Here is a 57,671-nt window from a genome sequence, read left to right on the forward strand (position 1 = left end):
GTAAGAATGCGTCCTTCCATGTACATTGGAGATACAGGAGTCAGAGGGTTACACCACTTGGTTTACGAAGTTGTCGATAATTCCATCGATGAGGCATTAGCTGGACATTGTGATACGATTAACGTAATCATTAATGAAGACAATTCTGTAACGGTAGAAGATAACGGTCGTGGTATTCCGGTTGATATTCATAAGAAAGAAGGAGTATCGGCTTTGGAAGTAGTAATGACTAAAATCGGAGCCGGAGGAAAATTTGATAAAGACTCTTATAAAGTTTCCGGAGGTTTACACGGAGTAGGTGTTTCTTGTGTGAATGCTCTTTCCGATCATTTGCGTGCTACAGTATTCCGTGACGGTAAAGTATACGAGCAGGAGTACGAAAGAGGAAAATCCATGTATCCTGTTAAACAAATTGGAGAAACCTCCAAAAGAGGTACCACAGTTACTTTTAAACCTGATGCTACCATATTCACTCAAACACTCGAATACTCTTATGATACCTTAGCAGGTCGTATGCGTGAACTTTCTTTTTTGAACAAAGGAATTACTATTACGCTTACGGACAGAAGACATACCAAAGAAAACGGTGATTTTGAAGGAGAGGTTTTCCATTCTAAAGAAGGCTTAAAAGAGTTTGTTAAATTCCTTGACGGCAACCGTATTCCTATCATCAGCCATGTGATTAGCATGGAAAATGAAAAAGGAGAAATACCGGTTGAGGTAGCTTTGATATATAACGAAAGCTATGCAGAGAATATTTTTTCTTATGTAAATAATATCAATACACACGAAGGAGGAACGCATTTACAAGGTTTTCGTATGGGATTGACCCGTACATTGAAAAAGTATGCCGATGCTTCAGGGTTGTTAGAAAAATTAAAATTTGAAATCTCAGGGGATGACTTCCGTGAAGGATTAACTGCGATTATTTCTGTAAAAGTGGCCGAACCTCAGTTTGAAGGGCAAACCAAAACAAAATTGGGTAACAGAGAGGTTGTTTCTCCGGTTTCTCAAGCGGTTGCAGAAATGTTGGAGAATTATTTGGAGGAAAATCCAAATGATGCCAAAATCATAGTTCAAAAAGTTATCCTAGCAGCACAGGCTCGTCACGCGGCTAAGAAAGCTCGTGAAATGGTGCAACGTAAAACGGTTTTAGGTGGTGGAGGTTTACCGGGTAAATTGTCTGATTGTTCAGAACAAGATCCGGCAAAATGTGAAGTATATCTTGTCGAGGGAGACTCAGCGGGTGGAACGGCCAAACAAGGTCGTGACCGTAACTTTCAAGCGATTCTTCCTTTACGTGGTAAAATCTTGAATGTCGAAAAAGCCATGCACCACAAAGTATTTGAAAACGAAGAAATTCGAAATATTTTTACAGCTCTTGGAGTTACAATTGGAACTGCAGAAGACAGTAAAGCATTAAACCTTGAAAAATTAAGATACCACAAAGTAATCATCATGTGTGATGCCGATGTGGATGGAAGTCACATTGCCACTTTGATTCTTACATTCTTCTTTAGATTCATGAGAGAATTAATTGAGCAAGGTCACATTTATATTGCTGCTCCTCCTTTATATTTAGTTAAAAAAGGAAACAAAAAAGAGTATGCTTGGAATGATGATCAACGTGACCTAGCTAACGAAAGAATGGGTGGTAATGCCGCAATACAAAGATATAAAGGTCTTGGAGAGATGAACGCTGAGCAATTATGGGAAACCACTATGGATCCTAATTTTAGAACTTTGCGTCAAGTTACAATTGAAAGTCTTGCCGAAGCCGATCAGATTTTCTCGATGTTGATGGGAGATGAGGTACCGCCTCGTAGAGAGTTTATCGAGAAAAATGCGGTTTACGCGAACATCGATGCATAATAAATTTATTAAATATTTAGTGATAGGGATTTGTTTGATTTTTTCAAGCAAATCCTTTTCTCAAACTACACAAACGTTAGATAACATTGTTTTGTTCTTAAATGATGCAGCAATGTATTCTGATAAGTATATTACTCCAGCTACAGATGCAGCGGTGTATCAATCTTCTGCAGGTTGGATGACTTCCCCAAAAAAAAGAAAATTATTTGCAGTTACTTTAGGAATTTACGGTAATGCATTTTTCGTTCCTAAAAGCGATCGAAGCTTCGAAATAAAAAATTCTGACTTTTCTTTTTTTACTATTCAAAATGCTAATGGAGAAACAGTTTCTCCCGCCACGGTTCCAACTGCACTTGGGTCTGAGACACAATATTTATTAGTTGGTCAATTAGACGCTTCCAATCAAATTAAAATGTTGGCTCCAAATGGTGTAAACCAAGAATCAATAGTTTATCCGTATTTGCAAGGTGCTATTTCACTATGGAAAGGATTTGAATTAGTGGGTAAATATTCTTCAAAAGTGCAATTAAAAAGAGGAGATTTTCAAGTGTATGGAGTGGGAGTGAAGCATAATTTTAGTCAGTATTTTTCAAGTTTAAATAAGAAAAAAATAAACTTAGCCGCGTTGGTTGCATTTTCAAAGGAAGATATAAGTTTTGACTTTTTAGATACCAATACTTCATTTGGAAATTTGGGAATTAACAGAATTACAGGTAAAGTACAAACCCTTCAATTTCAATTAAGCGCTTCCAAAGAATGGAAGAAATTTGAACTAATGTTTAGCGCTATTGCTAATAGAAGTGAGTTTAAATATTATTTAACTGGTGAAAGAGGACAGATAGAAGATGTTATTCCGGTGCAGCAAACGTTAAATAATAAACTAGTAGATATTTACAAGACCAAGTTTAATGGAATAGGAGAGATTTCCGGTAGATATCAATTTAGCAAATTTTATGTGCAATCTTCGATTGCATTTGGTAAATTTGTAAACACAAATTTATCCGTTCAATACGAGTTTTAATTTTTTATCAATATAACACAAAAATAAAATGAAAGTTACCATTGTTGGAGCAGGAAATGTTGGTGCAACTTGCGCAGACGCTATTGCTTACAGAAGAATTGCGAGTGAAATCGTATTATTAGACATTAGAGAAGGTTTTGCAGAAGGAAAAGCTTTGGATATCATGCAAACCCAAACTACTTTAGGTTTCAATACTAAAATGGTGGGGAGTACTAATGATTATTCTAAAACTGCAGGAAGTGATGTAGTAGTAATTACATCTGGAATTCCTAGAAAGCCAGGAATGACAAGAGAAGAATTAATAGGAATTAACGCTGGAATTGTAAAAACAGTTGCAGAAAATTTATTAGCACATTCTCCAAATGCAATTGTAGTTGTGGTTTCTAACCCAATGGATACAATGACTTACTTAACATTAAAAGCTACTGGTTTACCAAAAAACAGAATCATTGGAATGGGTGGAACTTTGGATAGTTCTCGTTTTAAAACGTATTTATCGTTAGCGTTAAATAAACCGGCAAATGATATTCAAGGGATGGTAATTGGTGGTCACGGAGATACAACTATGATTCCGTTAACACGTTTAGCTTCTTACAACGGAGTGCCTGTTTCTCAGTTTTTATCTGAAGACGAGTTGGCTAAAGTTTCTGCAGATACTATGGTTGGAGGAGCTACGCTAACAGCATTGTTAGGAACTTCTGCTTGGTATGCACCAGGTGCTTCTGTAGCATTTTTAGTAGATGCTATTTTGAATGACCAAAAGAAAATGATTCCATGTTCGGTATATCTTGAAGGAGAATACGGCCAAAACGATATTTGTATCGGAGTTCCATGTATTATTGGGAAAAATGGAGTAGAACAAATTGTAGACATTCAGTTAAACGATGACGAAAAAGCGAAATTTGCTAAGAGTGCAGATGCAGTTAGAGCAATGAACGCTGATTTAAAATCGGTTTTATAATAAAATAAAAACTTTTATGTGAAAAAAGACTGCTTTTTGCAGTCTTTTTTTTGATATTAATAGGTAAATAATTTGTTAATCTATCGGTAAATTATATATTTGCACGTTTATAAAAATGTGTAGTTGCTATTTTACCTCGATCACTTTTTGAAAATCAATAGTTTAATACTAATTCACTTGTTTTTATAAATACAACAAACCAAAAAATTAATTAATTTTTAGTAATAATGCAGAATAAAGGACTTATTAAATTTTTCGCAATTCTATTTGCGTTGGTAAGTATTTACCAATTAACATTCACATTTGTTTCAAATGGAATTCAAAATGATGCCAAAGCTTTCGCTAAAGGGAATCAACAAAAAGAAGTAAACTATTTAAACGATTTAAAAAACAAAAATGTTTTTAGTTTATTTGGATTAGTAGATTACACTTATGCAGAGGTAAGTGCAAAGCAAATCAACAAAGGTCTTGACCTTGAGGGAGGTATCAACGTGATCCTTCAAATTTCGGTAAAAGATGTTTTAAAAGGACTTGCTAACGACTCAAAAAATCCAATCTTTAATAAATCTTTAGAAGATGCAAAAAAGAATCAAAAAGGGAATCAATCGTATTTAGATGCCTTCTTTGAAGCTTTTGAAGCCAATTCAAAAGGGACTGTAAAGCTTGCAGATCCTAGTATTTTTGCTAATAGAAATTTAGCAGATCAGATTAATTTTAGTATGACGGATGCTCAAACTAAAAAAGTAATCAGCAAAAAAGTTGACGAATCTGTAGAAAGTGCTTTTGAAGTATTAAGAAAACGTATCGATAAATTTGGTGTTACTCAACCAAACATTGCTAAATTAGGACAAACAGGTAGAATTCTTGTAGAATTACCAGGTGCTAAAGATGTAGATAGAATTAAACTTTTATTACAAAGAACAGCTCAGTTAGAGTTTTGGGAAACTTATAAAGTGGATGAAATTGGTAGTTTCTTAATGGCTGCTAATGACGCTTTGAAAAAATCTGAAACTGCAGCTCCAAAAGAAGTTAAAACTGCAGCAAAAGATTCATTAACTGCTATGTTAACTGATAAATCTAAAGATTCAGTTGCAGATAAAAAAGGAAACAATCCATTATTAGACAAATTTGCTGCTCAAGGAGGTGGTCCTGTTTTAGGAATCGTTTCAGTAAAAGATACTGCTAAAATCAAAGAATATTTAAACAGAGCTGATATTCGTGCTTTAATTCCTGCAGATAAAAGATTTGTGAAATTTGTTTGGGGAAAACCGACTTTCAATAAAGATGAAAAAACGGGTAAAGAAACTGAAACATTTGAATTATATGCTTTAAAAGGTAATAAAGACAATGCAGCTCCATTAAGTGGAGGTGTAATTACCGATGCAAGAGATACTTTTGACCAATTAGGAAAACCTGCAGTTTCTATGCAAATGAATGGTCAAGGTGCAAAAAAATGGGAAGAACTTACTGGTAATGCCTTTACTACAAAAGGATACATTGCAATTGCATTAGACGATGTGGTTTATTCTGCTCCTGGAGTTTCTTCTGGACCAATTGCTGGTGGAAGATCTGAAATTTCTGGAAACTTTGATATTGCTGAAACAAAAGATTTAGCAAATGTATTGCGTGCGGGTAAATTACCTGCAAGAGCAGAAATTATTCAATCGGAAGTAGTAGGACCATCTTTAGGAGAAAAAGCAATCCACGCTGGATTTGTTTCTTCAATCGTTGGATTCTTATTAGTATTCTTATGGATGGTATTCTATTATGGTAGAGCGGGTTGGTATGCTAACATTGCTTTATTAGTTAACTTACTTTTCTTATTCGGAATCTTAGCAAGTTTAGGTGCAGTATTAACGTTACCTGGTATTGCAGGTATCGTGTTAACATTGGGTACCGCTGTGGATGCGAATATTATTATTTACGAAAGAGCGAAAGAAGAACTTCGAGATGGTAAAACATTAGCTGATGCTGTGAAAACTTCATACGGTTGGAAAGGAGCTATGCGTTCGATTATTGATGCAAACGTTACTCACGTTTTAACAGGAGCCATCTTATTTATATTTGGTACAGGACCAATCCAAGGTTTCGCAACTACATTATTAATTGGTATTTTCACGTCTTTATTCACATCTATTTTTATAGCAAGAATATTTATTGATAAAGATGTTGCTAACAATAAAAATTTAACATTCTCGACTTCATTAACTAAAAACTGGTTTACAGGATTCCACTTTGATTTCGTTGGAATGAAAAAATGGACGTATTTATTCTCTTCTGCTGTAGTAGTGGTGAGTTTATATTCTATTTTCTTCGGTAACGGATTAGATCAAGGTGTTGATTTTGTTGGAGGAAGAACGTTCCAAGTTAAATTTGAAAAAACAGTAGAACCAACTCAAGTTTCTGAAGAATTATCTAAAGAGTTTGGAACTGCGGTTGAAGCTAAAGTATTTGGTGATGCCGATCAGTTAAAATTGACTACCAAATATAAAATTCAAGAAGAAAGTGCTGGAGTAGATAAAGAAGTAAATGAAAAATTATTTAAAGTTTTAGGTAAATATTATACCAATATGACTTATGATAAATTCATTAATTCTTACGAAGGAAAACAAGTTGGGGTATTGCAAGCTTCTAAAGTAGGTGCTGCAATTTCTGAGGATATTAAAACAAATTCTTACTGGGCAGTACTTGGTGCAATGCTTGTTGTAGGGTTGTATTTAGTAATCTCTTTCCGTAAATGGCAATATTCATTAGGAGCGATTGCTGCGGTATTCCACGATGTTATTTTCGTATTAGGTGTTTATTCATGGTTATATAAAATCATGCCTTTCCACATGGAAATGGACCAGCATTTTATTGCTGCAATCTTAACGGTTATTGGTTACTCTATGAACGATACGGTAATTGTATTTGATAGAATTCGTGAATACCTTGGCGGAAATTACAAAGGTCACTTTAAAGATGTGGTAAATGCTTCTATTAATAGTACTTTATCAAGAACATTAAATACTTCATTAATGATGATTTTAGTGTTACTAACAATGTTCTTATTTGGTGGTGAGTCAATTCGTGGATTTATCTTCGCAATGTTAGTAGGTATCATCGTTGGAACTTATTCATCTTTATTCATTGCAACTCCTGTATTAGTAGATACAATGTCAAAAGGAGATGTTGAAGATATTGAAGAAAGACACTTTAAATCATAATTTAGAAATTTCTAAAATAGATAAAAGCAGTAAACTAGTTTTACTGCTTTTTTTTATGAATTAAAAATTCAATTAGGTTTAAATTTTAAAATAAAAAAATGCAAATTTGCATAATCAAAAAATAAACCATGCCAAAGATTTCAAATAAAGGAAAACAAATGCCAGAATCACCAATTCGTAAATTGGTGCCTTATGCAGATATAGCTAAGAAAAACGGAAATAAAGTATACCATTTAAACATTGGGCAACCAGATATAAAAACTCCCGAAGTTGCTATTAATGCCGTAAAAAATGCGGATATTAAAGTTTTAGAATACAGTCATTCTGCTGGATTTGAAAGTTACAGAGTTAAATTATCGGCTTATTATAAAACGCATGGTTTGCCAATAGATGTTTCTGATATTATTATTACAACAGGTGGATCAGAAGCGCTTTTATTTGCGATGGGTAGCACCATGGATGTGGGTGATGAAATCATTATCCCGGAGCCATTTTATGCCAATTATAATGGTTTTTCGGTTGCTTCAGGTGTAAATGTGGTTCCTGTTATTTCTACTATAGACGATGGATTTGCTTTGCCTCCAATTTCAGCTTTTGAAGATTTGATCACTCCAAGAACTAAAGCGATACTGATTTGTAATCCAGGGAATCCTACCGGATATTTATATTCTGAAGAAGAGATGAATCAATTGGCTGCCTTAGTAAAAAAACATGATTTGTTTTTAATTGCCGATGAAGTATACCGTGAATTTATTTATGATGAAAAAGAAAAACATCATTCGGTTATGAATATTCCGGGAATAGAAGAAAATGCCATCATGATTGATTCGGTTTCAAAAAGATACAGTATGTGTGGTGCACGAATTGGTTGTATTGTTTCAAAAAATAAAGAAGTAATGGCAGCCGCTATGAAATTTGCACAAGCGCGATTAAGTCCTCCAACCTATGAGCAAATTGCTAGTGAGGCCGCTTTAGAAACGCCACAAAGTTATTTTGATGAAGTTATTGAAGAATACAAAGAACGCCGCGATGTATTAATTTCGGAGTTACAAAAAATTGATGGAGTGAAAGTTGGAACTCCAAAAGGAGCTTTTTACTGTATTGCACAATTACCCGTTGCCAATGCCGATGATTTTGCACAATGGTTATTGGAATCCTATAATTTAAATAAAGAAACGGTTATGGTAGCGCCTGCTGCCGGATTTTATTCAACACCAAATGTTGGTTTGAATGAGGTTCGAATTGCTTATGTATTGAAGAAAGAAGATTTGGTGCGATCGGTTCATATTTTGAAAGAAGCGCTAACAGTTTACAATTCTAAATAATAAAAAAAAAACAGCTTGAAACCCAAGCTGTTTTTTTTATAAATTATCCCTGAAAAGAATCTTTCAGTATTTTGCCTAATCGAATTCCTGCAATTTGTATTTGAGTTTTTATCAAAACAAAATTTCGTTCTACATAGTCAGCATTGATTTGCTTTTCGGTGTCATAAATTTGATCTAAATGACTGCGTGATTCTTTTGCCCAATCCAACACAGAACCTTTGCACAGACTGTCTATTTCTTGCTGATTGTAGTTTTTATAATTCATACAGTCATTTAAAGAAATCCCTCTGTTTTCAATGATTCCATAATCCATAAGGCCGTGAAGGTTGGTGCCTTTTGAGTTGAAATTCACTTGAAATGTATTACCGCCTTTGTCACTTCCGTAGCCAACATGTAACGGTTGGTGTAGATCCCCGATTAAATGAAATAAGTAACAAATTTTTGTTTTTACTTCCTCTCTAGAAAAATCTTTGTAGTGTTTTAAATCTTTAATAGTTGCACTCAAAGCAGCTATTATATTGTCGCAGCAAATATCTTTCACTTCTTCACCCTTGTCAAAATTCACATAATGAAGTGGTTTTAATTTGTCATAAGAATGGTCTTTTTTGATGTCATCCATCCAGGTTGCAGCTTGTTCAATAGTCATTCCGTCTAGGTAGCTCAACAAGATGCCTTTGGTTTTTTTGTCCAGTTGGTTAAAAGCAATTTCTGCAACAATTTCGTGTCCTTTTTCACCCCAGGCAAAAGTCTTTAATGGAAAAACAGCAAACAGAGTTAGTAAAATAATTACCGATTTTTTCATGTTTTGTAGGTTAAATTTATAATAGATTTGGGATCTATTTTGTTATAGCAAATATATTTGTTGTTAGATTAGAATCAAAGGAGGTTGAATAAATATTTGGTTATTTAACATTTAATTACCTTTTTATTTTATTAATTTTGGATAAATCTAAATGTTTAAAAATGAAATTAATTCCTTTTATTATACTGTTTTCGTTTATTGGAATAAAATCATATGGTCAAAAAGTATATTCGGTTGACTATGAAAATCAAGCTGATGTAAAAGTATACGTGGTACAATACGAAAACCAAGCTGATTTAAAAGTTTTCAAAGAAGCTTATAGCAATCAAGCAACTAAAAATGAGGGAAGATGGTTTTTTGTAGATTATTCAAACCAATCTGATAAGAAAATATATTTTGTGAAATATGAAAATCAAGCCGATTTAAAAATATATTTTGTGAAGTATGAAAACCAAGCGGGTTGGAATAACAATTCCAAAAAGCATTTAATGTATTAATTACAGTTCGTAAATTAGTAATCCGCTTCTAAATTTCGGTTCGATGTAGGTGCTTTTTGGTGGCATTATTAGATTATCATCTGCCAATGATTTTATTTCCTTTACGTCGCTTGGAAACAGCATAAAACCAACTTCAAATTCTCCTTCATCTACCAATTCCTTCAGGGTCAGAATAGATTGCTTCCCAGGTATGTATTCAATGCGTTCATCATTTCTTAAATCTTGAATCCCAAGTAGGGGTTGAAGGACTTTATCATATAAAATTTGAGCATCAAGGTTTTCTAGAATAGAAGGGTTTTTGGTTTCTTGTTTGTAAAATAAGGCATAAAAACAGCCGTCTAAATACATCCCAAATTCAAATTTTCCTTGTGGTTTCCACAATTCTTGTTCTTTTGATTTGATTATAAAATGAGAGGATAATTTCTCCAAAAAGTCTTCTTTAGAATACCCATTTAAATCTCTAATTATTCGATTGAATTCAAATATTTTTACATTGCTTTCAGCAATTAAAAAACTCATGAAATAATTCAAATTAGCACTTCCAGAATTATGGTATTGGTCGAATAGTAATTCTGCAGAAGCCGAACGATGGTGTCCATCTGCAATATATAATTCAGGTATTTTCTCAAATTGCTTTTGAATCCAATTAATTTCACTTTCAGAATCAATTTTCCAAAGCGTGTGTTTTTCTTTATTGGTTGTAGCAAAATGATAAATAGGTTGTTCCTTTTTCTTATCGGCTATCCAATTATTGAGTTCTAAATTATCAGGATAAGTGATCAATACGGGTTCGGTATTGAATCCCGTTTGGTGTAAGTAATCTTTAAATAATTCCACACGATATTGAAGTGTGTCTTCGTGTTTTTTTATGATGTTGTTTTTATATTCTTCAATTGAAGTTCCTGCCACAATTCCGGTGAAAGTTTGAGATTTGGTTTCTATTTGATATAAATAAAAAGCAGGACTTGCATCTTTAATGAAAATGCCATCATTTTTAAAATCTTGATATTTATGTGCAACCCCTTTAAATCGTTTGTCTAAGGTTATTTTTTGGGCATGAACATACGCGGGATTGATTACATGTAAAAACGAATAAGGGTTAAAATTCAACCATGAAGCGAGCTCGGCAGGGGAGTAGTCGTCGTAATTCCGACACGTAACTAACCCCACTTTATCTGGTGTTGGACGAACTGCTTTAAATGGAAGTATTTTCGACATGTATTATTTTGAAAATTGTTTAGATACTTTTTCAGCTTTTTTACTCTCTGAATAATCATAAAACCCTTCACCCGATTTTACTCCGAGTTTACCAGCCATAACCATATTTACCAAAAGAGGGCAAGGTGCATATTTTGGATTTTTAAAACCGTCGTACATAACGTTTAAAATGGAAAGACATACGTCCAGTCCAATAAAATCAGCCAATTGAAGCGGTCCCATTGGGTGTGCCATTCCGAGTTTCATAACTGTATCAATTTCTTCTACTCCGGCAACACCATTGTATAAAGTTTCAATAGATTCATTAATCATTGGCATCAAAATTCGATTGGCAACAAATCCTGGATAATCATTCACCTCTGTAGGAGTTTTTCCTAATTTTACGGATAAATCCATGATGATTTTAGTTACTTCATCGGAAGTATTGTAACCGCGAATGATTTCAACCAATTTCATAATTGGCACCGGATTCATAAAGTGCATTCCGATTACACGTTCCGGATGCACCACTTGCGCTGCAATTTGTGTAATAGAAATAGATGAAGTATTAGTAGCTAAAATCACATTGTGATCGCATACCTCGCTCAATTGCTTGAAGATATTTAATTTTAAAGTTACATTTTCTGTAGCAGCTTCAACCACTAAATCGGTTCCAACCACACCATCTTTGATGTCGGTGTAAGTAATTATGTTTCCAATTGTTTGGTGCTTGTCTGCTTCAGTAATGGTTCCTTTCGCTACCATTCGATCTAGATTCGAAGCAATAGTTGCCATTCCTTTTTCAAGAGATTTTTCAGAAATATCAATAAGTTTAACGGTGAATCCACTTTGTGCAAAAGTATGAGCAATTCCGTTGCCCATGGTTCCTGCACCAATTACTGCAATTGTTTTCATTTTATAATTTTTATTTTGTTGAGATAGCAGTCATGCTATCGATAATTTGATAGGCTACTCGTAATGCTTCAGTTCCATCTTCTAAAGTTACGATTGGAGTAGTATTATTTTGAATTGCATCTGCAAAAGTTTCCAATTCATCTAGAATGGCGTTGTTAGGCGCAACTTCCGGATTATTGAAATAAATTTGTTTCTTTTCGCCTTCGGCATTTTGTAAAATCATATCAAAATCTCCAGGAACTTCGGGTGCATCTTTCATTTTTACAACTTCACAAATCTTATCTAAATAATCCACAGATATATAAGCATCTTTTTGGAAGAAACGCGATTTACGCATGTTTTTCATTGAAATTCTGCTGGAAGTGATGTTAGCCACACAGCCATTTTCAAATTCAATACGGGCATTTGCAATATCGGGTGATTGACTCAATACCGAAACCCCACTTGCGTGAACGGCCTTTACTTTTGACTTTACTACACTCAAAATGGCATCAATATCATGAATCATCAAGTCTAAAACCACAGGAACATCGGTACCACGTGGATTAAATTCGGCCAAACGATGCGTTTCTATAAACATTGGGTTTTCAATCATGTCTTTCACTGCAATGAACGCCGGATTGAAGCGTTCTACATGCCCAACTTGCCCTTTAACGTTATATTCTTTTGCTAAAGCAATGATTTCTTCGGCTTCTTCAACGGTAGTAGCAATTGGTTTTTCAATAAATACATGTTTGCCATTTTTTATAGCGACTTTCGCACATTTATAATGGGAAAGAGTAGGCGTTACAATATCGATAACATCTACAGCATGAATTAATCTTGCAATGGTATCAAATTGTTTGTAACCAAATTCGGCAGCAATTTTAGCGCCGTTTTCTTGGTTTTCATCATAAAAACCAACCAATTCGTATTTTTCAGATTGTTGTAATAATCGCAAATGGATTTTTCCAAGGTGACCAGCACCAAGTACGCCAACTTTAAGCATAATAATTAAATTTTATCAAAAATAGTAATTAATTGATAATTGGTAATTGATAATTGGTAATTTGTTTTCTATTTTTACGGAATAATTTAGATCCTAAAATTGAAAGACACGAATAAACATAAAGGACTTCGCAATCAGTTGGCTAAAATTCTTGAAGATAAAGGCATAACTGATAAAAATGTATTGGAAGCAATTCGTACTATACCGCGTCATTTGTTTTTGAATTCGAGTTTCGAAGATTTTGCCTACCAGGATAAAGCATTTCCAATAGGGGCAGGGCAAACCATTTCACAGCCTTACACCGTTGCTTTTCAAAGCCAACTTTTGGATGTAAAAAAAGATCAAAAAATACTAGAAATAGGAACCGGTAGTGGATATCAAACTGCTGTTTTGTGTTTGCTGGGAGCTAAAGTATATTCAGTTGAACGTCAAAATGAATTATTCAAAACGACTTCATTATTATTGCCTAAATTAGGAATTAGAGCTAAACATTTGTCTTTTGGCGATGGATATAAAGGTTTGCCAAATCATGCTCCGTTTGATAGTATCATAGTAACCGCAGGTGCACCAATTATTCCGCAACCTTTAATGGCACAGTTAAAAATAGGAGGTAGGTTGGTTATTCCGGTTGGGGAAAACGAGCAAATAATGACTTTGCTTATTCGTAAAAACGAAACCCAATTTGAAAAACACGAATTTGGCGATTTTAAATTCGTACCTCTATTAGAAAACAAATCTTAAATCGAATTCAATTTAGTTTTTAAATTTTCGATTTCAGATAGTATTTCTGCTATTTGAGTTTCTTTGGAATTCGCATTAAGTTCAATTCCTTTTTCTTTTAATATTTCTGTTATTGCTTGAATGGACTGCGGATTGAAATCTATTTGATGCTGAATTTTTTGCTTATACCATACCACTTTGAGGGAGTTTAGGTCGATTTCCAATTGATTTGCTAAAACTATAATTTGTTTTTCGGTAGGAATTCTTTGACCACTTTCAAATTTACTAATAATAGCAGGGTCGATATTTACTAGCGCAGCAAGTTGGCGCGTTCCTAGATTTTTATTTACCCGAGCGTTTTTTAATAAATCTTTCATTTGATAAAGATAAATTAAAATTCTTTTTTAATTCGATCTAAGTCGCGTTTGGTATCTTGTTCTTTTAGAGATTCGCGTTTGTCATAGGTTTTCTTACCTCTGCAAAGTGCAATTTCCAATTTAGCAAGTCCTTTTTCATTGGTAAATAAGCGAAGCGGAACTATTGTAAGTCCTTTTGATTCCACATTTCGAGCTAGGGTTTTTAATTCTCTTTTGTTCAGCAAAAGTTTGCGCTCGCTTCTGGATTTATGATTGAATTGATTTCCAAATGCATACTCCTCAATATAGGTATTAATGGCAAAAAGTTCTCCATTATTAAACTCACAAAAGCTTTCTGCAATTTGAGCTTTACCTAATCGAATCGATTTTATTTCGGTTCCGGTTAGCACAATACCCGCCGTGTAGGTTTCAATTACTTCGTAATCAAATCGGGCTCTTTTGTTAAGTATGTTTGCAGTTTTTATCATTTCGATACAAAGGTACTAACAAATTAATGAAACAAAAAGCAAAATAGTGGTGTTCGTTTTCATTAGGGTTTAATCTAGATTTTGCTAGTGTTTTTTGTTAACAAAATGGCGTTTTTATTGATAAATGTTGGTTTTTTGATATTTGAGATTGATATTTTTAAAGCTATATTTGTAAACCAATACTATTTCTATGGAACAATTTGTTGTATCTGCTCGTAAATACCGTCCTCAAACATTTAAAGATGTGGTGGGACAGCAAGCTATTACAAGTACATTGTTGAATGCCATTGAAACCAATCACCTTGCTTCTGCATTATTGTTTACAGGACCTCGTGGTGTTGGAAAAACAACTTGTGCCCGAATCTTAGCGCGAAAAATTAACCAACCGGGATACGATGATCCGAATGAAGATTTTGCATTTAATGTGTTTGAATTGGATGCGGCTTCTAATAACTCGGTAGACGATATTAGAAACTTGATTGATCAAGTGCGGATTCCTCCACAAACAGGTCAGTATAAAGTTTATATTATTGACGAGGTGCACATGTTGTCTTCTGCAGCATTTAATGCTTTTTTGAAGACTTTAGAGGAGCCTCCAAAGCATGCTATTTTTATTTTGGCGACAACCGAAAAACATAAAATCATTCCAACGATATTATCTCGTTGTCAAATATTTGATTTTAAAAGAATTACAGTAAAAGATGCTAAAGAGCATTTGGCTGAAGTTGCTGCTAGTCAAGGGGTTTTATTTGAAGATGATGCGCTTCATATTATTGCTCAAAAGGCGGATGGTGCGATGCGGGACGCATTGTCTATTTTTGATAGAGTAGTTTCTTATTGCGGGACCAACTTAACTAGACAAGCAGTTACTGAAAACCTTAATGTGTTGGATTACGAGACGTATGTCTCGATAACCGATTTGATTTTGGAAAATAACATTCCTCAAATTTTGGTTTCCTATAATGATATTCTTTCAAAAGGTTTTGACGGTCATCATTTTATCGCAGGATTGGCTTCGCATTTTAGAGATTTGTTAGTTTCCAAAAATCCATCGACCCTTTCTTTACTGGAAGCAGGGGAGCAGGCTCAAAAATTATATGGAGAACAGGCTCAAAAATGTTCTACAGATTTTTTATTAAAAAGTATCGAAATTGCTAATGATTGCGATTTAAAATTTAAAGTTTCCCAAAACCAAAGATTACTTGTAGAACTTGCCCTTATGCAACTTTGCTCTATCAATTTTGATGGAGAAAAAAAAAATGATTTTATAATTCCCCCCACTTATTATAGAAGATCCGATTACTCCATTGTTGAAGCGCCAAGCTTGAAAAAACAGGAGGAAAGTCAGAAGGTGGAAGAAACTAGCGAGAAGGTAGAAGTTGTAAATCAGGAGATTGAAGTTGATGTTGAATCGGCTCCAATTGAGAATGAACCAATTGTTACCCAAAGCCAAGAATCTGCTATACAAAATTCTACACCAGTTTCAGGTCAAGCAAATGTTTCAGCGCTTTCATTAGCAAGTATTCGTGCTAAAAAAGAAATGCAGGAAGCCCAAAAAGGAATGGTAAAAGAGGAAGTTCATTTTCCAACTGAAGCTTTTACCGAAACCGAAATGCTTGATTATTGGTTTAAATACGCACAACGACTTACAGATAAAGGGTACATGATTATGGCTTCTTTATTGCGAATTAGCGACCCTAAATTGGAAGGATCTAAAATTATTTATGAGTTGCCAAATGAAGGTTCTAAAATTGATTTTGACAAAGAAAAACCAGATCTTTTAGGATATTTACGCGGACATTTACACAATCACGAATTAGCTATTGAAGTGGTTGTAAACGAAAGTGTGAAAAGTAAAATAGCTTTTACTGCTCAAGATAAATACAACAGACTAAATGAAATCAATCCGCATCTAGAAGAACTCCGACGTGCTTTTGATTTGGATTTATAAAATAAAAAAGGGATGTAAGTACATCCCTTTTTTATTATTCATTTCCTTTTTTCAAGAAATCAATTAAGCCTTTCATATAAGTTTGTTGGTCATCATATAAACTCATATGACTTCCGTTTGCACAATACAAATAGGTTCCTTTTTGAAATTGTGTAGCCATCCATTTCATATATTCTGGATCCATGGTGTCGTATTTTGCTCCAATTACTAAGGTTGGAACGGAAATATTCTTTAATTCCTTAGAAACATCCCAGTGGGTTAATTTACCTGAAAGTCCCATTTCGCTTGGACCTTGCATCGTAATATAGAGTGATTGATTCAATCTTCCCATTGATCTTGTAACTGGCTCAGGCCATTCGTTTACAGGTAATCTTAAAATATGCTGATTGTAAAAATTTGCCATTAATAGTTCCATGTATTTTGGGTTGGAATAGTCTTTTTTTGCCTCCAAATCTTGAATTGATTTTAATACATCAGGATTCAATTGACTTTGTAAAACTTTAGAATATTCTCCATATTTTGGGCAACTCGCCATCATATTGGAAACCACAATTCCTTTAAGATTATTCTGGTATTTAAGCGCATATTGCATGGCTAAAATTCCACCCCAAGAATGTCCTAATAAATAAAAATTATCTTTATTCAGTTTTAATGCTACACGCACTTGTTCTACTTCTTCAACATATCTAGGTAGGTCCCACATTGTTGTATCGTTTGGATTATCAGAAAAACCAGTACCCAATTGGTCGTAGTAAATAAATTCAATTCCTTCTTTTGGTAAAAAGCTTTCCATGCATTCAAAGTACTCATGAGACATTCCTGGGCCACCATTTAGAAGCAGTAATTTAATTTTCGGATTGTTTCCAATGCGTTTTGTCCAAACATTAAATTTCCCTTTTGGAGTTTCAATAGCGATTTTTTGAACGCCACCGATTTGCATTCCTGAAGTTTCAGATTGAAAATAAGTGTCCGATTTTTCCTCTTGCTTACATGAAACAAGAGTTATCAATGTAATTAATAATAGAATTTTTTTCATAATTTTTGGTGTGGTTTTTAGGAGGTTAAGATTTAGATTTTTCCATAATACATGGCTTTTACAATTCCATCAGAAAGTCCGATTTTAGGAACATATATTTGTCGAGCTCCGCTCCATTTCATAGCATTTAAATAAATGCGAGTTGCAGGGATGATCACATCGGCACGGTCTGTATTCAATCCAAGTTCTGCAATTCGTTGTTCATAGGTTAATGAACTTAAATATTGGTATTGAGAATTCAAATACATGTAAGACAATGGTTTTTCTTGCTGTTTCCCAGAAAGTTTGAATATCTTATTAATATTTCCCCCTGATCCAATTAGAGTAATGTTTTCGTAGGGCTCACAATGTTGTTTTATCCATTTTTCAATTTCTTCCCAAACAACTTCATTAACCATGTTGTTTATCAATCGAACGGTACCGTTTTTAAAAGATTTAGAAACCACCATTTTTCCATCCGAAAACAAAGAAAATTCGGTGCTTCCACCACCTACATCAACATATAGGTAGGTTTTATCAGTAGCAATTAAATTATGTAAATCAGATGATGCAATTATTGCAGCCTCTTGTTTTCCGTCAATAATATCAATTTCAATTCCTGTTTTTTCTTTTATTATATGTACAACTTCCTTGTTATTGTAAGCCTCTCGCATCGCCGAAGTAGCGCACGCTTTATAGCGCTCTACTTTATACACTTTTATAATTAATTTAAAGGCATCCATAGCATCAATCATTCGGTCTATATTTTCTGGAGTAATTTCACCTACCGTAAAAGCATCTTGACCCAAACGAATGGGAACTCTCACAAGTTCTGATTTGTTAAATTGGGTGTCTTTTCCTTTTTGTTCTACGATATTTGTAATTAACAATCGCATGGCGTTAGAGCCTATGTCAATTGCGGCATATTTTTTAATTGAAATCATTTACTATTGGCGGTTATTGTGCAATTAAAACAAGTTGTCGTTACTTGGTTCTTGAAGGTTTTTATAATAATTGTATGTTTCTAATTGTGCTCTAAATACAGGTTCATTTTCTTTTCGAATTCGGTATTTGTTGTCTAATTTTTCAGAATGAAAACGCGCTTTTACATTTCCTTTCCAACCCACTTCAAATGTCTCGATCAATTGTTTTTTTATGTCTTCTTGATAAATAGGGCAGGTAACTTCTACACGACCATCTAAATTACGAGTCATAAAATCGGCTGAAGAAATAAATACTTCTGGATTGTTATCATTACAAAAAATAAATACTCTAGAATGTTCTAAAAAATTATCTACAATACTTATGGCTTCTATATTTTCACTCATTCCTTTCACACCCGGAATTAAAGAACATATTCCACGAATTTGCAATTTCATTTTAACCCCTGCATTACTTGCTTCATATAGTTTGTCTATCATTGAAAAATCAGATAAACTATTCATTTTTAAATTAATATAGGCAGGTCTTCCTGCCATTGCATTGTGAATTTCTCGGTCTATAAGTTTATAAAATCTTCCTCGTGAATAATGTGGAGAAACAATTAAATGCTTGTATCTATGAAGACGGTAATTTATTTCAAAAAACTCAAAAATTTTGGTAACGTCTTTTAATATTTGTTGGTGGCTGGTTAACAATGTGACATCGGTATATACTTTTGCAGTCGACTCATTGAAATTCCCTGTAGAAATAAATCCGTAGCGTTTTGTTTTTCCTTCTTCAAATCGATCAATTACACATATTTTACTGTGAACCTTCAAACCTTTTATACCAAAAATTAATTCGATACCTTCCTGTTGCATTTGTTCTGCATAAGAAATATTATTGGCCTCATCAAAACGAGCTTGCAATTCAATTTGAACTACAACGCGTTTACCATTTTTGGCTGCATTGATTAAGGAGCTGATGATTTGAGAGTTTTTTGCTAATCGATACAAAGTAATTTTTATTGAAGTTACTTTTGGATCAAGTGCTGCTTCTCTTAAAAATTTTATCAAATAAGAATACGATTGATAGGGTGCAAAAATTAAAAAATCCTTTTTAGCAATTTTATTTAAGATACTACCTTCAAGGCTCAACCCCGGAACATCCAAAGGTTTCTTTTGTTGGTACAATAAGTCAAACCTACCCAAATTTGGAAAGTCAATATAATCTCTTCTATTATGGTATCTTCCTCCAGGGATGATACTATCCGTAGCTTCAATTTTCATTCTGTTTAAAAAGAACGCCAAGGTGTCTTTGTCAATAGTTTTATCATAAACAAATCGAACGGGTTCTCCAATTCTTCTGTCTTTTACCGAAGTGGCTATCTTTTGCAACATACTTTTACTCATGTCGCTGTCAATATCTAATTGTGCGTCGCGAGTAATTTTGATCATGTGTGCCGAAATACTCTGGTAATCAAAAATGTTGAAAATGCTACTCAAGTTATAACGAATTACATCATCCAAGAGCATGATATATTGTTTGTCTCCAATAGATGGAAGCACCACAATTCGGTTGATGTTTTTTGGTATTTCAATTATGGCATAACGAATTTCGTTTTTTGGTTTAACCAAACCTAGAACTTTAGATTTCTCCTCAGTTTTCATTACCAATTTAATGGCTAGATAACCCGAAGTGTCTTTTAGTAAAGGGAATTCAGCCAAGTCATTTAAGATGATGGTAACCAGCTCCGGACTTACCTTTTGAATGAATAGATCATGAACAAAATCTTGATGTTCCTGACACAGTTCATTTTCATTTACTATGATAATGTTTTCTTTTTCTAATTGTTTTTCGATATCACTTAGAATTTTCAAACTATCGGCTTGTTGCTTAATTACAATTTCTGTAATGTCTTTAAGTAATTGTTGTGCAGTAATTCCACCAAGTATTTTTTCTCCCGATTCGCCTGATAAGCTAAGTCTTCTTATTGCAGCAAATCGAACACGGAAAAACTCATCTAAATTATTAGAAAAAATACCTAAAAATCTAAGTCTGTCTAATAAGGGTACTGCTTCGTCCGCCGCTTCTTGAAGTACTCTTGCGTTGAAATTTAACCAACTTTTTTCTCGATCTATATATTTATAATTGGTTTCTGTATTCATATATTGATTTCTTTAAAACAACTTATTATTTACACAAATGTATAACGATAATAAAAGTAATAAAGTTTTAAATGTTATTTAATGATTAATTTTTATCCTAATTAAGGAGCCAATCGGTCCATTTTCCAATTAAAATCGGACTGTAATTGGTATCTAATTCTGTCGTGTAATCTGTTGGCGCGACCTTGCCAAAATTCGACCTCTACTGGTCTTACCAAAAAACCTCCCCAATGTTTTGGTCTTTCAATTTCAATATTTTGATAGTCTTGTTCAAGTTTTTTCAAATTGGATTCAAGAAATTCTCGATTAGGGATCACTTCACTCTGTGGAGATACTATAGCGCCAAGCTTACTTCCGTCTGGTCTCGAGGCAAAATAATTATCAGAAACTGCTTCAATAGTTTTTTCGGCAATACCTTTAATAATTACTTGTCTTTCTAAATTTGTCCAAAAAAAGGAAAGGCAAATATTAGGGTTTTGTTGAATTGCTTTTCCCTTTTCTGAATTGTAATTGGTGTAGAATATAAATCCTTCTTCGTTGAATTTTTTTAATAAAACCACCCTCGATTTTGGAAAACCATCCAAACCTACAGTAGCAACAGTCATGGCATTTACTTCTTCAACCCCTCCAAAATCTTCAGTTTCATGAAACCAACGATTAAATAAATTAATTGGATCTTCAGGAAGATTTTGCTCTAGTAGCTCACTTTTTTCATAGGATTTTCTATAATTGCTCAGGTCTTTCATAGGGCTCTAATTTCATGCAAATTTAAGTAATAATCTAAACCGAAATTAATCGTGATTTTCAATGCTTTTATAAGCATCAATAACTTTTTTCACCAATCGATGGCGAACAATATCTTTATCATCAAGGTAAATGATGCCAATTCCTTCTATGTCTTTCAAAACCAATAAAGCTTCTTTTAATCCCGAAATAGTCCTTCTCGGTAAATCAACTTGTCCCGGATCTCCGGTAATGATGAATTTGGCGTTTTTTCCCATACGCGTTAAAAACATTTTCATTTGGGAGTGGGTTGTATTTTGCGCTTCATCCAAAATCACAAAAGCATTGTCTAAAGTTCGACCTCTCATAAATGCTAAAGGGGCTATTTGTATAATCCCTTTTAGGATATAATCGTCCAATGTTTGTGGTGGAAGCATATCGCGTAAAGCATCATAAAGTGGCTGCATATAGGGATCCAACTTTTCTTTCATATCTCCAGGCAAAAAACCTAAGTTTTCACCTGCTTCAACTGCAGGTCGAGTTAAGATGATTCTCTTTACTTGTTTTTCTTTCAGTGCCTTAACAGCAAGCGCAACACCGGTATAGGTTTTACCTGTTCCTGCTGGGCCAACTGCAAAAACCATGTCGTTTTTAAAAACAGTTTCTACAAGTAAATGCTGGTTTGGTGTCATGGCTTTTATGAGCTTTCCGCCAATTCCATGTACCAATATTTTTTCATGATCGGGCATGCGCTGTTCTTCAGCTGAATTACTTTGAATAACTCGATCAATTACATTCGAATCAATGTTGTTATACCTTGTAAAGTGTAGCATCAATCTGTTGAATCGGGTTTCAAATTCATCTAATTCTGCTTTTTCACCAAATACCTTAAGAGTAGTTCCTCTTGCAACAATTTTTAATCTTGGGTAGTACTTTTTAATAGTTTCAAGATGGGAGTCTTGTGTTCCCCAAAATTCTTTTGGAGCGATGTCGTGTAATTCAATGATGCGTTCGTTCAAATGGTAGTAGTTTTTTAATTATTTTTTACTATTTATTAGTAGATTTGCAATCATTTCAAATTTAAGAAATACACCGGTACAATTCCGAATTATTTATAAACAATTTTATGTCAATAATTACCCTTACTACCGATTACGGAACCAAAGACCATTATGTGGGTGCTTTGAAGGGGAAGATTTTGTCACAAAATAAAGATTTGATTCTGGTTGATATATCACATCAAGTAGATCCATTTAACGTGAGTGAAGCAAGTTATTTACTTCAAGGTGCGTATGCTAGTTTTCCTAAAGGTACGGTACATTTAATTGGTGTGGATATCGAATTAAAAGAAGACAATCAGCATATTGTTGTTCAGTGGAATGATCATTTTTTTGTTACTGCCGATAATGGAATTTTAAGCCTTTTGACCACCCAATTGAAACCACAAAAAATGGTTTCGATTACTATTCATGATCGGTTATTGCCTGATGCAACCGATATGGATGTTTTGGTTACTTCTGCGGTACACATTGCAAAAGGTGGCGCGCTTACGGTGATAGGAAAAGAAATTCAATCGCTTAAAGAAGTTACCGAATTGCAGGCAGTAGTGTCTTCCGATAAAAATTCAATTAAAGGGTATGTAGTGTATATTGATAATTTTGGAAACGCAATTACCAATATTACTAAGAAATTGTTTTTAGAAACGGCCAAGGGGAGACCTTATGAAGTGCAATTTAAAAGTAAAAAAGTCAAAAGTATTTTTGCAAAATATTCCGATATTGAAACAATAGAAAAGCAATCTTTGTATAATATCATGGGAAAATCGTTGGCTATTTTTAATGAAGCAGGATTTTTAGAAATTGGTTTGTATAAAAGTAATCCCAAAATTGGTTCGGCATCCAGCTTACTTGGTTTGGAATACCGCGATTTTGTATTGATAAATTTCAGTTAAAAATAGTTTAATGAAGAAATTTACAATCCTGTTTTTATTACTTAATTATGTTGGACTTAACGCTCAAAATTTAGATAGTACTTTTGTAAAATTCTATACTTATTCTGACAATTTAAAAACAAATAATAAAAATGGGGAAGTAGGCAGTACTATTTTTGAAATTGCTTCTAAATTAAATACACAATCTCCTTTGAAATATTTTCATGAAGCAACTATACTTCTCAATAAAGACCAGTATAATGAAGCTAGTTTTATTTTTATTTTAGGCGCTATGCGTTGGAAATATTATGGAAATTTTTTCAAGTACAGTGAAGTTGATTACAATCAAAAAAACGAATTAGAGGAAGTGATTAATGCGTTTTTAAGAAGTAATGTTCGTAATTTTGCTTCAATATTAAAAAAGGCTAGTTCGTATCATTTATCAAACGACTACATTTTTTGCTCAAGAAAAAAGAAGCCATTTTATTATGACGAAGCAGCTGGGTTTTATCAAAGATTGGCGAATCAAATACTAATTAATGAGGCTTATTTTTCAAATATGTGGAAAAAGGAGCGGGTTGATTTTGAAAACGAATTAAAAAAATAATATATGTTTGTACGAATTGTGAAAATGTCTTTTCACCTAGAAAACATCCCGGCATTCCTAGAAAATTTCGAATTAGTGAAAACTCACATACGAAATGCGCCCGGAAATCGTTTTCTAGAATTGTATCAAGATAAAAACAACCCCCAAATTCTATTTACCTATAGTTATTGGGATACAGAAGAAGATTTAGAAAATTATAGAAAATCGGCTTTATTTGATGAAGTTTGGACTTTTACCAAAAAGTTATTCAACGATAAACCCGAAGCGTGGAGTGTAGACAAATTAGTTACTTTAGAATAAATTATGAAATCAATATTATTAAGAGAAATAAAATCCTTTTTTGGATCGCCAATAGGTTATTTGGTGATTGCTATTTTTCTGTTACTGAACGGATTGTTTCTATGGGTTTTTGAAGGAGAATACAATATTTTAAATAGTGGCTTTGCCGATTTATCTCCTTTCTTTACAATATCTCCTTGGATATTGATTTTTCTTATTCCAGCAGTTACTATGCGCAGTTTTTCAGATGAAATGAAACAAGGTACTTTGGAATTATTAGTAACCAAACCAATATCAATTTGGGAAATTGTAATTGGTAAATATCTAGGTGCTTTTGCTCTTATTATCATAGCAATTATTCCAACTTTAATCTATGTTTATGTGCTGTATGGGCTAGGAATGCCCGAAGGTAATATAGACATGGGAAGTACTTTAGGTTCTTATTTTGGACTTTTATTTTTGATTTCTGGATATGCAGCAATTGGAGTATTTACTTCCTCACTTTCAGAGAATCAAATCGTTGCATTTATTATCTCCGTATTTTTATGCTTCTTTTTGTATTTTGGATTTCAAGGAATTGCTTCCCAATTTAAAGATTGGCAAGAGTTTATTTCTTTCTTCGGAATGGAAAATCACTTTAAAAGTATGAGTCGTGGAGTTATTGATACCCGAGATGCTCTTTATTTTATGAGTATTACCACCTTGTTTTTGTCGGTGACTGTTTACAAACTTAAATCGCTTAAATCATAATGGAAAATAAGAACCCTAATTTAAAAAATCTATTTACCATTATTTTTATAATAATGGCTGTTAATTTTGCCGGTCATTTTCTTTTTAAACGTTTTGATTTAACTGAAGATAAAAGGTATACACTTTCACAAACTTCGTTGAACATAATTAGCGAAGTGAAAGAACCACTTTATGTTGATGTTTTTTTGGAAGGAAATTTTCCAGGTGAATTCAAAAAATTGCAAACAGAAACCCAACAGCTTTTAGAGGAGTTTAAGGCAACTAATTCTAATGTTATTTTCCAATTTATTAATCCGTTGGATAAAGAGGAAGATCGCGACAAAACCTTACAAAAGTTTTATGATAGGGGTTTAATGCCTCTCAATGTTACAATGGATGAAAAAGGAAAACAAACTCAAGAAATTGTTTTTCCATGGGCTGTTGTAAGTTATGGCAATAAAAGTGCAAAAGTGCCATTGCTTAAAAACATGATGGGTGCATCTACAGCTCAAAAAGTAGTAAGCTCGGTACAGCATTTAGAATATGCTTTTTCAAATGCTTTTAATACAGTTACTAAAACACGGGAGAAGAAAGTAGCTATTATTAAAGGAAATGGTGAGCTACATGATTTATTAATAGCCGATTTTTTAAAGTCGGTTAGAGAAAATTATTTTATTGGGCCCTTCACTTTAGATTCGGTTGCAAAAAATCCGGAGAATACTCTAAAAGAATTGAAAAAATACGATTTGGCTATTATTGCTAAGCCAACCGAGGCTTTTTCTGATTCTGAAAAACAAGTATTAGACCAGTTCCTTATCAATGGAGGTAATACGATTTGGCTTGTAGATCAAGTGAATATGGAAATGGATAGTTTGATGGAAACAGGTGAGAACATGGCTTTTCCAAGAGATTTGAATTTAAATGATCTATTCTTTAAATATGGTGTTCGTATTAAGCCCGATTTAATCAAAGACATCATGGCAACCCCAATATCTTTGGCTACAGGTCAGCAGGGTAGTGCTACACAATATACTAAATTTCCATGGTTGTTTTCTCCAATGGTTTATCCTGTTGCAAATATGGATAATTCCAAAACAAACGCTATTGTAAGTAATTTGGACGGAATAAAATTTGAGTTCACTAACCCTATAGAAGTTCTAAAAAACGACATAAAAAAGACGGTATTATTACAAAGTTCCCCTTATTCAAAATCGGTTGGTACACCTACACAAGTAAATTTAAATATGGTTGAAGATCGCCCAGAACAAAAAGAGTTTTTTGGTCATGGAAACCTTCCGGTTGCAGTTTTATTAGAAGGTAAATTCAACTCGGTTTACCAAAATAGAGTCCTTCCATTTGCAGAAAAAGATTTTAAACCAACAGGAAGAGATTCAAAAATGATTCTTATTTCAGATGGAGATGTGATAAGAAATCAATTGGACAAAGACTACCAACCATTAGAGTTAGGATTTGATAAATGGACCAATAATTTGTATGCAAATAAAGAGTTTATGCTTAATTGTGTAAATTATTTATTGGATGATAATGGCTTGATAAATATTAGAAGTAAAGAAGTTGCATTGCCTATTTTAGACACTCAAAAAGTAACCGAAAATTATACTTTTTCTCAGATTCAAACTATTGGTATTCCTATAACCTTAGTTTTAGTTTTTGGAATTGTTTTTACTTTTTTGAGAAAGAAAAAGTACAGTAAATAAAAAATTAGTGTAACAAATTACATTTATATATAACTAATTAAGATGCTTTTGTGAAATCAAAAGCATTTTTTTCTTTTATTTGTTTATCAATTAACTAACTCCAATCTATGAAAAAATTTATTTTAAAAGCTTCTATTTTTAGCGCTTTGTTTTTCGGATTTACTTCTGTAAATGCTCAGGACGCCAAGCCAATGTCAAATTATAATTATAATGAAACATTTGCTAATAATTTTTATACAAAAAATGCAACGGAAACACGTTCTGCAAGTGGTCAGCCAGGTCCTAAATACTGGCAAAATCGTGCGGATTACACTTTAACCGCAAATTTGAATGAGCAAACTAAAGAAATTTCAGGGTCAGAAATTTTAACGTACACTAATAATAGTCCAGATAAACTAAGTTTTTTATGGATGAATTTGGAGCAAAATTTATTTAAAAAAGATTCCCGTGGTAACGCTATCATTCCATTAAAAGGAAGTAGAAATGGTGCCAAAGGACAGGATTTTGACGGAGGTATTAAAATAAAATCGCTTAAAGTGATTTCAACAGTAGGTGGAAAGACGGTTGAGAAAGAAGCAACTTATTCTATTGTAGATACTCGTATGCAAGTAAATCTTCCACAAGAGTTAAATGGAAATGGTGCATCGGTTAAATTAAAAATTGAATTTTCATTCGTTTCTCCAGATTATGGCTCGGATCGAATGGGAGTTGTTGATACTAAAAACGGAAAAATTTTCACAGTGGCTCAATGGTATCCTAGAATGTGTGTTTATGACGACGTTCGTGGTTGGAACACATATCCTTACCTTGGAGCAGGAGAATTTTATTTAGAATATGGTGATTTTGATGTAGCAATTACTGCGCCAGCTAGTCATATTGTAGTTTGTTCTGGTGAATTGCTTAACACTTCAGAAGTGTATACTGCTGAGCAACAAAAACGTTGGGCTGCTGCAAAAGCAAGTGATAAAACCGTTATGATTCGTACTGCAGAAGAAGTAACGCAAGTTGGAACTCGTCCAGAAGGAAAATCTACCCTTACTTGGAAATTTAAAATTAAAAATGCGCGAGATGTTTCTTGGGCTTCTTCAGCAGCATTTATTGTAGATGCAGCTCGAATCAATCTGCCTAGTGGAAAAAAAGCATTGGCTATTTCAACCTATCCAGTTGAATCTGATGGTCAAGAAGCTTGGGGAAGAGCTACAGAATATACAAAAACATCGATTGAAAATTATTCAAAAAGATGGTTTGAATTTCCTTATCCTGCAGCAACTAACGTAGCTGGTAATGAAGGCGGAATGGAATATCCAGGTATTGTTTTTTGTGAATTAACATCAAAAGGTGCAGAACTTTGGGGAGTTACAGATCATGAATTTGGTCACGGTTGGTATCCAATGATTGTAGGTTCTAATGAACGTTTATTTGCGTGGATGGATGAAGGATTTAATACTTTTATTAATGGATTAAGTGCTCAAGATTTTAATAATGGTGAATACAAGCAACCAGAACAAAATATGCACGAAGTTTCAGAAATGCTGACTGATCCTAGTTTGGAGCCAGTAATGGCTAATCCAGGAAATTTAAAAGAAGCAAATCTTGGAATATTAGCTTATTTTAAACCAGGTGCAGGATTAGATATGCTTAGAAATAATGTGTTAGGTAAAGAACGATTTGATAAAGCATTTAGAACTTACACAGAGCGTTGGGCTTTTAAACATCCTATGCCAGACGATTTCTTTAGAACTATTGAAAATGTAGCAGGTGAAGATTTGGGTTGGTTTTGGAGAAGCTGGTTTATTAATAACTGGAGATTGGATCAAGGAATTTCAAAGGTTAAATATGTAAAAGGAGATGCTAAAAAAGGAGCAATTATCACAATTGAAAACCTAGAAAAAATGGTGATGCCAGTTGAAATTGAAATCAAAACAAAAAGTGGAGCTGTTTCAAGAAAATCATTACCTGTAGAAGTATGGGAGCGAAATTCAGATTGGACATTTAAAGTAGATACTACTGAAGAATTAGATTCGATTACAATTGACCCAGATAATAAGTTACCAGACAGTAATTCAGAAAATAATGTATGGACTATTGAAAAAAATGGAATTACTAAAGTTGAATCGTTATCTCCTTACTTAGGAAAATTCTCAAGTACTAAACTTCCAATTAAAATTACTTTTACAGAGGAAGAGGAAAGCTTAGTTATTAATGCTCAAGGTCAACCTTCTACTGCTTTAGAAAATAAAGGTGCTGGTAAATTTACTTTAGACCAAGCTGGTTTAGTAATTCAGTTTAATGAAGCAAAAGATGGATTTAATTTAAGTGTAGGTCCTCAAAGTTTTGATTTTACTAGAGATAAATAAGATTAGATATTAAATATTAAAAGGCCCGCAACTGCGGGCCTTTTTTATTTTTTCTTTAAAATTAAGGAACTAATTAATGTGATTACAATTCCAAATGGCACTATCTCCATATAGGTTAACAGAATAATCATCAAAGGATTTTTATACATTTCCTTATAGGATTCCATTTTTGTAGTTACTTCTGCTAATTCAGATGGAGTAGCATGAGCGATTTCTGATTGCGCATATTTCTCAATGAAATCAGGGAAGAAGTTGTAATAAACAATTAGCCAAACCCCAACATAAAACGTGGAAATTAATAAAGTTATTAAGGAACCAATTTGAAGTGCCTTTGAAAATGATATTTTGCCATTAGCTATTTTTCGATAGCGTTCGATTCCCAAATAAATAAAGATAAAAGCAAGTAGCATTCCGCCAAATCCTATAGCATAATTAGGTTCAAATCCTTTTGAACTATTGTAACACAAATAAGTTCCAATTGCCATAGAGGTAGCAATTATTAATCCCCCAATAGTTCCATTTTTTAAAATAATATTTTTCATATTTATCTATTTAATAACAAAATATAAATGTACTATTTTTTTAATTTATTACAAATTTGGAATTAATTCAGTTCATTTTGATTTCGAAAAACCAATTGCCCATCAAAACAATCCAATAAAATAATACTATCGGTGGTTACTTTGCCGGCCAATATTTCTTTAGAAAGTTGGTTTAAAACTTCACGCTGAATGACTCTTTTTACAGGACGAGCTCCATATTGTGGGTCGTATCCTTTTTCTGATAAATAATTTATAGCTTCAGGAGTTGCATCCATGGTTATGCTTTGTTCCGCTAGCATTTTAACTAATCCCTTCAACTGAAGTCCAACAATCTCTTTAATATTATCAGACGATAAAGGCGTAAACATTACAATTTCATCAATACGGTTAATGAATTCAGGTCGGACCATTTGTTTCAATAAACCTATAACTTCAGTTTTGGCTGCTTCAATTGCTGCATCTACACCTTTTATGTTTTCAAATTTTTCCTGAATAATAGCGCTACCAATGTTTGAAGTCATGATAATAATTGCGTTTTTAAAGTCAGCAACTCGGCCTTTATTATCCGTTAATCTTCCTTCATCTAAAACCTGTAACAATATATTGAAAGTATCCGGATGTGCTTTCTCTATTTCGTCCAACAAGATAACGGAATATGGTTTTCTTCGTACCGCTTCCGTTAACTGACCGCCTTCATCATAACCCACATAGCCAGGAGGCGCACCAACCAATCGGCTTACGCTATGACGCTCTTGGTATTCACTCATATCAATTCGGGTCATTGCATTTTCATCGTCAAATAAGTATTCGGCAAGCGCTTTCGCTAATTCGGTTTTGCCAACACCAGTAGTTCCAAGAAATAAGAAAGTTCCAACTGGCTTTTTCATATCTTGCAATCCTGCACGACTTCTTCTCACGGCATCACTAACCGCTTCAATCGCTTCTTCTTGACCAACAACACGATGGTGTAATTCTTCTTCTAGTTTTAATAGTTTTTCTCGTTCTCCTTGAAGCATTTTCATAACCGGAATTCCGGTCCATTTTGCTACCACTTCAGCAATATCTTCTCTGGTAACTTCTTCTTTTATTAATGAGGATCCCGATTGGTTTTCAGCTAATGTAATTTGCAAAGTATCCAATTGCTCTTGTGCCTCTTTTATTTTTCCGTAACGAATTTCGGCTACTTTTCCATAGTCTCCGTCGCGTTCAGCGCGTTCTGCTTCTAATTTAAAGTCTTCAATTTCTTGCTTAACTGACTGAATTGAATCGACTACATCTTTTTCGGATTTCCATTTGGTAAAAATCTCGTTTCGATCTTCTTTTAAATTGGCTAAATCCAATCCAAGCCCTTTTAACTTGTTTTCATCTTTTTCTCTTTTAATCGCTTCAATTTCAATTTCTAATTGCATTATTTTACGATCTAAGACGTCTAATTCTTCTGGCTTTGAATTGATTTCCATTCGCAATTTAGACGCGGCTTCATCCATTAAATCAATCGCTTTGTCTGGAAGAAAACGATTCGTAATGTAGCGTTGTGATAATTCTACCGAAGCGATAATGGCATCATCCTGAATACGAACTTTATGATGAGTTTCGTATTTTTCTTTAATTCCTCTCAAAATTGAAATAGCGCTCTCTGTATCCGGTTCTTCAACCATTATTTTTTGGAAACGGCGTTCAAGAGCTTTGTCTTTTTCAAAATATTTTTGATATTCGTCAAATGTGGTTGCTCCAATTGCACGAAGTTCCCCTCGAGCCAAGGCTGGTTTTAATATATTCGCGGCATCCATAGCGCCTTCGCCACCGCCTGCACCAACAAGCGTGTGGATTTCATCAATGAAAAGAACAATGTCTCCTTCGGCAGAAGTTACTTCTTTAACTACAGCTTTTAATCGTTCTTCAAATTCTCCTTTGTATTTCGCACCAGCAATAAGCGCTCCCATATCTAATGAAAATACAATTTTATCTTTTAGATTTTCGGGCACATCACCATCAACAATTCGGTGCGCAAGTCCTTCAGCAATGGCCGTTTTTCCTACACCAGGTTCTCCAACCAACATTGGGTTGTTTTTGGTTCTTCGGGTTAATATTTGTAAGACTCTCCGAATTTCTTCGTCTCTACCAATAACCGGATCTAGTTTTCCGCTTCGAGCCAATTCATTTAGGTTTTTTGCGTATTTACTTAAGGAATTGTACGTTTCTTCTGCAGATGCCGATGTTACTCGTTCTCCTTTGCGCATTTCGGTGATTGCTGCTTCCAAAGCTTTTTCGGTAACGCCTTGGTCTTTTAGTATTTGAGCGACTTTGCTTTTCGACTTAAAAATCGCCAATAATAAATGTTCTATTGAAACAAATTCATCGTTTCTTTTTGTAGCAATTATTTCTGCTTCATTTAAAGTGGTCGATGCTTCTCTTGAAAACATAAGTTCTCCACCCGTTACTTTTGGAAAACTCTGAATAGTAGCTTCTAGTAGTTTCTTGAAAAGATCAATATTTACATTAAGCTTTTTCAGGATAAACGGAGTCACATTTTCATCAACTTCTAAAATGCCTTTAAAAAGGTGTTCGTTTTCAAGTTGTTGTTGACCAAAACTCTGTGCAATGAGCTGTGCTTTTTGCAAAGCTTCTTGCGATTTAATGGTTAATTTATTTATGTTCATTGTGTGTTTTTTATTGTTTGATTTAAATTAATAAATTCTATATTTGATGATTGTCGGACAATTTATATTCCAATACTAAATTATAGACAAAATGACACTTTTTTCGGATGAAATCCATATAAAGTTACGACAAAAAGTCTTAATTAATGACAAAATATGAGTTTATTTAATAATTTTTTTGGTGCAACCCCACAAGAGGAAACCAATTCTAAAATCAATTGGTTAGCGCTTACCTCAGTTTCTCAATTAGATGAAATAGAAGATGCATCTAACTCAAAATTAGTTGTACTATTTAAGCACAGTACCCGTTGCAGTATTAGTAGAATGGCTTTGCGTCAATTTGAAAATGATTTTGAATCCAACGATCAAATTCTACCGTATTACTTAGATTTATTGAATCATAGGGACATTTCTAATGAAATTGCTTCAAAATTTTCAGTGGTGCACCAATCACCGCAATTACTTATTATCAGTAAAGAGAAATGCATCTATGATGCTTCACATAGTGATATTGATGCTGAAGTAATCAAAAACTATTTATAAAAAAAAAACAGCTTTAAGCTGTTTTTTGAGTTCTTATTTTCTTACAAAAGGAGGGAGAAGTTTACTGGAAACTTCACCAAATCCAATTCGCATGGAGCTATTTTGACAATATCCTTTAATGGTAACGGTATCATTATCATTAATGAATTTTCGCTCTGATCCATCTTTCATAGTAATTGGATTTTTTCCACCCCAAGTTAATTCCAACATCGATCCAAAACTGTCTTCAGTTGGGCCAGAAATTGTTCCAGATCCCATCATGTCGCCCGAATTTACTCGGCATCCATTGGAAGTATGGTGTGTTAGCTGTTGCGACATCGACCAATACATGTATTTGAAATTGGATTTTGAAATTAAGCTTTCTTCTGCATTTTCAGGTTTTAAATACACTTCAAGATTAATGTCGTACGTATGTTTTCCTTTTTGTTGTAAATAGGGTAGTGGCGTTGGTTCTTGTTTCGGACCTTTAGTTCTAAATGGTTCTAAAGCATCCATAGTAATAATCCAAGGAGAAATTGATGAAGCAAAGTTTTTTGCTAAGAAGGGACCAAGAGGCACATATTCCCATTTTTGAATATCTCTCGCGCTCCAATCATTAAGCAATACCATTCCGAAAATATAATCTTCCGCTTCATTGATTAAAATATTTTCACCCATAACATTCACATCGGTAGTGATAAATGCTGTTTCTAATTCGAAATCCACCAATCGTGATGGTCCAAAAACCGGACTTGTTTCTCCGTTTGGTAATGTTTGTCCCATTGGTCGGTGTACCGGAATTCCCGAAGGAACTATTGTAGAACTTCTACCGTGGTAACCTACTGGTATATGTAGCCAGTTTGGTAATAATGCATTTTCTGGATCCCGAAACATTTTCCCTACATTGGTAGCATGTTCTTTACTGGAATAAAAATCGGTGTAATCTCCAATTAAAACCGGAAGTTGCATTTCAATATCTTCCATTTTGAAAATGATGATTTCTCTATGTTTTGCATTATCACGAAGTAACGGATTTTCGCTATCAAATAATTCGATAAGTCGATTTCGTACTAATCGCCATGTTTTTTTTCCGTCCGAAATGAAGTCGTTCAATGTATCTTGCATGAACATATCATCGGTCAATTCAATTCCATCAAAATAGCCTAGCTGTTGCAAAGCTCCCATATCAATGGCGCAATCTCCAATTCGTGTTCCTATGGTGATTACATCTTCTTTTGTTAAAAACACTCCGAAAGGAATATTTTGAATTGGAAAATCACTGTTTTCTGGAACTTCAATCCAGGATTTACGATTTGGATTATTAGCTAAATTTGGCATGATAGTATGTTGATTTGTTGTTGAAAAAAATGTAATCAAATATATCATTAAGAATTTATTTGACAAACATATTTAGTAATTTTGACAAACAATTTTTTAATACATAAAAACATGCAACGCGACGAAGAAATCTTTGACTTAATTCTTGACGAACAAGACAGACAAATACACGGAATAGAGCTTATTGCCTCTGAAAATTTTGTTAGTGACCAGGTAATGGAAGCTGCAGGATCTTGTTTAACCAATAAGTATGCAGAGGGATATCCAGGAAAAAGATATTATGGAGGATGTGAAGTGGTGGATATCGTTGAGCAAATTGCTATTGATAGAGCCAAAGCATTATTTGGAGCAGAATATGCGAACGTGCAACCGCATTCTGGATCGCAAGCTAATACAGCTGTTTTTGCAGCTTGCTTACAACCAGGTGATAAAATTTTAGGTTTCGATTTGTCGCACGGAGGACACTTAACACACGGTTCACCTGTTAATTTTTCAGGAAGAATTTATACGCCAAGTTTTTATGGTGTTGAACCAGAAACGGGTCAATTTGATTATGATAAAATTCAAGCTATTGCAACCAAAGAGCAACCTAAATTAATCATTGCAGGAGCTTCGGCTTATTGCAGAGATATGGATTTTAAACGATTCCGTGAAATTGCAGACAGTGTAGGTGCTTTATTATTAGCAGATATTTCTCACCCTGCTGGATTAATCGCAAAAGGATTGTTGAATGATCCAATTCCGCATTGTCATATTGTAACTACCACTACTCACAAAACTTTGCGCGGACCAAGAGGTGGAATGATCTTGATGGGTAAAGATTTTGAAAATCCATGGGGATTAACTACTCCAAAAGGTGAAATTAGAATGATGTCATCTTTATTGGATTTGGCTGTATTTCCAGGAAATCAAGGAGGTCCATTAATGCATATTATTGCTGCTAAAGCGGTTGCATTTGGCGAATGCTTGACGGATGAATTCTTTAGATATGCGATGCAAATCCAAAAAAATGCTAAAGCTATGGCAGCCGCATTTAATAAAAGAGGTTACAAATTAATCTCAGGCGGTACAGATAACCACATGATGTTAATTGATTTAAGAAATAAAAATATTACTGGTAAAGAAGCTGAAAATGCCTTGGTAAAAGCTGAAATTACAGTAAATAAAAATATGGTTCCATTTGATGACAAATCTCCTTTTGTTACTTCGGGTATTCGTGTGGGAACTCCAGCTATCACTACTAGAGGTTTGGTAGAAGAAGATATGGAAACGGTTGTTGATTTAATTGATAGAGTATTAATGAACATCAATAATGAAGAAGTGATTGCTCAAGTTGCTGAAGAAGTAAACGAAATGATGAGCGAAAGAGCGATGTTCGTATTTTAATAAGAATCACACCAAATTATAAAAAAAAACCTTCGATACAATCGAAGGTTTTTTTATTAGTATAAACTTGAAAATTTATGTGGCTGCGCTTCGTGCATAATAGCGTAAACTTTTTCAAAAATATCTTCTACGGAAGGTTTTGAGAAATAGTCACCATCGGTACCATAAGCTGGTCGGTGCGGTTGTGCACTTAATGTTTGCGGAGCACTATCTAAAAATTGGTAGCCATTTTGCTTTTCAATAATCTCTTGCAACAGGTAAGCACTAGCTCCACCAGGAACGTCTTCATCTATTATTAAAAGTCGGTTTGTTTTTGCAATACTTTTTACAACATCCTGATTCAAATCAAAAGGCAATAATGATTGTGCATCTATTATTTCGGCATTGATTCCAACGCTTTCTAATTCTTTAGAAGCTTGTTCTACTAATCTTAGCGTAGATCCATAAGATACAAGTGTAATATCGGTACCTTCTTTTATTGTTTCTACCACGCCAATGGCTGTTTTAAATTCGCCTAAATTGGTCGGCATTTTTTCTTTTAATCGGTAGCCATTTAAGCATTCAATAACTAAAGCCGGTTCATCTTTTTCTAATAGAGTATTGTAAAAACCTGCAGCTTTAGTCATGTTTCTTGGAACCAAAACATGAATTCCGCGCACAGCATTTAATATCATTCCCATTGGAGAACCCGAATGCCATACACCTTCAAGACGGTGTCCACGAGTTCTAACAATAAGAGGCGCTTTTTGACGGCCGTGAGTTCGATATTGCAATGTTGCTAAATCATCACTCATAATTTGGATTGCGTACAATAAATAGTCTAAATACTGAATTTCAGCAATTGGGCGTAAGCCACGCATTGCCATTCCGATTCCTTGTCCCAGAATTGTTGCTTCACGAATACCTACATCGGCAACACGAAGTTCGCCATATTTTTCTTGCATTCCTTCCAATCCCTGATTCACATCGCCGATGTTTCCTGAATCTTCTCCAAAAATTAAAGTTTCTGGATATTTGGTAAAAATAGCATCAAAATTATCTCTTAGTACCAATCGAGCGTCTACTTCTTCAGAATTGGCATCATAAATTGGCGCTACTTCTTTTGAAGTCAAAACATTATTTTCTGATTGTGAAAATAGATGAGAGCTGAATTTTGGTTGAATTTTTGAAGTATAATTCGTTATCCAATTGCTTAGTTTCGATTTTGCAGCAGAATCATTTACTATCATTCGAAGTACTTTTCGTGCAGTAGTAATTATCTCTTTACGGATTGGTTCTTTTATAGCAGCTAAATCGGAGCTTATTTTTTCAATAAAGACTTTGTTTTCTGAAGATTGTGCAATATTATTTAGCAACTCAACCAATTCTTTTTGCTCTTCTTTCATTGGAGTCACAAAAGAAATCCATGCGTTTTTCTTACCTTCGTTTACTTCTTTTTTTGCTTGTTCTTCAATTGCTTCCAATTCTTCAGCTGAAGCCAAATTATTTTCGATTAACCAATTGCGCATTTGTGCCACACAATCGTATTCGGCTTCCCAAGCCAATCGCTCTGCGTTTTTGTAGCGTTCGTGACTACCCGAAGTAGAGTGACCTTGCGGTTGGGTTAATTCTTTAACATGAATTAATACAGGAACGTGTTCTTCTCTTGCAATGGTAGCTGCTTGTTCGTAAGTAGCAACAAGGGAAGGGTAGTCCCAACCTTGAACAGTTAGAATTTCAAAGCCGTTTGTATTAGGTTCTCTTTGGAAACCTTTTAAAATTTCTGATATATTTTCTTTAGTAGTTTGGTGTTTTGCATGAACCGAAATACCATATTCATCATCCCAAACACTCATCACCATTGGTACTTGAAGTACTCCTGCAGCATTGATAGTTTCAAAAAACAAACCTTCAGAAGTAGAAGCATTTCCTATGGTTCCCCAAGCAATTTCATTACCGTTTTGCGAGAAATTAGTTTGATTTATTCCGGAAACATTTCTATAAATTTTCGAAGCTTGAGCCAAACCTAATAATCGAGGCATTTGACCAGCGGTAGGTGAAATATCGGCACTTGAATTTTTTTGAGCAGTAAGGTTTTTCCAATTTCCTTTTTCGTCAAGCGAATGGGTAGCAAAGTGACCGCCCATTTGACGGCCCGCACTCATTGGATCAAAATTAATATCGGTATGACCATACAATCCAGCAAAAAACTGTTCGATAGTCATTGCGCCAATTGCCATCATAAAAGTTTGATCACGGTAGTAACCCGATCTAAAATCACCATTTTTGAAAGCTTTGGCTAATGCCAATTGCGGCACCTCTTTTCCGTCACCAAAAATACCAAACTTGGCTTTTCCGGTAAGGACTTCACGTCTTCCAAGTAAGCTACATTCTCTACTTGTAACGGCTATTTTATAATCATTTAAAACTTCTGCTTTAAAATCTTCAAAAGTAATTTCGACTTTGGTTTGAGCTTCTGCCATAATTAAAATGGATTTCTTAATAAAACAAAAATAAGTAAAAAGAAATAATAATTGTAATTTGTGTAGGAAAAAATAATTTAATTATTGATAATTTTTAGTCAATATTGCAATGTTATTTTGTGTATTATTTAGATTTTATAATATTATTTTGAATATTGTTTAATAATAGTTTGATTTTTTTGTTTATTATCTATGTAATTTTTCTGTTTTTTAGCAAAAAAAACCGATTCAAAAGTTGAATCGGTGTGGTATATAATTAATTTATTTCTAGTATTTTACATATTCTGTAATTTCTAAACCGTATCCAATCATTCCAACGCGCTTGGTTTGTTCGGTATTGGATATTAATCGAATTTTTGAGATATCAATGTCATGAAGAATTTGAGCGCCAATTCCGAAGTCTTTACTGTCGATTACAATTTTTGGAGCTTTCAGAATTCCTTTTTCTTGAAGTGTTTTTAATTCTGTGATTCGGCTAAGCATATTTACCGATTGCATATCTTGATTGATAAATATTACCGCTCCTTGTTCTTCTTGATTGATAATTTGGAAGATATTATCCAATTGCTGGTCAGCGTTATTGGTTAAAGTACCCAATAAATCATTGTTTACTTGAGTTGAATTTATTTTGGTTAAAATAGGATCTCCAATATTCCAAGTTCCTTTGGTTAACGCAATATGAATTTGTTTGTTGGTTGTTTGTTCGTATGCTCGTAATCGATAGTTTCCAAAGCGGGTTTGCACTTCAAAATCTTCTTTTTTTACAATCAAACTATCGTGTTGCATTCGGTAGGCAACCAAATCTTCAATTGAAACTAATTTTAAATTGAATTTTTTGGCTACTTCCACCAATTGAGGTAAGCGAGCCATGGTACCATCTTCGTTCATGATTTCTACAATCACTCCTGCTGGTTTTAATCCTGCAAGGCGAGCAAAATCGATTGCCGCTTCGGTATGCCCAGTTCTTCTCAATACTCCACCTTGCTTTGCAACTAAAGGGAAAATATGTCCAGGTCGGGCTAAATCAAATGGTTTTGTTGAATTATCAATTAATGATATTATGGTTTTGGCTCTATCTGAAGCAGATATTCCAGTTGTTACTCCGTTACCTTTTAAATCCACAGACACGGTAAAAGCCGTTTCCATATGATCGGTATTGTTGCTAACCATGGGGCGTAATTCCAATTCTTTGCATCTGCTTTCGGTAAGCGGCGCACAAATTAATCCTCTACCGTGGGTTGCCATAAAATTAATCATTTCGGGCGTTACCTTTTCGGCTGCAGCCAAAAAATCACCTTCATTTTCACGGTCTTCATCATCCACTACAATAATAACTTTTCCTTGACGGATGTCTTCTATTGCTTCTTCTATGGTATTCAATTGTATGGAATTTGACATTGTGCTTGAGTTTTATTTGGAAATTTCAGAATCTAATTTGTCCAATTCCTTTTTGGTATACCAGTGAATAATGATGTAAAAAGGAATGGAAACTAAAATTGAAATTAGTATTCCGGGTTCAATGATTTGGTTTGTTTTTAATTCGATTTGGGCTATTATATTTTGCGATTTGTATACAAAATAAAATAAAGGCAATAGTGATATTAAACTTACCAACAGTAATAATGTAATATTTAATGCTGCAAATGCGATAAATAGCAACATTGAAACTGCGTAAAACAACAAGGTGAATTTAGATGTTTTCGTATAATCTTCAATCAATTCTTTAGGGTAACTAACTTCAATTGGAGTACCAAGTTCAATTTGTTGCTCGGATGAATTGTATTTTGCAATAAAGGTATTGATTTGTTTGAAGACTAATGTGTTTTTAATTGGGTCTAAAATTCCATCAATACTCACCATTCCACCAATATCATTGATTGCTCGGTAGGTGAGGGTGATTGCAAGTGGAGTTAGTATCATTGTAGAAAGCCAGACTCCAAGAAAAGGATGAACTTGATTTTCTTCGGCAAGTTTAATTCCAAAAGTATTGATGAAATGGTAAGCAATAAAAATTGAAACAGCGAAAACAATAGGCAAACCTAATCCACCTTTACGGATGATTGAACCTAGAGGTGCTCCAATAAAAAACATTAATAGGCATGAAAACGCAATCTTGAATTTGTCAAAATAAGCTATCCAGTGGTTGTTTATGTTTTTTAATTTGGCTTCCATTTCAACTTGTGAACTGCTAATTGTGAAACCGGTATTTTCAATATTATTGATAGCAATTTTATAAATTTCTTGTTTGTCTAATTTTGAAATATTTTTAAAGAACTCAATATTTTTTACACTGTCTTTTTTGGTTGATGTTTGAGTGTTGTAAAAGGTGTTATTTATGTTGGTTCTTAAATAAATATTATCAGTATAGGAAACCAAATCTTTCTTGTAATTTTTATTAAGTGAATCTAAAGAAAATCTTAGTTCGTTAATATTTAACATCCATGTATTGTCTTTAATATCGAAACTTTCGGCGTTGGTTTGATTTAATTTTGATAAGTCAATATTAATTACATCTTTCTTGAATGTTCCTTTTGCAAACGGAATTTTTATTCGATCGGCATAATTACTCGGAATTACATCTTCATAATAATTTCCGTTAGTTAGTATTAATTTTAAGGTATTTGAAGTTTCGCTGGATACTAATTCTCCTTTTTCGGCATTGATTACGGTAGTGTTTCCTTGCCCGAAATCTAGTTTTTTATGAATGGTAACTCCGGTTAAATAATTTCCTTTATCTCCCGATTTTTTTTGAACTTTAATGGTATAATTTCCAATTTCACTAAATTGTCCTTCGGCAATTGCCATGGCGGGTTTTACTTGGGCAATATTTCTTCGAAAATTAATGAATTTGTATTCAGCATAAGGAATTACATTATTTGCAAAAACAAATGAAATACAACTCAAAATAATAATGAAAATCACATTGCTTCGTAAGATTCTTTGAAATGAAATTCCAGAAGATTTAATAGCGGCAAATTCATAATTTTCAGAAAGACTTCCGTAAGTCATAATGGAAGCCAATAACACAGACAAAGGTAGCACTAACGGGATTAGTCTTGGCATTGCAAAGAGTAGAAACTTCATGATCATTATGAAGTCAAGTCCTTTTCCGGCAAGTTCAGAAATAAAAAGCCAAACAACTTGAAGTATAAATATAAAAAACAATATTACAAATACCGTAGCAAATGTAATCAGGAAGGATTTTAATAAATACTTATCTATTATTTTCACAAAGTTTAATCTAATTTATTAATGTAGTAGTTTGGATATTTACTAGCTACAAAGGTAAATTGATTTTTGGATAAAGGTTGATTGGTTTTGAAAGAATTAACAGTCAGCGTGGTTTTGGTTCCGTTTTTTCCGATTTCAATAAGGTTGTTTATTGTTTTTGTTTGAATGTCAATTCCCAATAAAATTTCTTTCCGTTGGTCTTTATTGTTGCTTGGGGTAAGTTTTATATACTGAATTTTTCTCCCTTTACTATTTTGCAAAATATCCCATGAAAACTTGTAGCCATTATTAAAAAAGGTAAGCATTTTATTTGGTGTGATTGCTTTTTCATCGCTATCGTTCATATTTGAAACTGTAATTTCTTCATCTTCTGGAACAATCGTGTAGGTTTTTTTACCATCAAATATTTTAGTCACTCCCATAAAATTCAACACATATTTATTGCCCTGAAGCACTACACTTCCTTTGCTGTCTTGATTTACATTTTCTTTAGAGTTATTTAATGTGTACTTGAATTCAATAGAAATATTGTCAAATTTTTTTATTTTAGAAGTAACTTCAGATAGTAGTGTTTTTGCTTTTTTATCTTGTGCATTCAAGTTTAAGCTTAGCCCAATAATTACAAAGGCTAGGGAAATAAATTTATTCATTAGTATTCATTGTTTTGTTCGTCATTTAAAAATTGCTCTAATGCAACTAAATCCGAAATAGTTACATTACGTGCTTTACTTCCTTCAAAAGGTCCTACAATTCCTGCAGCTTCCAATTGGTCTATTAATCTACCAGCTCTATTATAGCCTAGTTTTAGCTTTCTTTGCAATAATGATGCCGAACCTTGTTGGGCCGTTACAATTATTTCTGCAGCTTCTCTAAACATTGGATCGCGCTCTGAAATATCAATATCCAGTTTAACACTTCCTTCTTCTCCAACATATTCTGGAAGTTGGTAGGCAGTAGCGTAGGCTTTTTGAGCTCCAATAAAATCTACAATTTTTTCAACTTCTGGTGTGTCTACAAAGGCACATTGAACACGCACTAAGTCGTTTCCGTTTGAAAATAATAAATCTCCACGACCAATTAATTGATCTGCTCCGCCGGTGTCCAGAATAGTTCTTGAATCAATTTTTGATGTTACTCTAAAAGCAATTCGAGCAGGGAAATTGGCTTTAATCATTCCGGTAATTACATTAACCGAAGGTCTTTGAGTTGCAATAATCAAATGAATACCAATGGCACGAGCAAGTTGCGCCAATCGTGCAATTGGAGTTTCAACTTCTTTACCGGCCGTCATAATTAAATCGGCAAACTCATCAACTACCAATACAATGTAGGGTAAAAAGCGGTGTCCGTTTTCTGGGTTTAATTTTCGTTCTTTAAATTTCTCATTGTATTCTTTAATGTTACGAACCATGGCATCTTTTAATAAAGAATAACGGTTGTCCATTTCAATACAAAGGGAGTTTAAAGTATTGATTACCTTACTGTTGTCGGTGATAATAGCATCGTCTGAATCGGGTAATTTGGCTAAATAATGGCGCTCAATTTTATTGAATAAAGTAAGTTCCACTTTTTTAGGATCGACTAAAACAAACTTAACTTCTGCAGGATGTTTTTTGTACAACAATGAAGTCAATACGGCATTTAAACCTACCGATTTTCCTTGTCCAGTTGCACCAGCCATTAATAAATGAGGCATTTTTGCCAAATCCACTACAAAGGTTTCGTTGGAAATGGTTTTACCCAAAGCAATCGGTAATTCCATTTCGGCCTCTTGAAATTTAGCAGAAGATATCACGGTTTTCATCGGAACCATAGTAGGATTCTTGTTTGGAACCTCAATTCCAATTGTTCCTTTACCTGGAATTGGCGCTATGATACGAATTCCTAATGCCGCTAATGAAAGTGCAATATCGTCTTCAAGACTTTTTATTTTTGAAATTCTAATTCCGGCTTCGGGAACAATTTCATATAATGTAACCGACGGCCCAACGGTTGCTTTAATTTGGGCGATTTCAATCTTATAATTTCGAAGCGTTTCGAGAATGTTGTTTTTATTTTCTTCTAGTTCCGCTTGATTGATTGTAATTCCTACAGACGCATATTCTTTTAGTAAATCAATTGTTGGGAATTTGTAATTAGATAATTCTAAAGTTGGGTCGAATAAACCAAAGTCGGCTACCAATTTTGAAGCCAAATTTTCTTCCATTACATCTTCCTCCAGTGCTTTTTCAATCACAAATACTTCATCGTGTGAAGGAAAAACCTCAGGAGCTTCGATGTCAAGTTCGGTTGGTTCGGTTTTCAAACTAGGTTCTAATTCAATATCAGAATAACTAGAAATTGTTGGTTTTAAAGCTTCTTTATTTACTTCAAATTGAGAACTCGGCATGATGAAAGGCTCCTCTTCTTGTTTTTCCTCTTCCATTTCGGGCTGATCATCAACAGCATATTCTTCTAAATTGTAGGCAGTGGCATCATCTTGAATTGATTGTATTTCTGCCATATCTTCACTCATTTGCTGTTTGCGGTTTTCAAAAAATGTTTTAATTCCATCCGGAGAAACTTTTATTTTGAAAAATAAGTAAATTAATATTCCGAAAACAATAAGAAGTACTGTGCCTATTTTGCCAATAAGTACTCTAAAAAAATCATTTATTTCAAATCCAATTGTTCCGCCAAGATCCGGAATAGCATCTGCAAAAAATCCTAATGTAATTGAAGTAAGAACAATAATGTATAGGTCCCAAAACCATGAATTTCGCAATTTTTTTAGAGGCAAATCTAAAATCAAATAAAGCCCAATTAGGAAAAATATCTTAATGAATAAAAAAGATGCGACACCAAATCCGTTTCGAATAAAAAATTCAGAAACATAGCTTCCAATTTCACCTGCCCAATTTCCTGATTCTGATTTTAGATTCGGAAATTGATTTAAATTACTTTGATCTTGTGGTCCGTATTTAAACCAAGAAATGAAAGCAACCGTTAGTCCAATAGAAATTAGCACTAAAAGGAAACCAAAAATGACTTTGTATTGTCGTTGAATTTTCCAAGGAAGTTTTTCGCTTGGTAAATCGCTATTGGAAGAATCTTTCTTAACTGTTTTTGCCATTATATATTAAATAGATGCTGTAAATATAAAAATTTATACGTAAATGCTTAAATTTTAGGGATGTAAATGATGCTGAAAATCGCTAGGGCAGCCATAGCCGCAAAAAAAACAGCTCCTGCAGAAATATCTTTGATAAACCCTATTCTTTCGTGAAATTCTGGATGGATAAAATCGGCTACTTTTTCAACTGCTGTATTTATTCCTTCAATTCCTAAAACCAATCCAATAGCTAGAGTTTGTATCAACCATTCTTCATGCGAAATTTTGTAATAAAACCCAGCAATGGTCAATAAAACTGCAACAGAGGTTTGAACCATGATGCTGTGTTCTGTTGTGATTAGTTTTATTGCGCCTTTAAACGCAAAACCAACACTTTTAAATCTTCCAGTAAAAAAGGTTTTATCTCTTTCGAATTCCATGCTTTATTTTTCTAACGCAGTTAATGCTGCATCATAATTTGGCTCATCAGCAATTTCGCTAACTTGCTCAGTGTATTTAACAGTCCCGTTTTCGTCTAAAACAATTACCACTCTAGAGTGCAACCCAGCCAAAACGCTATCTGTAATTTCTAAGCCATATTCTTTACCAAAACTACCTGTTTTAAAATCAGATAAATTCTCAACATTTTCCAGGCCTTCAGCACCGCAAAAACGTTTTTGTGCAAACGGTAAATCTCTTGAAATACACAAAACTTTTGTGTTTTCCAATGCACTTGCTTTTGCATTAAATGTTCTAACTGAAGTAGCGCAAGTTCCGGTATCTATACTTGGAAAAATATTTAATACCAATCTACTCCCTTTAAAATCTCCTAACGAAGCAACTGATAAATCGGTTTTTACTAATTCAAAATTAGGTGCCATACTACCAACTTTTGGTAACTCACCACTTGTGTTTATTGGGTTTCCGCCTAGTGTTATTGAAGCCATTTTTATTTGTGTTTTTAAGAATTCAAAAGTAGTAAAAATAATTAGGATTTAAGAATAAGAAAATAGGAATTTTTGAAATGTATTTTATAGAAATAATTAATAAGAGTTTATATATTTATCGTAATATTGCAATATATAAATTTGGAATATAATGGGAGTATCAAAATCGGAATCATTTTCTTCAAAACATAATGAAATGGCGGGCCTATTTAAGGCAATGTCACATCCTGCACGAGTTGCAATTATTGAATATTTACTATCTGTTGATACTTGTATTTGTGGTGATATTGTAAATGAATTGCCATTGGCACAACCTACCATTTCGCAGCATTTGAAAGAATTAAAAAATGTAAATATTATTAAAGGAACAATCGAAGGTACCGCAATTTGTTATTGTATTAATCCGGATGCTATAGAGATGGTAGAAAATTACCTTGCATCTGTTATACATAAATTGAAAAACAAACAGAATTCTTCTCATTCTAATTGCTGTTAAAATGATAAATAAAAAAGAACATTGGGAAAAAGTTTTTGCTACCAAAGAGCAAAATGAAGTGAGTTGGTACCAACCAAAACCGCAAACTTCGATTGACTTTTTCGTAGAGAATTCAATTCCAAAAGATGCTAAAGTAATTGATATAGGTGGAGGGGATAGTTATTTGATTGATAATTTATTAGAAATGGGTTACACCAATTTGTTTTTGTTGGATATTTCAGAAAACGCCATTAATAAAATTAAAAATCGATTGGGTGAAAATGCAAAAAATGTAACTTTTATAGTTTCTGATATTTTAGATTTTCAATCCGAAATTAGATTTGATGTTTGGCATGACAGAGCTAGTTTTCATTTCTTAACTTCAAATGAAGATATTGCAACCTATCAAAATTTAGTTTCTAATTCGGTTGCCGAAAATGGACTCTTATTTTTAGGAACTTTCTCTGAAAGCGGACCTCTAAAATGTAGTGGTCTTGAAATAACACAATATTCGGAAGCCAAATTCATTAAAATATTCGGTTCTTGTTTTGCTATGTTGAATTGTTTTAATGAAAACCATGCAACACCATTTGATACCATTCAAAACTTTATTTTTTGTACGTTAAAAAAGAAATAATTATGTATTCCAATTTATCTAAAACCCTAGAAATTACCTCTAAAATATCTGTTTCCGATGAACGAAAAGAGTTTTTACAACCATTAATTGATTACATTCAAAACAAAGTAACTACGAATCAAGAAATTCGTTTGAATTTTATTTGTACCCACAATTCAAGGAGAAGTCATTTGTCACAAATATGGGCACAAACTATGGCTTTTCAATTTCAAATTGATAAAGTTTTCTGTTATTCGGGTGGGACAGAGGCAACAGCAATGTTTCCTAAAGTTGCCGAAACCTTAATAAAACAAGGATTTCAAATTCAGAAATTAAATGATGAAAAAAATCCCGTTTATGCTATAAAATATGATGAAAATAAAGCTCCGATAATTTGTTTTTCAAAAACTTATGGAGATGATTTTAATCCTAAAACAAGTTTTGGTGCAATTATGACTTGTGATAATGCCGATGAAGGTTGCCCAATGGTTTTTGGAGCGGAAGCGCGATTTCCAATAAAATACAATGATCCCAAAGCTTTTGATGGAACCGATTTAATGGATTTAAAATATGCGGAAAGAAGTTTAGAAATAGCCTCAGAAATGTACTTTGTTTTTAGTCAAATTAAATAATTAAACCAATAATAATGAAGCAATTTATACTCAAGCACAAGAAAATAGTTATTATAACTATTTCAATAACAGCATTACAATTGATCTGGGGTTTTGATCCTAAGTTTTCAATCATCAATATAATTTGGCTGTTTGTATAAAAAAAAGGCTCCAATTTGGAGCCTTTTTTATTTATCAATTGAGCCTAAAACCCGTTTCATAAAATCGTTTAACGCATCTTTCTTGTCCTTACCTTCCTTAATCATTTTATTTACCTCTAAAGCACCGTACATATTTGAAATTAATTCTCCAATCACTTCCAGTTCTTCATCTTTTAATGACGGAACTTCGCAAAGATTTTCAAGAACTTCAATCGTTTCAACGATATAATCTTGATCGTTATCTTCTATAAATTGGGTAAGGTGTTTTATTACAGGTAATTTCATTTTTTTAAGGTTCTAAGGTTTTGAGGTTCTGAGGATCGAAGTTTCTGAGAAAAAACTATATTACTTCGTTCACTAATTCAGTTAATACTTCGGCTTTATTTGTTTGTGTTTGATTTACCAAAACACCATTTTTAAAAGTGGCAAAGGTTGGAAGGTTGTCCACTTTAGCTAATTTTCTAGATTCTGGAAATCGTTCTGCATCCACAATTAAAAACGGAATGCTCTCGTTTTGTGAAGCCAACATTTTGAATTTTGGTTTCATGATTCGGCAGTTTCCACACCAAGAAGCAGCATATTGAACCACTACAACTGGATTTGACGCTACTAATTCTGCTAAATTGTCTTGTTCTATTTCTGCAAACATAGTTTTGAGTTTAAAGTTTAAGGTTTAAAGTTAGAAATACATCCAACTTTAAACCTTAAAAAATTATTTTAGTGAGACGCTAAATAAGAAGCAGTACTATTTCTGTCAGCGTTCATCGCATCTTTTCCTTCTTCCCAGTTTGCTGGACAAACTTCTCCTTTAGTTTGAACATGCGTGTAAGCATCAATCAAACGGATGAATTCGTTAACATTTCTACCAAGAGGCATATCATTTACACTTTCGTGGAAAATTTTACCATCTTCATCAATTAAATAAGTAGCTCTGTATGTTACATTTGAACCTTCTAGGATTTCGTCGTTCATTTCTTCATCGTAAACCCATTCTGCATCCAAAATTTCTAAAGCAGCAGATAAATTACGAGTTGTATCCGCAAGGATAGGATAAGTTACTCCTTCAATTCCTCCATTGTTTTTTGGTGTGTTTAACCAAGCAAAATGTACTTCGTTAGTATCACAAGATGCACCAATTACCATAGTATTTCTTTTTTCAAAATCTTGTAAAGCAGCTTGAAAAGCGTGTAATTCTGTTGGACATACAAAAGTAAAGTCTTTTGGATACCAAAATAAAAGTACTTTTTTCTTGTTTTTGGTAGCTTCTTCTAAAACGTTAATTCTTAAATTATCTCCCATAAAAGAGATTGCATCAACGGTAATGTTTGGGAATTTTTTTCCTACTAATGACATGGTATAAATTTTTAGTTATTAAATTAATTTTCTGATGCAAAAATACATCGAATCCGAGCTTTCTTTTATCAATATTAATTATATATTTTTATTAAGCAATAGTTTTTTGTTATACCTTAAATATTATTTTTTCAAAAGCAGTGGATAATATGCTATATTTGTTATTCTAAATTTAATAAAAACTAAATAGATTTCATGAATTTTTCCAATTTATTTCGAAAAAAATCCATTCAAGATATACTAAACCAAGTTGCCAAAAATGAATCGGAAGGTCATCAATCGTTAGGCAAACATTTAAAAGCTATAGATTTAACTGCCTTTGGGATTGCGGCTATTATTGGTGCCGGAATTTTCAGTACCATTGGAAAAGCAAGTTTTGACGGCGGTCCTGCAGTAATTTTCTTATTCTTGTTTACAGCCATTGCCTGTAGTTTTGCGGCTTTTGCCTATGCTGAATTTGCTTCTATGGTTCCTGTTTCGGGAAGTGCTTATACCTATTCTTATGTAGCTTTTGGTGAAATTATTGCTTGGATTATAGGTTGGGCCTTAATCATGGAATATGCCATTGGGAATATTACCGTTGCGATATCCTGGAGTGACTATTTTACCGGTTTACTCGATAGTATTGGAGTGCATTTGCCCCAATGGATTCAAATGGATTACCTAACTGCATCAAACGGATTTAAAGAAGCTACTGCCTTGATGAATGGCGGTAAATCATTTGAAAATTTATCCGAGAGTTTGCAAATGGCTTACACAGCCTTTACCACTTCTCCTACAATTGGTTCGCTTCATTTTATTGCCGATTTACCTGCTTTGTTAATCATTATAATAATTACTGCATTGGTTTATCGAGGTATGAAAGAGTCGCGTAATGCGAGTAACTTAATGGTTGTGGTGAAACTTTGCATTATATTATTGGTTATTGCGGTTGGTATTTTTCACATCGATACTAATAACTGGCACCCATTTGCACCCAAAGGAGTAGGTGGAATTTTAAAAGGAGTATCAGCGGTTTTCTTTGCCTATATTGGTTTTGATGCAATATCTACCACTGCCGAGGAGTGTAAAGATCCACAGCGCGATTTACCTAGAGGGATGATGTGGGCAATAATAATTTGTACTGTATTATATATCATAATCGCTTTAGTTTTAACTGGAATGGTGAGTTATTCAACATTAAATGTTGGCGATCCATTGGCTTTTGTATTTGATAAATTGCACCTACAATGGATGTCGGGCATAATAGGGGTAAGCGCTGTTATAGCAATGGCTTCGGTATTATTGGTTTTTCAAATGGGACAACCAAGAATTTGGATGAGTATGAGTCGCGACGGATTGTTACCTAAACGTTTCTCAAGAGTACATCCTAAATTTCAAACTCCTTCTTATGCCACTATTGTAACCGGATTTGTAGTAGCCGTACCAGCATTATTTTTGAATCTTACTATGGTAACCGATTTATGTAGCATTGGAACTTTATTCGCTTTTGTATTGGTTTGTGCGGGTGTTTTGGTTTTGCAAAACAAACCAAATATTTCAAGAGGGAAATTTAAAACTCCATATGTGAATTCAAAATATATTTTTCCTTTATTGATAATGGTTGGAATGGTTTTCGCTTTTACAAAATTTAAACAAGAAACCATGGATTTTGTTTTCAATGAAAAGCAAATAAAAGCACCAACTGAATTCATAACGTCTATTGGTGAGGATGGAACTAAGAAAGTATACAACTTCTTATTAGAGAAAAATATTGCTCAAGATCAATCAACCGATTTAGAGGAATTGATGAGTAAGTATTATGAAAAAGAATCCCAATATAAAGCTATTATGGATTCGTTACCTGTTGCTGAAAATCAAAAATATGAAAGCGGTTTTAGTTTGTTTAAACATAAAATTCCAATGTGGATTTTCTTGTTTTCACTTCTTGGATTAATGGTTTGGTCATGGAAACAAAACCTTTCTTTAATTCCCTTATTGGGATTGATTTGCTGCTTGTATATGATGTCGCAGCTAAGTATTTGGAACTGGATTTATTTTACTTGTTGGCTACTAATTGGATTGATAATTTATTTTGGCTTTAGCCACAAGAACAGCAAACTAAACACTGTAAATTAGAATAATTTATTTCTTTTTCTGTTATTATGTCTTCGGGCTTGATTGGCTAAATGAAGTTTGTTTGTTAAAATACCGCCTTCATTTCGCATTAATCCATATCGAAGATAAAGTCCGAAGAAACTCTTATTAGAATCATTATAATCACCAACAAAGTCAATATTTCCAAAGACAAACCCCAATCCAAATTTATCACTAATTTGGGCATATAGTGTAGAAGAAATTTCCATCATTATTGGTGTTTTTGAATTGAATAAATAACCGGCACCTACGGATATCTCGTTACTAAATATTCCAAATTGACAAGCATCCATTGATACTCTAAGTTCCGTGTATTTTACGCCACTGCTATCGGCAGCCATGCGTTTAAATTCTCCAACAGCAAGTCCTAAATCTACCGATCCAATGGATCTTCCAAACTCAATGTTTCTTGTAATTCTTTGCGAGATTGTTTCGCCATTGGTGTCACTACCTGTTGTTAATGCTGTAAACATAGTTCTCCCATACCAAGAGCTACTTACTTCAGCTACACTATCTTTTTCAATATTGATACTGTCTTTTTTTATTGCTTGTGCAGAACTAATAAAAGTTGATAATAATAGTAATTTTAGAAAGCCTTTCATCAGAGTTATTTTTTGCTAAATTATAAAATTGCATTAACATCATAATAGTTTGTTACTTAATAAATGTATAATTCATTTTGTAATATTTGGTATATTTGCCTAAACACTATTGCAAATGAAAATTATTGCTGTAATTCCGGCTCGTTATGCATCCACTCGATTTCCTGCTAAATTGATGCAAGATTTAGGAGGAAAAACTATCATTCTTAGAACCTATCAAGCAGCTATTGGTACCAATTTATTTGATGATGTTTTTGTAGTTACCGATTCGGATTTGATTTATAACGAGATTATTTCCAATGGAGGAAAGGCTATTATGTCTATAAAAGAGCATGAGTCGGGGAGTGATCGTATTGCCGAAGCAATTACAACAATGGATGTTGATGTAGTTGTAAATGTGCAAGGTGATGAGCCGTTTATTGATAAAGATTCGTTGCAAAAAGTAGTTTCAGTATTTCAAAACGATACAACCAAATCAATTGATTTGGCCTCCATAATGAGAGAAATCAAAGATGAAAATGAAATTCAGAATCCAAATAATGTGAAAGTTGTGGTTGATCAAAATAACTTTGCCTTGTATTTTTCAAGATCGGTAATACCGTATCCAAGGGAGAAAAATGTAGGTGTCCGCTATTTTCAGCACATCGGAATTTACGCTTTCCGCAAACAAGCCTTATTGGATTTTTCAACATTGCCAATGAAATCATTGGAAGCATCAGAAAAATTGGAACAATTGCGCTATTTGGAATTTGGAAAACGAATTAAAATGGTCGAAACCAACCATGTTGGAATTGGAATAGACACCCCCGAAGATTTAGAAAAAGCCCGATTACTACTTTAGTTCATTTTAATGAATTTCCTTGCTCACATTTATCTTTCTGGAGATAACGAATTGCTCAAAATTGGAAATTTCATGGCCGATACGGTTCGCGGTAAGCGCTATTTAGATTATTCAAATGAGATTCAAAAGGGCATTTTATTGCATCGATTCATTGATACTTACACAGATGCACACCCTATTTACCGGCAGAGTAGAAGACGCTTGTACGAAAAATACGGACATTATGCAGGAGTGATAATGGACATTGTTTATGATCATTTTTTAGCCAAAAATTGGAAGTATTATAACGAGATCGAATTGGATGTTTATGCAGCTCAATTTTATGATTCATTGAAAGAAAATTATGAGCTGCTAACTATCAAAACACAAAATTTAATGCCGTATATGATTCAGCAAAATTGGTTGGTTCAATATGTTAGTTTAGAGGGCTTGGAAACCATCTTATTTCAAATGGACCACCGCACAAAAAATAGAGTCCACATGCAGGAAGCAATTGTAGAAGTACAAGAATATTATCCCGAATTGGAATTAGAATTCACCCAATTTATGAAAGAACTCATAGAACAATGTCAAATCAAATTAATAGAATTAGATGGGTTTTTGTAACGAACTAGAAAAAGTATTTCGAGAAAATGCCAATCGCGAAATGGCCATTCCAATGGAAAATTACATGAAAAATAATTTTCTTTATTTGGGTATAAAAACCGACGCAAGAAGAGCTCTCATGTTGCAGGTTTATAACAATAATAAAGCGGAAGTAAAAACTCATTATCGAGAAATTTGTTGGGAATTATTCAATAAAAAAGAGCGCGAATTTCACATTTGTGCCATTGATTTGATTCAAAAAGAAATCAAGAAAAACTATCAATTGGAAGATCAAGTTTTAATTGAAAAATTATTGGTAACGCATTCCTGGTGGGATTCTGTAGATACGATTGCTAAATATTTGTTAGGTGGTTATTTGTTGCAATTTCCGGGTGAATTATATGCAATTATTGAGCGTTTTTCCAATTCTGAAAATAGGTGGCTCAATCGATCTGCAATTATTTTTCAATTGAGTTATAAAGAAAAAACAGATTTTGATTTATTGAAATCAGAATGTGAGAAACACAAAGATTCTAAAGAATTTTTCATTCAGAAAGCTATTGGATGGGCCTTACGCGATTACAGTAGGTTTAATCCTAAGGGCGTTTTGGACTTTGTGAATTCTACAAATTTAAAACCTCTTAGCGTAAGAGAAGCGATACGAAATATAAAATAGACTATATTTGTTTTACTAATTAAAAATACTATGCCCAATAGAAAAACGGTTTCCTTAAAATTGTTTGTCCGAAGAATTTTCAGACGAATGGAGGCTGTATTTTTTTTGGCGAAAGCCCTACTTTCGGAAAGGAATTTTATTTATTTAGCTAGTGTTGCCGTTGCTGTATCGTGTGCCTTGGCAGTAATTATCTTGAAAAGTTTTGCACACAATGTGTTTACTTATGCCAACAAAGCCAACAGCTATTTAAAGTTGCCGTATGCTAATAGTTTGTTTCCAATATTCGGAATCGTATTAACCGTTTTTGTGGTAAAAAAATTCTTGGATGGTTCAATTGAAAAAGGAAGCTCCCGAATATTATATGCCGTTGCCAAAAAAGGCGGAATTCTTCCAAAAAAACAAATGTATGCTCAAATCATCACAAGTTCCCTAACAGTTGGAATGGGTGGTTCTGCGGGATTGGAAAGTCCAATTACCATTACTGGGGCAGCTTTCGGATCGAATTTTGCTCAAAAATATAAGCTTTCTCAAAAAGACCGAATTTTACTATTGGCTTGCGGAGTTGCCGCTGGAATAGGTGCTGCTTTTAATGCACCCATAGCCGGAGTATTATTTGCGATTGAAGTGGTACTTACGGATGCCGGTATTTCTGCTTTTATTCCGATAATAATTTCTGCTGCAACAGGTGCATTGGTTTCTGAGGTTTTGTTGAGTCGGGATGTTTTGCTTTCGTTTAAGCAAGATCTTACTTTTAATTTTCACAATACACCCTATTATATTTTGTTGGGAATCCTTGCTGGATTTGTGTCAATTTACCACGCTAGAAATTTTAGAAAAGTAGAGCATTTTTTCAGTCGATTCAAAAATAACACCTATAAGAAAGCGCTTTTTGGCGCGAGTATCTTGGCCATTTTAATTTTTTTCTTTCCTACTTTATTTGGAGAAGGGTACGAGAGTATTAAAATACTTTCCGATTCCCATCCCGAAGTGCTCTTGAACAACTCACTTTTACAAGATTATGAAAAAAATCCTTGGGTATTGTTGGCTTTTGTAGGGATGATTGTTTTATTAAAATCATTTGCTACGGGATTGACTTTGGGGTCAGGAGGTAACGGAGGTAATTTTGCACCTTCGTTATTTGTAGGTTCTTACTTAGGTTTTTTTGTAGCCAAATCCATTCATTTATTAGGATTATCCAATACTTTACCGATTGCCAATTTCACTATTGTTGGTATGGCTGGAATATTAAGCGGATTGTTTCATGCACCGCTAACCGCGATTTTCTTAATTGGAGAAATCACGGGAGGCTATGATTTAATGGTTCCTTTGATGATTGTATCGTCTATTAGTTATGCCATTTCAAAACAATTTGACAAACATTCAATGGATGTAAAAGCGCTTGCAGATAGGGGAGAAGTATTTACTAGTGATAAGGATAAAAACATTTTGCAAAGCATCGACTTTTTAAAATTAGTAAATGTTCATGCTGCGACCACTACTTCTGAAAAAACGTTGGAAACAATTTTGAATCTGGTTTCCACATCACAGCCGATTATACCGGTTTTGGATGAGCAAAATAAATTAGTAGGAATCATTGATTTTGATGAAATAAAATCAGTTGTATTTCATCCGTTTCGAGTAAAATTCACAACAGTACAAGAAGTGCTTACGCAACCAAAAGAAATCATTCAGCACGATGATGGAATGGAAGCTATCATGGAAAAATTTGAAAACACCAATCAAACGATGTTACCCGTAACCAATAATGGAAAATATTACGGATTAATTTCAAAAAGTGATCTGCTTGAAGCCTACCGCGAAAAACTAAAGGAGTTGATTATTGAATAATTAAAAAAACAAATTCATAATTCTTAGAAACGATGTTTAAAAAAATAACTTTACTATTTGTTGGTCTAGTAAGTTTGGCAACTAGTGCACAAACTTCCATTTCAATAATACCAAAGCCCAATTCCTTAGTATTAAAAAAAGAGACACCTTTTTTGTTAACGAGTGCTACAGTAGTGGTAGCGCCAAAAGATAATTTGGAAGCGCGGTATCTCAAAGAAATACTAAAAATACAATTTGGTATCGATGTGTCAATAAGTGTGCTTTCTTCCAAATCAAATAATGCCATCGAATTGGTGTTGAATCCTGAGCTAAACAGTGATCCGGATGCGTATCAAATTGAAAGTAATTCCAAAATAATTCATATTGAAGCGGCTACTTCTGAAGGCCTTTTTTACGGAATTCAAACTTTGAATCAGTTGCTGAATAAAAACGCAAAGGGTAATTTACAGGTTACTGCGGTTTCAATTAAAGACCAGCCCAAATTGAAATGGCGTGGCATGCATTTGGATGTAGCCCGACATTTTTTTCCAAAATCGGATATCAAGAATTACATAGATTATCTTGCCTTGTATAAAATGAATGTGTTTCATTGGCATTTAACCGATGATCAAGGATGGCGCATTGAAATAAAAAAATACCCAAAACTTACCTCAAGTGGTGCCTTTCGAAAAGAATCGATGGTTGGGCATTACAACGAGCAACGATTTGACGGAAAACCTTACGGTGGTTTTTACACCCAAGAAGATATTAAAGAAATTGTGGCCTACGCCAAACAAAGACATATAACGGTTGTTCCCGAAATCGAAATGCCTGGGCATGCCATGGCCGCATTGGCTGCATATCCTGAGTATTCTTGCACAGGCGGACCTTTTGAGGTGGCTACAAAATGGGGTGTTTTTGATGATGTGTTTTGTCCAACCGATGCGACTTTTGCTTTTTTAAGAGATGTTTTAGACGAAGTTCTACCTTTATTTCCATCCGAATACATTCATATTGGTGGGGATGAATGTCCTAAAACCAGATGGAAGCAATGTACAAAATGCCAGGCATTAATTCAAAGAGAAGGCTTAAAAGACGAACACGAATTACAAAGTTATTTTATATCCCAAATCGAAAAACACATAAATTCAAATGGAAAAAAAATAATTGGTTGGGATGAAATTCTTGAGGGTGGGCTTGCGCCAAATGCTGCTGTGATGAGTTGGCGAGGAACCGAAGACGGAATTGCTGCAGCCAAAGCAAGTCATTATGTGGTGATGAGTCCGGGGTCGCATTGTTATTTTGATCATTATCAAGGGGAACAAAAAACTGAACCTCTGGCGATAGGCGGTTATACTCCTTTGGAGAAAGTGTATGAATTTAATCCCATTCCAGCAGAATTAAATGAAGAAGAAAGCAAGTTCATACTGGGTGCTCAAGGAAATGTGTGGAGCGAATATATGGATGATTTTTCTAAAGTAGAATATATGGCAATGCCAAGAATGGCGGCTCTAGCTGAAGTGTTATGGGGCAAAGACGCTACTTCTAATTATTCGGAATTTAAAGAACGATTACTCAAGCATTTTACTCTTTTAGATAAAATGAAGGTCAATTACAGCAAGGCCTTGTTTGAGGTTAAAGCAACGGTTAGAGCAACTGAAAATAATTCATTACAAGTGCGATTAATACCGGCGAATCCTACTTTTAAGTTGTTTTACACTTTAGATGGAACTCCGCCTACAAGTCGATCGTTGCTGTATTCACAACCCATTAGCATTACAAAAAATACTGTACTTAAAGCTGCAAGTTTTGAAGGTGCGGTTCAAAAAAGCGCTATTTTAGAACAAAAATTTGATATCCATTTGGCAACTGGAGCTTCGGTTACATTAGAGCAAGAACCGAGCAATTCCTACAAAGCTAATGGCGCATTTAGTTTGGTTGACGGTATATATGGAGATCGCGGAAAATTTGGACGAGACTGGCTTGGTTTTTCCGGTAAGGATGTTTTGGCAACTATTGATTTAGGCGCAGTAAAAAGCATACATACCCTACTAATTGATGTGCTGTCAAGTTCAGCAAGTTGGATTTATTACCCAAAACAGATTACGATTTCCTATTCTGAAAATGGAACCGATTATTACGATGAACAAACCATTTCTGGCCAAGAAATAGAAGATTTTAAAGGTTTTGTAAAGGTTGGTGTTTCTCGTGCGTCCGCAAGGTATATAAAAGTAAGTGCAATCAATCAAGGTATAATTCAAGAAGGAAATCCTGGTGCAGGAGAACCGGCTTGGTTGTTTATCGATGAAATAAAAGTAGAATAATGAAAACAAGAAGAGATTTTCTTAAAACCGCTGCGGTTGCAGGCGCTGGACTCGCTTTTACCGGAGTGAAAGCAGATACGAAACATACTTTACCAAACAAAATCAATAAACCAATCGTTTTGTCTACTTGGCGTTTCGGAATTGAAGCCAATGTTGCAGCATGGGAAGTTTTGAGTCAAAATGGACGCGCTTTGGATGCGGTGGAAGCAGGTGTTAAAATCCCAGAAGGAGATCCAAAAGAGCGAAGTGTGGGTTATGGTGGTCGACCAGATCGTGACGGTCGCGTGACTCTTGATGCGTGCATCATGGATGAATTGGCCAATATTGGTTCGGTGGCTTGTTTGGAGCACATCAAACACCCCATTTCGGTGGCTCGTGCGGTTATGGAAAAAACACCTCATGTGATGTTGGTAGGGGAAGGAGCTTTAGATTTTGCATTGACTCAAGGATTTAAAAAAGAGAATTTATTAGTGCCCGATTCCGAAAAGGAATGGAAAGAATGGCTTAAAAAATCAGAATATTCGCCGAAGGCTAATATC

The 57,671-nt window shown here is 33.9% G+C and carries 51 protein-coding genes (1 of these 51 running past the window's edge); 26 read left to right on the forward strand and 25 right to left on the reverse strand.

Features of this window, described 5'->3' with window-relative positions; translation table 11 throughout:
• The 5 genes from gyrB to ACKOWY_RS03140 form a co-directional block, all read left to right on the forward strand.
• Positions 1-1,872: DNA topoisomerase (ATP-hydrolyzing) subunit B (gyrB, locus tag ACKOWY_RS03120; protein WP_408939985.1), on the forward strand; the 1,872-nt coding region annotated here is incomplete at its 5' end.
• Positions 1,844-2,893, forward strand: coding sequence for a DUF6588 family protein (locus ACKOWY_RS03125; RefSeq protein WP_408939986.1), 1,050 nt, complete (start codon positions 1,844-1,846; stop codon positions 2,891-2,893). The genes gyrB and ACKOWY_RS03125, both read left to right, overlap by 29 nt.
• Before the next feature lie 28 nt (positions 2,894-2,921).
• Entirely contained in the window at positions 2,922-3,854 is a 933-nt protein-coding gene (gene mdh / locus ACKOWY_RS03130) for a malate dehydrogenase (RefSeq protein ID WP_408939987.1), read from the forward strand.
• Between the two features lie 227 nt (positions 3,855-4,081).
• The gene (secDF, locus tag ACKOWY_RS03135) at positions 4,082-7,060 is read left to right on the forward strand and encodes a protein translocase subunit SecDF (protein WP_408939988.1); all 2,979 of its coding nucleotides are present in this window, start codon (positions 4,082-4,084) and stop codon (positions 7,058-7,060) included.
• A gap of 128 nt (positions 7,061-7,188) precedes the next feature.
• A complete protein-coding gene (locus ACKOWY_RS03140; protein ID WP_408939989.1) occupies positions 7,189-8,385 on the forward strand; it encodes a pyridoxal phosphate-dependent aminotransferase in 1,197 nt (398 codons plus the stop codon).
• Positions 8,386-8,428: 43 nt separating this feature from the next.
• Here ACKOWY_RS03140 and ACKOWY_RS03145 read toward each other — a convergent pair whose 3' ends face one another.
• Complete coding sequence (locus tag ACKOWY_RS03145) at positions 8,429-9,187, reverse strand: S1/P1 nuclease (protein WP_408939990.1); 759 nt, start codon at positions 9,185-9,187, stop codon at positions 8,429-8,431.
• 161 nt (positions 9,188-9,348) lie between these two features.
• On the opposite strand from ACKOWY_RS03145, the gene ACKOWY_RS03150 reads away from it, so the two are divergent.
• Positions 9,349-9,684, forward strand: coding sequence for a DUF6150 family protein (locus ACKOWY_RS03150; protein WP_408939991.1), 336 nt, complete (start codon positions 9,349-9,351; stop codon positions 9,682-9,684).
• Here ACKOWY_RS03150 and ACKOWY_RS03155 read toward each other — a convergent pair whose 3' ends face one another.
• Genes ACKOWY_RS03155 through ACKOWY_RS03165 form a run of 3 tightly spaced genes read right to left on the reverse strand, consistent with a single transcriptional unit; the run spans position 9,685 to position 12,784 of the window.
• A complete protein-coding gene (locus tag ACKOWY_RS03155) occupies positions 9,685-10,902 on the reverse strand; it encodes a DUF1015 domain-containing protein (protein WP_408939992.1) in 1,218 nt (405 codons plus the stop codon).
• Positions 10,903-10,905: 3 nt separating this feature from the next.
• The gene (locus ACKOWY_RS03160; RefSeq protein WP_408939993.1) at positions 10,906-11,796 is read right to left on the reverse strand and encodes a 3-hydroxyacyl-CoA dehydrogenase family protein; all 891 of its coding nucleotides are present in this window, start codon (positions 11,794-11,796) and stop codon (positions 10,906-10,908) included.
• Positions 11,797-11,806: 10 nt separating this feature from the next.
• Positions 11,807-12,784: a Gfo/Idh/MocA family protein gene (locus ACKOWY_RS03165; protein WP_408939994.1), complete on the reverse strand. Its 978-nt coding sequence runs from the start codon at positions 12,782-12,784 to the stop codon at positions 11,807-11,809.
• Positions 12,785-12,883: 99 nt separating this feature from the next.
• Between ACKOWY_RS03165 and ACKOWY_RS03170 the strand changes: the two genes are divergently transcribed.
• Positions 12,884-13,525: a protein-L-isoaspartate(D-aspartate) O-methyltransferase gene (locus tag ACKOWY_RS03170; protein WP_408939995.1), complete on the forward strand. Its 642-nt coding sequence runs from the start codon at positions 12,884-12,886 to the stop codon at positions 13,523-13,525.
• Here the strand turns inward: ACKOWY_RS03170 and ACKOWY_RS03175 are convergent.
• Positions 13,522-13,881 (reverse strand): multiprotein-bridging factor 1 family protein, encoded by a 360-nt coding sequence (locus tag ACKOWY_RS03175; protein WP_408939996.1) that lies wholly within the window; start codon positions 13,879-13,881, stop codon positions 13,522-13,524. The genes ACKOWY_RS03170 and ACKOWY_RS03175 overlap by 4 nt on opposite strands.
• A 14-nt stretch (positions 13,882-13,895) precedes the next feature.
• On the reverse strand, positions 13,896-14,348 hold the full coding sequence (gene smpB, locus ACKOWY_RS03180; RefSeq protein WP_408939997.1) for an SsrA-binding protein SmpB: 453 nt from the start codon (positions 14,346-14,348) through the stop codon (positions 13,896-13,898).
• Between the two features lie 190 nt (positions 14,349-14,538).
• Between smpB and ACKOWY_RS03185 the strand changes: the two genes are divergently transcribed.
• The gene (locus tag ACKOWY_RS03185) at positions 14,539-16,299 is read left to right on the forward strand and encodes a DNA polymerase III subunit gamma/tau (RefSeq protein WP_408939998.1); all 1,761 of its coding nucleotides are present in this window, start codon (positions 14,539-14,541) and stop codon (positions 16,297-16,299) included.
• 34 nt (positions 16,300-16,333) lie between these two features.
• On the opposite strand, the gene ACKOWY_RS03190 is transcribed toward ACKOWY_RS03185, so the two are convergent.
• From ACKOWY_RS03190 to ACKOWY_RS03210, 5 genes are all read right to left on the reverse strand, one after another.
• On the reverse strand, positions 16,334-17,335 hold the full coding sequence (locus ACKOWY_RS03190) for a proline iminopeptidase-family hydrolase (protein ID WP_408939999.1): 1,002 nt from the start codon (positions 17,333-17,335) through the stop codon (positions 16,334-16,336).
• 32 nt (positions 17,336-17,367) lie between these two features.
• Positions 17,368-18,258, reverse strand: coding sequence for a Ppx/GppA phosphatase family protein (locus tag ACKOWY_RS03195; RefSeq protein WP_408940000.1), 891 nt, complete (start codon positions 18,256-18,258; stop codon positions 17,368-17,370).
• A gap of 24 nt (positions 18,259-18,282) precedes the next feature.
• The gene (gene ppk1, locus ACKOWY_RS03200) at positions 18,283-20,403 is read right to left on the reverse strand and encodes a polyphosphate kinase 1 (RefSeq protein ID WP_408940001.1); all 2,121 of its coding nucleotides are present in this window, start codon (positions 20,401-20,403) and stop codon (positions 18,283-18,285) included.
• Positions 20,404-20,504: 101 nt separating this feature from the next.
• The gene (gene pdxH / locus ACKOWY_RS03205) at positions 20,505-21,149 is read right to left on the reverse strand and encodes a pyridoxamine 5'-phosphate oxidase (protein WP_408940002.1); all 645 of its coding nucleotides are present in this window, start codon (positions 21,147-21,149) and stop codon (positions 20,505-20,507) included.
• 45 nt (positions 21,150-21,194) lie between these two features.
• Complete coding sequence (locus ACKOWY_RS03210) at positions 21,195-22,145, reverse strand: PhoH family protein (RefSeq protein ID WP_408940003.1); 951 nt, start codon at positions 22,143-22,145, stop codon at positions 21,195-21,197.
• A 107-nt stretch (positions 22,146-22,252) separates the two neighbouring features.
• Between ACKOWY_RS03210 and ACKOWY_RS03215 the strand changes: the two genes are divergently transcribed.
• The 6 genes from ACKOWY_RS03215 (at position 22,253) to ACKOWY_RS03240 (ending at position 28,746) form a co-directional block, all read left to right on the forward strand.
• Positions 22,253-23,077: an S-adenosyl-l-methionine hydroxide adenosyltransferase family protein gene (locus ACKOWY_RS03215; RefSeq protein WP_408940004.1), complete on the forward strand. Its 825-nt coding sequence runs from the start codon at positions 22,253-22,255 to the stop codon at positions 23,075-23,077.
• Between the two features lie 10 nt (positions 23,078-23,087).
• Entirely contained in the window at positions 23,088-23,663 is a 576-nt protein-coding gene (locus ACKOWY_RS03220; protein WP_408940005.1) for a hypothetical protein, read from the forward strand.
• A 3-nt stretch (positions 23,664-23,666) separates the two neighbouring features.
• Positions 23,667-23,963 carry a putative quinol monooxygenase gene (locus ACKOWY_RS03225; RefSeq protein ID WP_408940006.1) on the forward strand — a complete coding sequence of 99 codons (297 nt, stop codon included), beginning with the start codon at positions 23,667-23,669 and terminating at the stop codon, positions 23,961-23,963.
• Positions 23,964-23,966: 3 nt separating this feature from the next.
• On the forward strand, positions 23,967-24,692 hold the full coding sequence (gene gldF, locus ACKOWY_RS03230) for a gliding motility-associated ABC transporter permease subunit GldF (protein ID WP_408940007.1): 726 nt from the start codon (positions 23,967-23,969) through the stop codon (positions 24,690-24,692).
• On the forward strand, positions 24,692-26,389 hold the full coding sequence (gene gldG / locus ACKOWY_RS03235) for a gliding motility-associated ABC transporter substrate-binding protein GldG (RefSeq protein ID WP_408940008.1): 1,698 nt from the start codon (positions 24,692-24,694) through the stop codon (positions 26,387-26,389). Before gldF ends, gldG begins: the two co-directional genes overlap by 1 nt.
• Positions 26,390-26,496: 107 nt before the next feature.
• Positions 26,497-28,746, forward strand: a complete 2,250-nt coding sequence (locus tag ACKOWY_RS03240) for a M1 family metallopeptidase (RefSeq protein ID WP_408940009.1) — start codon at positions 26,497-26,499, stop codon at positions 28,744-28,746.
• 44 nt (positions 28,747-28,790) lie between these two features.
• Here the strand turns inward: ACKOWY_RS03240 and ACKOWY_RS03245 are convergent, their stop codons facing one another.
• Entirely contained in the window at positions 28,791-29,288 is a 498-nt protein-coding gene (locus ACKOWY_RS03245) for a DUF4199 domain-containing protein (RefSeq protein ID WP_408940010.1), read from the reverse strand.
• Positions 29,289-29,350: 62 nt separating this feature from the next.
• The gene (clpB, locus tag ACKOWY_RS03250; RefSeq protein WP_408940011.1) at positions 29,351-31,948 is read right to left on the reverse strand and encodes an ATP-dependent chaperone ClpB; all 2,598 of its coding nucleotides are present in this window, start codon (positions 31,946-31,948) and stop codon (positions 29,351-29,353) included.
• Between the two features lie 156 nt (positions 31,949-32,104).
• Here clpB and ytxJ point away from each other — a divergent pair, with 156 nt between their 5' ends.
• Entirely contained in the window at positions 32,105-32,491 is a 387-nt protein-coding gene (gene ytxJ / locus ACKOWY_RS03255; RefSeq protein ID WP_408940012.1) for a bacillithiol system redox-active protein YtxJ, read from the forward strand.
• A 33-nt stretch (positions 32,492-32,524) separates the two neighbouring features.
• Here ytxJ and fahA read toward each other — a convergent pair whose 3' ends face one another.
• The gene (fahA, locus tag ACKOWY_RS03260) at positions 32,525-33,808 is read right to left on the reverse strand and encodes a fumarylacetoacetase (RefSeq protein ID WP_408940013.1); all 1,284 of its coding nucleotides are present in this window, start codon (positions 33,806-33,808) and stop codon (positions 32,525-32,527) included.
• A 111-nt stretch (positions 33,809-33,919) separates the two neighbouring features.
• On the opposite strand from fahA, the gene glyA reads away from it, so the two are divergent.
• Complete coding sequence (glyA, locus tag ACKOWY_RS03265; protein WP_408940014.1) at positions 33,920-35,194, forward strand: serine hydroxymethyltransferase; 1,275 nt, start codon at positions 33,920-33,922, stop codon at positions 35,192-35,194.
• Positions 35,195-35,250: 56 nt separating this feature from the next.
• Here glyA and ACKOWY_RS03270 read toward each other — a convergent pair whose 3' ends face one another.
• The 7 genes from ACKOWY_RS03270 to tpx all read right to left on the reverse strand — a co-directional run bounded on the left by ACKOWY_RS03270 (position 35,251) and on the right by tpx (position 44,925).
• Positions 35,251-37,656: a thiamine pyrophosphate-dependent enzyme gene (locus tag ACKOWY_RS03270; RefSeq protein WP_408940015.1), complete on the reverse strand. Its 2,406-nt coding sequence runs from the start codon at positions 37,654-37,656 to the stop codon at positions 35,251-35,253.
• A 267-nt stretch (positions 37,657-37,923) separates the two neighbouring features.
• On the reverse strand, positions 37,924-39,054 hold the full coding sequence (gene ribB, locus ACKOWY_RS03275) for a 3,4-dihydroxy-2-butanone-4-phosphate synthase (protein WP_408940016.1): 1,131 nt from the start codon (positions 39,052-39,054) through the stop codon (positions 37,924-37,926).
• Positions 39,055-39,066: 12 nt separating this feature from the next.
• Entirely contained in the window at positions 39,067-40,887 is a 1,821-nt protein-coding gene (locus tag ACKOWY_RS03280) for an LptF/LptG family permease (RefSeq protein WP_408940017.1), read from the reverse strand.
• A gap of 5 nt (positions 40,888-40,892) precedes the next feature.
• A complete protein-coding gene (locus tag ACKOWY_RS03285) occupies positions 40,893-41,537 on the reverse strand; it encodes a LolA family protein (protein WP_408940018.1) in 645 nt (214 codons plus the stop codon).
• Complete coding sequence (locus tag ACKOWY_RS03290) at positions 41,537-43,999, reverse strand: DNA translocase FtsK (RefSeq protein ID WP_408940019.1); 2,463 nt, start codon at positions 43,997-43,999, stop codon at positions 41,537-41,539. The genes ACKOWY_RS03285 and ACKOWY_RS03290 overlap by 1 nt, the downstream gene beginning before the upstream one ends.
• Positions 44,000-44,046: 47 nt before the next feature.
• Positions 44,047-44,418, reverse strand: coding sequence for a diacylglycerol kinase (locus ACKOWY_RS03295; RefSeq protein ID WP_408940020.1), 372 nt, complete (start codon positions 44,416-44,418; stop codon positions 44,047-44,049).
• Between the two features lie 3 nt (positions 44,419-44,421).
• On the reverse strand, positions 44,422-44,925 hold the full coding sequence (gene tpx / locus ACKOWY_RS03300; RefSeq protein WP_408940021.1) for a thiol peroxidase: 504 nt from the start codon (positions 44,923-44,925) through the stop codon (positions 44,422-44,424).
• A 151-nt stretch (positions 44,926-45,076) separates the two neighbouring features.
• Here tpx and ACKOWY_RS03305 point away from each other — a divergent pair, with 151 nt between their 5' ends.
• From ACKOWY_RS03305 to ACKOWY_RS03315, 3 genes are read left to right on the forward strand one after another with little or no spacing between them, the layout of a single operon-like run.
• Positions 45,077-45,421 carry an ArsR/SmtB family transcription factor gene (locus tag ACKOWY_RS03305; RefSeq protein WP_408940022.1) on the forward strand — a complete coding sequence of 115 codons (345 nt, stop codon included), beginning with the start codon at positions 45,077-45,079 and terminating at the stop codon, positions 45,419-45,421.
• Between the two features lies 1 nt (position 45,422).
• A complete protein-coding gene (locus ACKOWY_RS03310) occupies positions 45,423-46,037 on the forward strand; it encodes a class I SAM-dependent methyltransferase (protein ID WP_408940023.1) in 615 nt (204 codons plus the stop codon).
• A 2-nt stretch (positions 46,038-46,039) separates the two neighbouring features.
• Entirely contained in the window at positions 46,040-46,648 is a 609-nt protein-coding gene (locus tag ACKOWY_RS03315) for a protein-tyrosine-phosphatase (protein WP_408940024.1), read from the forward strand.
• 167 nt (positions 46,649-46,815) lie between these two features.
• On the opposite strand, the gene ACKOWY_RS03320 is transcribed toward ACKOWY_RS03315, so the two are convergent.
• The 3 genes from ACKOWY_RS03320 to ACKOWY_RS03330 all read right to left on the reverse strand — a co-directional run bounded on the left by ACKOWY_RS03320 (position 46,816) and on the right by ACKOWY_RS03330 (position 48,141).
• Complete coding sequence (locus tag ACKOWY_RS03320) at positions 46,816-47,073, reverse strand: DUF6952 family protein (RefSeq protein ID WP_408940025.1); 258 nt, start codon at positions 47,071-47,073, stop codon at positions 46,816-46,818.
• 55 nt (positions 47,074-47,128) lie between these two features.
• Positions 47,129-47,437: a thioredoxin family protein gene (locus ACKOWY_RS03325; RefSeq protein WP_408940026.1), complete on the reverse strand. Its 309-nt coding sequence runs from the start codon at positions 47,435-47,437 to the stop codon at positions 47,129-47,131.
• 68 nt (positions 47,438-47,505) lie between these two features.
• On the reverse strand, positions 47,506-48,141 hold the full coding sequence (locus ACKOWY_RS03330; protein ID WP_408940027.1) for a peroxiredoxin: 636 nt from the start codon (positions 48,139-48,141) through the stop codon (positions 47,506-47,508).
• Between the two features lie 195 nt (positions 48,142-48,336).
• On the opposite strand from ACKOWY_RS03330, the gene ACKOWY_RS03335 reads away from it, so the two are divergent.
• Positions 48,337-50,259: an amino acid permease gene (locus tag ACKOWY_RS03335; protein WP_408940028.1), complete on the forward strand. Its 1,923-nt coding sequence runs from the start codon at positions 48,337-48,339 to the stop codon at positions 50,257-50,259.
• Here the strand turns inward: ACKOWY_RS03335 and ACKOWY_RS03340 are convergent.
• Entirely contained in the window at positions 50,256-50,879 is a 624-nt protein-coding gene (locus ACKOWY_RS03340) for a hypothetical protein (protein WP_408940029.1), read from the reverse strand. The two genes, ACKOWY_RS03335 and ACKOWY_RS03340, sit on opposite strands and share 4 nt — an antisense overlap.
• 115 nt (positions 50,880-50,994) lie before the next feature.
• On the opposite strand from ACKOWY_RS03340, the gene kdsB reads away from it, so the two are divergent.
• The 6 genes in view from kdsB to ACKOWY_RS03370 are tightly spaced (at most 32 nt apart) and all read left to right on the forward strand, a layout consistent with a single transcriptional unit that may run on beyond the window.
• Positions 50,995-51,720: a 3-deoxy-manno-octulosonate cytidylyltransferase gene (gene kdsB, locus ACKOWY_RS03345; protein ID WP_408940030.1), complete on the forward strand. Its 726-nt coding sequence runs from the start codon at positions 50,995-50,997 to the stop codon at positions 51,718-51,720.
• Positions 51,721-51,729: 9 nt separating this feature from the next.
• A complete protein-coding gene (locus ACKOWY_RS03350) occupies positions 51,730-52,326 on the forward strand; it encodes an ACP phosphodiesterase (protein WP_408940031.1) in 597 nt (198 codons plus the stop codon).
• Positions 52,313-52,981: a DNA alkylation repair protein gene (locus ACKOWY_RS03355; protein WP_408940032.1), complete on the forward strand. Its 669-nt coding sequence runs from the start codon at positions 52,313-52,315 to the stop codon at positions 52,979-52,981. The genes ACKOWY_RS03350 and ACKOWY_RS03355 overlap by 14 nt, the downstream gene beginning before the upstream one ends.
• Positions 52,982-53,011: 30 nt before the next feature.
• Positions 53,012-54,829, forward strand: coding sequence for a chloride channel protein (locus ACKOWY_RS03360; protein ID WP_408940033.1), 1,818 nt, complete (start codon positions 53,012-53,014; stop codon positions 54,827-54,829).
• Between the two features lie 32 nt (positions 54,830-54,861).
• Positions 54,862-57,132, forward strand: a complete 2,271-nt coding sequence (locus ACKOWY_RS03365; protein ID WP_408940034.1) for a family 20 glycosylhydrolase — start codon at positions 54,862-54,864, stop codon at positions 57,130-57,132.
• On the forward strand, positions 57,132-57,671 hold the 5' portion of the coding sequence (locus ACKOWY_RS03370; RefSeq protein WP_408940035.1) for an isoaspartyl peptidase/L-asparaginase family protein. 447 nt of this gene lie beyond the right edge of the window; 540 of the gene's 987 nt are visible here — the first part of the coding sequence; its start codon is at positions 57,132-57,134; its stop codon lies off the right edge, out of view. Before ACKOWY_RS03365 ends, ACKOWY_RS03370 begins: the two co-directional genes overlap by 1 nt.

Source organism: Flavobacterium sp. (genome assembly GCF_046073885.1).
GTDB lineage: Bacteria > Bacteroidota > Bacteroidia > Flavobacteriales > Flavobacteriaceae > Flavobacterium.

Excerpts from the sequence above, each read along its gene's own strand:
- ACKOWY_RS03125 (WP_408939986.1), top strand. The coding sequence starts at position 1,844 with ATGCGGTTTACGCGAACATCGATGCATAATAAATTTATTAAATATTTA.
- mdh (WP_408939987.1), top strand. The coding sequence starts at position 2,922 with ATGAAAGTTACCATTGTTGGAGCAGGAAATGTTGGTGCAACTTGCGCA.
- secDF (WP_408939988.1), top strand. The coding sequence starts at position 4,082 with ATGCAGAATAAAGGACTTATTAAATTTTTCGCAATTCTATTTGCGTTG.
- ACKOWY_RS03140 (WP_408939989.1), top strand. The coding sequence starts at position 7,189 with ATGCCAAAGATTTCAAATAAAGGAAAACAAATGCCAGAATCACCAATT.
- ACKOWY_RS03145 (WP_408939990.1), bottom strand. The coding sequence starts at position 9,187 with ATGAAAAAATCGGTAATTATTTTACTAACTCTGTTTGCTGTTTTTCCA.
- ACKOWY_RS03150 (WP_408939991.1), top strand. The coding sequence starts at position 9,349 with ATGAAATTAATTCCTTTTATTATACTGTTTTCGTTTATTGGAATAAAA.
- ACKOWY_RS03155 (WP_408939992.1), bottom strand. The coding sequence starts at position 10,902 with ATGTCGAAAATACTTCCATTTAAAGCAGTTCGTCCAACACCAGATAAA.
- ACKOWY_RS03160 (WP_408939993.1), bottom strand. The coding sequence starts at position 11,796 with ATGAAAACAATTGCAGTAATTGGTGCAGGAACCATGGGCAACGGAATT.
- ACKOWY_RS03165 (WP_408939994.1), bottom strand. The coding sequence starts at position 12,784 with ATGCTTAAAGTTGGCGTACTTGGTGCTGGTCACCTTGGAAAAATCCAT.
- ACKOWY_RS03175 (WP_408939996.1), bottom strand. The coding sequence starts at position 13,881 with ATGAAAGATTTATTAAAAAACGCTCGGGTAAATAAAAATCTAGGAACG.
- smpB (WP_408939997.1), bottom strand. The coding sequence starts at position 14,348 with ATGATAAAAACTGCAAACATACTTAACAAAAGAGCCCGATTTGATTAC.
- ACKOWY_RS03185 (WP_408939998.1), top strand. The coding sequence starts at position 14,539 with ATGGAACAATTTGTTGTATCTGCTCGTAAATACCGTCCTCAAACATTT.
- ACKOWY_RS03190 (WP_408939999.1), bottom strand. The coding sequence starts at position 17,335 with ATGAAAAAAATTCTATTATTAATTACATTGATAACTCTTGTTTCATGT.
- ACKOWY_RS03195 (WP_408940000.1), bottom strand. The coding sequence starts at position 18,258 with ATGATTTCAATTAAAAAATATGCCGCAATTGACATAGGCTCTAACGCC.
- ppk1 (WP_408940001.1), bottom strand. The coding sequence starts at position 20,403 with ATGAATACAGAAACCAATTATAAATATATAGATCGAGAAAAAAGTTGG.
- pdxH (WP_408940002.1), bottom strand. The coding sequence starts at position 21,149 with ATGAAAGACCTGAGCAATTATAGAAAATCCTATGAAAAAAGTGAGCTA.
- ACKOWY_RS03215 (WP_408940004.1), top strand. The coding sequence starts at position 22,253 with ATGTCAATAATTACCCTTACTACCGATTACGGAACCAAAGACCATTAT.
- ACKOWY_RS03220 (WP_408940005.1), top strand. The coding sequence starts at position 23,088 with ATGAAGAAATTTACAATCCTGTTTTTATTACTTAATTATGTTGGACTT.
- ACKOWY_RS03225 (WP_408940006.1), top strand. The coding sequence starts at position 23,667 with ATGTTTGTACGAATTGTGAAAATGTCTTTTCACCTAGAAAACATCCCG.
- gldF (WP_408940007.1), top strand. The coding sequence starts at position 23,967 with ATGAAATCAATATTATTAAGAGAAATAAAATCCTTTTTTGGATCGCCA.
- gldG (WP_408940008.1), top strand. The coding sequence starts at position 24,692 with ATGGAAAATAAGAACCCTAATTTAAAAAATCTATTTACCATTATTTTT.
- ACKOWY_RS03240 (WP_408940009.1), top strand. The coding sequence starts at position 26,497 with ATGAAAAAATTTATTTTAAAAGCTTCTATTTTTAGCGCTTTGTTTTTC.
- ACKOWY_RS03245 (WP_408940010.1), bottom strand. The coding sequence starts at position 29,288 with ATGAAAAATATTATTTTAAAAAATGGAACTATTGGGGGATTAATAATT.
- clpB (WP_408940011.1), bottom strand. The coding sequence starts at position 31,948 with ATGAACATAAATAAATTAACCATTAAATCGCAAGAAGCTTTGCAAAAA.
- ytxJ (WP_408940012.1), top strand. The coding sequence starts at position 32,105 with ATGAGTTTATTTAATAATTTTTTTGGTGCAACCCCACAAGAGGAAACC.
- fahA (WP_408940013.1), bottom strand. The coding sequence starts at position 33,808 with ATGCCAAATTTAGCTAATAATCCAAATCGTAAATCCTGGATTGAAGTT.
- glyA (WP_408940014.1), top strand. The coding sequence starts at position 33,920 with ATGCAACGCGACGAAGAAATCTTTGACTTAATTCTTGACGAACAAGAC.
- ACKOWY_RS03270 (WP_408940015.1), bottom strand. The coding sequence starts at position 37,656 with ATGGCAGAAGCTCAAACCAAAGTCGAAATTACTTTTGAAGATTTTAAA.
- ribB (WP_408940016.1), bottom strand. The coding sequence starts at position 39,054 with ATGTCAAATTCCATACAATTGAATACCATAGAAGAAGCAATAGAAGAC.
- ACKOWY_RS03285 (WP_408940018.1), bottom strand. The coding sequence starts at position 41,537 with ATGAATAAATTTATTTCCCTAGCCTTTGTAATTATTGGGCTAAGCTTA.
- ACKOWY_RS03290 (WP_408940019.1), bottom strand. The coding sequence starts at position 43,999 with ATGGCAAAAACAGTTAAGAAAGATTCTTCCAATAGCGATTTACCAAGC.
- ACKOWY_RS03295 (WP_408940020.1), bottom strand. The coding sequence starts at position 44,418 with ATGGAATTCGAAAGAGATAAAACCTTTTTTACTGGAAGATTTAAAAGT.
- tpx (WP_408940021.1), bottom strand. The coding sequence starts at position 44,925 with ATGGCTTCAATAACACTAGGCGGAAACCCAATAAACACAAGTGGTGAG.
- ACKOWY_RS03305 (WP_408940022.1), top strand. The coding sequence starts at position 45,077 with ATGGGAGTATCAAAATCGGAATCATTTTCTTCAAAACATAATGAAATG.
- ACKOWY_RS03310 (WP_408940023.1), top strand. The coding sequence starts at position 45,423 with ATGATAAATAAAAAAGAACATTGGGAAAAAGTTTTTGCTACCAAAGAG.
- ACKOWY_RS03315 (WP_408940024.1), top strand. The coding sequence starts at position 46,040 with ATGTATTCCAATTTATCTAAAACCCTAGAAATTACCTCTAAAATATCT.
- ACKOWY_RS03320 (WP_408940025.1), bottom strand. The coding sequence starts at position 47,073 with ATGAAATTACCTGTAATAAAACACCTTACCCAATTTATAGAAGATAAC.
- ACKOWY_RS03325 (WP_408940026.1), bottom strand. The coding sequence starts at position 47,437 with ATGTTTGCAGAAATAGAACAAGACAATTTAGCAGAATTAGTAGCGTCA.
- ACKOWY_RS03330 (WP_408940027.1), bottom strand. The coding sequence starts at position 48,141 with ATGTCATTAGTAGGAAAAAAATTCCCAAACATTACCGTTGATGCAATC.
- ACKOWY_RS03335 (WP_408940028.1), top strand. The coding sequence starts at position 48,337 with ATGAATTTTTCCAATTTATTTCGAAAAAAATCCATTCAAGATATACTA.
- ACKOWY_RS03340 (WP_408940029.1), bottom strand. The coding sequence starts at position 50,879 with ATGAAAGGCTTTCTAAAATTACTATTATTATCAACTTTTATTAGTTCT.
- kdsB (WP_408940030.1), top strand. The coding sequence starts at position 50,995 with ATGAAAATTATTGCTGTAATTCCGGCTCGTTATGCATCCACTCGATTT.
- ACKOWY_RS03350 (WP_408940031.1), top strand. The coding sequence starts at position 51,730 with ATGAATTTCCTTGCTCACATTTATCTTTCTGGAGATAACGAATTGCTC.
- ACKOWY_RS03355 (WP_408940032.1), top strand. The coding sequence starts at position 52,313 with ATGGGTTTTTGTAACGAACTAGAAAAAGTATTTCGAGAAAATGCCAAT.
- ACKOWY_RS03360 (WP_408940033.1), top strand. The coding sequence starts at position 53,012 with ATGCCCAATAGAAAAACGGTTTCCTTAAAATTGTTTGTCCGAAGAATT.
- ACKOWY_RS03365 (WP_408940034.1), top strand. The coding sequence starts at position 54,862 with ATGTTTAAAAAAATAACTTTACTATTTGTTGGTCTAGTAAGTTTGGCA.